Source organism: Paenibacillus sp. J22P165, from assembly GCF_059692015.1.
Map to the genome: position 1 here is coordinate 461371 of NZ_JCAUAP010000006.1, position 57671 is coordinate 519041.

Here is a 57671-nt window from a genome sequence, read left to right on the forward strand (position 1 = left end):
TGCAAAGTCTTCGTCGCACGATTCTGTTAACGCAAGTGGGCAACTTGCAAACACAAGTCGTGATTAACGGCGTTGATGAAGTGGCTGACTTGGGCAGGGTTTACAATAAGATGCTGAGTGACTTGAACATCTCGGTTGAACAGTTAGCTGAGTCCAAAGCGCTGCAAAAAGAAGCAGTTCAATCCGCACTGCAATCGCAAATCCATTCGCACTTTCTGTATAATGCGCTGGAATCCATTAATTCGATGGCAAATTTAATTAATCACGAGCCCATCGAACGGACAGCTATTTCTTTATCCAAAATGCTTAGATACACCTCAAGCTACTTGCAGTCGGTTGTCACACTAAAGGAAGAAATGGGACATGTGACAGATTATTTCTATATCATCGGCATTTTGCATAGGGAAGATATTACGTATTCGATGGAGATCGACGATAGCATCTTGAATGCTATCTGTCTTAAAGCGATCCTTCAGCCGCTTGTGGAAAATTGCGTAAAACATGGTTTTGAAGCAACAGGTGAGCCTTTGACGATTCGGATGATAGCTAAGCAAATAGATGACGTTATCTATATTCACATTTCAGATAATGGAAAGGGATTCACAAGAGAAAAACTTGCCGAACTCGAGCAGCTTCTAGCGATGGAGGATACGGAGGCGATGTATCGCAAGCTGTCATCTGTTGGTCTTCTTAACGTACATTACAGGCTCAAAATGTATTACCGTCCTCAGCCGGCAGGTCTTCGTATTTTTAATATGCCGGAAGGGGGAGCAGGTATTGAAATTTTCTTCCCTGCACACCCTCAACTTAAGAAGATGGAGGAAACGCAATGATTCGAGTATTGATTGTGGATGACGCACATGTGATTCGCAGCAGTTTAATTAAATCGGTAGAGGAATTAGATGAAACCATCGTTGTGGCTGGCGAAGAAGTGAACGGGCAGAAAGCGTTGGAATGGCTGGATAATCATTATACGGACCTAGTCATTACTGACGTCAGAATGCCTGTGATGAACGGTCTCGAATTGATTCGTGAGATGAAAAACCGTTATCCGTGGATGGTTAGCATCATTGTTTCTAGCTATAGCGATTTTGAGTATGCCAAGGAAAGTATACAACTGGATGCGGTGGACTACATTCTAAAACCCGTTGAGAAGGAAGCACTTAAACAAGCATTGGATAAGTGTACGCAGCGATTGGAAGATCAACGGCATCAAGCTGCCATGTCACTTTTTATTAAAAAACTCCCTCACCATCGCGAAATGCTGGATAAGTGGGTGGAGCATATCCGCTCGCAGCAGTTTGAAACAATGCCGATTCTAATTGTAGATACGTTGGAACTGTTGGAGCAGTGGATTGAGGGAAAGCCTTATTTACTTAACACGTTGACGATGATCTGGCTGCATACGGTCATTGAAGAATTGCATACTGAAAAGGTGCAGTTTCATCTCCATGAAGGAAGAGATCTTGGGCTCGGTGAGAAAACAATTCCTTATACCAAAATGAGAAGTTATTTCCGACTTTGTGCTGTGCGCCGCTTGGAAGAAGGGGCGAATCAGATGTTAGCTGCCATTAAGGGCGTACGGGATCAGAAGGGGAAGAAAGTAATTGACCATGTCATTGACTATATTCAAAAGCATAGTACGGATAAAATCAATCTTCAGGAATTAGCTGATCTTGTAGGCATAAGCCGAAGTTACTTGATTATGCAATTCAAGCAGGAGACCAATACGACGATTTGGAATTACATCGTTGCCGAGCGCATGAAGAAGGCTAGAGATCTGCTGTTGCATACGAATTTGAGGAACTATGAAATTTCCGATCAGGTTGGTTATGATGATCCAATCTACTTTGCTAAGCTTTTCAAAAAGCATTTTGGACGCACGCCGGCTGAGTACAAGAAGAGGATGGAATAAGATAAGAGGCCCCAGGCGCTAACCAGTGCTTCGGGGTCTATTTCTTTTATCAGCGAATAGAAAAAAACTTTGGTGAAGTAGACTATCCTCCTAGAACTTAATTACTTTCTCTCATGGTGTGATTCTTCAGGGGCGATTAGAATAAACACATAGACAAGATGCGACAGCATGGAAGGAGAGAGGATGAATATGGCGGAAAGTTTTTCTGCTGTAAGTAAAGAATCGATAACTGGAACACAACACCAAGCATTAAAGACGAGGCAGCGAAGTGAATCCTTGCGATATATCGCACGAAATAAAGCGCTATATATCCTGCTTATTCCAGGTATCCTATACCTGATCGTGTTTAAGTACATTCCCGTGATGGGTTCATTTATTGCCTTTAAGGATTACAATATTTTTACTGGTTTGCTTTCTAGCAAATGGGTGGGGTTGAAATGGTTCGAGCAGTTGTTTACGTACCCGCAGTTCACACGACTTTTAAAGAACACCTTAATTTTAAGCTTTTACAAACTAATTTTTTCATTTCCAGCTCCGATTGTTATCGCTTGTTTGTTAAATGAGCTGCGCTCGATGGTAGCGAAACGTATCATTCAAACGATTCTATACTTACCCCACTTTTTGTCGTGGACGATTATTTTCGGGCTTGTGTATGTGCTCTTTTCGACGCAAACGGGTATCGTAAACCAAGTGTTGGTTGAGTTAGGCCAGGATCCGATTCAGCTGTTGAGTACACCTGAATACTTCCGGACACTCGTCGTGAGTGCAGGGATGTGGAAAGAGATGGGATGGAGCGCCATTATTTTCTTGGCAGCGCTAGCTGGCATAGATCCCGCACTTTACGAGGCGGCAAAAATTGATGGAGCGGGTCGTTGGAAACAGTTCCAGTTCATTACCTTCCCAGGACTCTTGCCTGCGATTATGATCTTGTTGCTGCTAAAGGTCGGACACATTCTGGATATCGGTTTTGAACAAATCTATGTCTTTTTGACACCTATTACCTATTCCGTTGGGGATGTGCTGGATACATACGCTTATCGAGCTGGTATTATCAATGGACAATACAGTTTGACGACAGCTATAGGGCTCTTTAAATCAGTTATCGGATTGTTGATGCTCGTGATTGCGAACCAGATGAGTAAAGCGACAACAGGAGAAAGCTTGTATTAATGGAAAGGAGGTATTCGCGATATGAAAATAAAGGAGACACTGGGCTCTAGACTGTTTGATATAGGAAATCTTGCGTTTCTGCTAGCCATTTGCTTGATGGTCTTGCTGCCATTTATGCATGTTGCGTCCGGCTCACTTAGTTCGACTTATGCACTCATTCATTCCAAGGTTAAGCTGCTGCCCGTAGATGTGAACTGGGACAACTATAAAGTCGTTATTGAGAATAGCGCATTCTGGCGATCCTTTCGGGTTAGTTTGTTGATTACGGTAGTTGGAACTCTTTTGAATATGTTTATGACGGTCATTATGGCTTATCCGCTTTCACGTCAGGGACTTCACGGGAAAAAGTGGATCATGCTCTTCATCGTGTTCACGATGATCTTTCATGCGCCAATGATTCCTACGTTTCTTGTAGTCAAATCACTAGGAATGGTTAATACGCTATGGGCGTTAATTATACCCTCTGCCCTAAGTGCATTTAATATGATTCTATGCCTGACTTTCTTTCGGAACTTGCCCGAAGAACTTTTCGAGGCTGCAAAGGTAGATGGCATGAGTGAATATGGCGTGTTATTCCGAATTGCGCTGCCATTGTCGTTGCCAATCTTAGTGACGTTAATTCTCTATTACGCGGTTGGTCATTGGAACAATTATTCCAGCGCCATGATGTATATTACCAATGTCAAGCTGCAGACGCTCCAGTTGTATCTCTATTCTATGATTAATCAAGGAAACACGAATGAGATGTCGTCTTCCGTTGCAGATCTCAGCGTCGATACATCACCGGAGAGTATCAAGATGGCTACGATTATGGTCGCGACGGTCCCTATTATGCTAATTTATCCTTTTATTCAAAAACACTTTATTAAAGGATCCCTTATTGGTTCTGTTAAAGGATAAAAACAATTGTTATGAAAGCGTTGACGCGCTTGCATATATAGCAAGTTCATTATACTCATGGAGGTTGTTAAAAATGAGATTTAAAAAAGCGGGGTTAGCTAGTTTAACAGGCTTAATCGCGGTGACAGCTGCTTGTTCCAGTGGGAATGGGACAGCACCAGCTGCAACCAGTGGGGCGCCAGTCAAGCAAGAACCCGTCAAAATTAGAATGTTTAACTCCGATATGTCCCAGCCGCTGCCGGATCAGAACTTCAAAGATACAAAATTTGTTAAGTACATTGGTGAGAAAACGAATATTGATCTGGATCTTGAGCTGCTGTCTCATGGGCAGTATGCGGAAAAGCTGAGATTGAAGTTCGCTTCCGGTGATATGCCCGATGTCTACCAAACATTCGGTTTCTCCCGCAATGCAGAGCCTGTAACAAATGGTCAAGCGGTTGAACTGAATGAGTTAATTGACAAATATGGACCTAATTTGAAAAAGAAAATTCCGCAAGCCTCCTGGGATGCTGTCACATTAGGTGGCAAGATTATGGCCATTCCGGATGTTACACAGTCCAAATTATGTCATGTATGTTCGTAAGGACTGGATGGATAAAGTCGGAGTGGGCATTCCCAAAACATCTGATGAGCTGCTAGATATGCTGCGCGCGTTCCGGGATAAGGATCCGAACGGCAACGGCAAGAAGGATGATATTCCGTTCTCCATGCGTGAGAAAATTTCTTGGTGGAATAATATCCCCGGCATGTGGGGAATTGGGACGAATTCGTTCCACAAGGTTGGCAATGAAATCATTCCGGCTGTCATCCATCCAAGCATGAAGGAAGCCCTTGGGTTCTTGAAAAAAATGTACGATGAAAAGCTGTTGGATTCAGAGTTCCTAACGAATACAAGTCCTGTATGGCAGAAGAAGCTGACTTCCGATCAGGTGGGTCTGTTCGTTCACCAACCAGGCTCAGCGGGCAACTGGAATGATAAAGTAGCAGCTGGTTTACCAGATAAGAAACCGTTATTGATTACCATTCCTACACCGAAAGCAACCGGATATGACGGACCAGTTGGTGCTGTACATAATGCTGTAGACCGTGTGTTTATTGTTATGAAAAATTCGAAGCACCCGGAAGCCGTGGTGAAGTTATTTGATTGGCTTGTTTCGGATGAAGGGCAACTCTTTAATGCGTTCGGTTTTGAAGGAGAGACGTTTAAGCGTGAAGGCGATAAAATCATTTACGATACAGAGAAGGATAAAGCGGATAAGTCTGCCATCCGTCGCAACATATTCTTGTTGACACCTTCCGATGCTGTAGAAAAAGTCCTCAAGCGCAGCCCTGAGCAGCAGCTTTACTATGATCGTACAATGGAAGCTATCGCCCTGTCAGAGAAAGAAGGCGTTCCGAATTTGACAGCTTCGATGCCGACACCTCAAGCTTATCTGGATTTCCCAGACTTGAAGTATGAAGGAGCTTTATTCCAGGAGGCAGCTGCGAAAATTATTCTAGGTAAAGCACCGCTAGATTCTTTCGACGATTTTGTAAAAACATACCGCAAGCAGGGTGGCGATCAGTTAATTAAAGAAGTCACCGACTGGGTCAATAAAAACAGTAAGAAATAAGGAGGGGGAGGCAACTCCCTCTTTTCTTTGAACGGAGGTTGGGATGGGGAAGGAGTGGATGAAATGAAAAGGCTTACAAACGTGAGATATAGCAAATCGCATTTACCTGAAAGAACGATGGATCTCTTTCTTCCAGAAAAGAATGAAACAGGCACATGCTTGCTGTTTATTCACGGCGGGGGCTGGACAGGTGGAAACCGGACACAATGGCATAGCGTAGCGGAATATTACGCTGCACGAGGGTACGCCTGTGCGAACATCAGCTACCGACTTGCGCCAACACATCGTTTCCCTTCGCAGATCGAAGATGTTCGGCTAGCGATGTCTTATCTGAAGGAGAACGCTGAGCAGTATGCATTTCACGCAGACAGAATCGTTACTTTCGGGTCATCGGCGGGTGGTCACTTAGCTATTATGCTGGCGCTGCTGCAGCCGAATGATGAGCTTGGCGTTACGGCAGAGCTTACTTATCTGGATACAAGGCCAAGTGCGGTTGTCGCTTACTGTCCCGTAACGGATTTACGTATTGATAGGCAGTTTGTGCTGGATTTTATGGGCGGAAGCCGAGAAGAGCAGGCGGAGCAATACCGATTGGCCTCTCCGATCGAAAGAGATCTTCGGGTGTCGATACCTTTTCTTCTTGTACAAGGAGATGAAGATAAAACGACGACATTGGTGCATTCACGGGCTTTTTGTGATCGAGTGGTTCGGGAGGGCGGTCACGCGGAATTGATTGTGCTCTCGCAGGTTGGGCATGGCTTTGGGTACGGAACGGAGACAACAGCACAGCAGGCTGCTTTGAAGGCTGTGACAGCTTTTCTTTTAAATGAAGGGAGGACAGATTGATGCTCGTGCCAAGACGGTATAACAAGAAACTGTTGAAATGGGTTCTCATTCTTGCTTTTATCCTACAAATGGTTAGTCCCGGTGTGCTCTTGACTGGAAATAAGGTATCAGCTGCACCAGCCAATAATTTAGCAAGGGCAGGAACCATCACTAGTCCGCCTGGCTATAATTCGTCACCGACTTGGGGGACAAGCTATGCGATTGATGGGTTGTTGAATACAGCTTGGAGACACATCTCTACTGATAATGCTCCCTGGCTGCAACTTAATCTCGGCGGGTTGAAAAACTTTAACCGAATTAAGTTAATTGCACCGGTCATTGGAGGGGTAGATTATGGAAATCGAGCAACTTCATTTACGCTGCAGTACTCAGCCGATGGGACCAACTGGGTCGACCTTGGGGTCACTTCGGGCAAGCAAATAGGCAGTGCAGACTATACGGTCTTTGATTTTCCAGCTGTTCAAGGTCAGTATGTGAAGTTGTCGATCAATGCGAGAGTTGGGGGTGTTGTGGGAATTGCGGAATTTGAAGTGAGTAACGTTATCCCCGTTACTTCGATCTCAATTAATGCACCGTCATTTACCTTGAATAAGCGCTCCACCGAGCAATTAACAGCTGTCGTGAATCCAACAGGTGCTGACGGCGATGTAAGCTGGACCAGCAGTGATGCAGGCGTAGCTACCGTGAGCAACAGTGGTCTTGTTACAGCGGTGGGAATGGGAACAGCGCAAATCCGTGCAACCAGCGTTTCTAATCCAGCTTTCTTCGCAATCTCCAATGTGACAGTGATCGTGTCCAATAAGAAAGAGCTTGCTGAGTTTGCGATTCAAAATGTGACACCGAAAGTCTTTGGCTATATTGATCAGTCAACGCGTGATATAAGCATTCATCTCCCGCAAGGTAGTAACTTGAATGCGCTTACGGCTCAGTATCAGACAACAGGCGAGGCTGTATATGCCAACAATACGCTGCAGACAAGCGGTGTAACAGTGAACGATTTTACCCAGCCTGTGACTTACCGGGTCTATGCGGAAGATCGTTCATGGCAGGAATATCAAGTCAATGTCAGCTACCGAACACCTTCGCAGAAAGAGCTAACTTCTTTTTCATTTGGTGCATTGAGCCCCTCGATTCATGCTCTTGTAGAAGGAAACAGCGTGAATATGGTTGTCCCAGCCGATACCTCACTCACGGCTTTGGTTCCAACCTTCTCCTACGTCGGGAAGAGGATTCAAGTTGGTGGGGGGGCACCAGTTAGCGGTGTGACGGCGCAGGATTTTAGCAACACAGTGACTTATACGGTATACGCCGATGACGATTCGTATCGCAATTATGAAGTTCGCGTGTATAAGGAGCTTGGCAGCAACCCTGTCAATATGGCGCTTGGGGCGCCTGTTCAGGTGACGAGCATCGGTTTTTATAAGAATACGGCTGAAATGCTTGTAGATGGAGATGTCAGTACAGCCTGGAGAAGGCTTAGTACAGATGCGTTTCCTTATTATGCACAGATTGATCTGCAGGAAGTGAAGTCGGTTAATAAAATTGTGCTCAAAGAACAGCTGCGTGCTGGTGCCTATCGAACGGTTGGTTTCGCTTTATATGGCTCATCTGACGGGGAAGCTTGGCAGAAGCTTTATGAAGGTACATCAGTTGGGGCTGTTCTGGAAGCTAATTTCAATACAGTTAAAGCCAAGTACATTCGACTTGTTATTACGGAAGAAGACAATTTGGACATTGCGTTCTTCTCTGAAATCGAGGTGTACAACGTGTTGGCCGGAGCAACATCGATACTAACGCCACCCAATGAAAACTTACTCATAGGGGGGAAGCGAACGTTGCAAGCTGAGGTTCTCCCAGCAGCGGCTGACCAACGTATCATGTGGAGCACCTCCAATCCGGACGTTGCAATCGTTGACCTACATGGGAATGTTACGGGCATCGGTGCGGGCACTGCTGTGATTAAAGCGTTGAGCGTGTCCAATCGGGCGATTCAAAGCCTGACAACGGTCACCGTTCAACCGCAAGTCAGCACAGCGAAAGCAATCACTTCTTTTGCCTTGAAGAATGGCCCTCAGCTCCTCTCCGGCGACATAAACGGTAACCACATTACCGTTAAGGGTCCTATCGGTATGGATCTCACTAACGTTATCGCTTATTGGGCTGCGGATGGCAGCTTCGTTACTGTGAACGGTATCGATCAAAAGAGTGGCCTCACGACAAATAGCTTTGCGAATGAGGTTAAGTATCTCGTGCATGCCGCAGATGGATCGGTAGTTGAGTACACCGTCGTGGTTACTTTACAGGCGGATACGATGGACCTTACATCCTTTAGTTTCCAAGCATTAACCCCGGCAGCAAATGGTACGATTCGTTCCAATCTCATCTCTCGGACGATTGCCGCAGCAGGCGGTGGGATGTATACCATGAAAGACAATTATGATAACAGTATTGATGTCATTGTACCTAAAGGTACGGATTTGACTAACTTGGTTGCTTCATTCGCAACAACGGGAACGCAGGTGGAAATTGGCGGAAATGTTCAAACCAGCGGCACGACGCCAATGGATTACCGCAATCCAGTGTTGTTTACAGTGAAAGCGGAGAATGGATCGACCAAAAGTTACAAAGTGACGGTTTATGAAGATCCATCAGAAGCTACTGTGAAGGTGAGCAATCAAGTCATTGGCAAGTCGATGAAATACGTGGGCTTCAGCGGGATGAATATGCTGGATGGTGACAATACTCCCGCTTGGTACAAATATTCGCACATGAACGCGGTGCGGTATTGGGTAGCTCCGACGCGTTTCATCGGTGAGAATAATGTCAGTAAACCTCAGGTAAACAGTTTATCTGATTTTAACTCGCAAAAAGCACTTTTAAGACAATCGATGAATCGGGAACTGAGCAATGAGAGTTATCTGAAATGGACCTCCATTAAAAACAATATGCATGATTTGTGGGACGCGGATAAGGAATATCACATGGATTATTCCTATGAGCAGTTCAAGAAACTAGGCGTGGATGTTATTACAGAGATGCATATTTCGGATTATAGCTATGGGGATGAGTTGGATAAATGGCAGAGATCTTGGAAGAATTGGCAAATGACCTACGCCATCGTATTCTATTTAGCTAGCAAGTACGATGCAGCGCAATATGAGGGACCGAATGAGCCGGAATCGTTCATCAAAGGCGATACACCGTTGCAGCGTGCCGAGGAAGTTGAGAAGTTTTCTTTCTTATTGAAAATCTATTCGGATGCTGTGCGAAGCGCAATTGAGGATGTGAACAGAATCCAAGGGAAATCGCTCAAGCCTGTGCTGGCAGCGCCTACGTTGGCTTCCAGCGCGACTAGCGATATTGCCAAAAGTGTGGTAAGAAACAACCGCACGGATTATACGGGAGCAACGGTCAACTATGATATTGTGGATTGGTTTGTGCAGCACCGTTATAACAGTAAACCTGGTATTTTTACAAAGGATTTTGATGATATTAACGGGTTGATGGAACAATATGCGCCAACGCACAAGACGTTCCCAATCGTGTACACCGAGTTTAACTATGCGGGTGTCGCGAATTGGAAGACCAAAACAGAAACGAGTGATACGCCGTTTGTATTCCGCTCTCAAGCGAGCATTTGGCAGGCTGCGATGCAAAAAGGCGCATTGGGGATGTACCAGTTTAAATTTAGTGAATTATACAACGGGATGAACCGCAACAGCGTGCATTATATGTATGATCGCTTCTTGGATCCGACCCAAAATGTACTTTACGGAAAGTCTGTTCTGGCCAGCTCCAATTCAGGCAGCGCAGCCAAAGTGACGGACGGAGACCTGACGGATTCCTCCGCTTGGGTGAGCGGTGCGGGTGCTAGCCACTCTCTGGAAATTGATTTGCAGGAAACGAAGACGCTGCGGCACCTGATCGTGGATCTTGGGGATGCCCAGTACAGCTCCTCAGGAAATAAGTACACGGGGACATTCGGTAATTTTAAAATTCAGGCGGCAAATGAAACCGGAGACGGTTGGAAGGACTTAGCCAGCGTAGGTAGTCAGACGGACAACTTCAAGTCTGTCATCCTTATGGAACCCGTGTCTACGAATAAAATTAGATTGACTTCAACGGCTAATGGACCCATAAAAATTCGTGAGTTGTACGCCTCGGAATCGTATCCTATTTTTAATATTGGCGGACCAACGAAAAATGCCGAAGTCACGCGCTTGTTCGCGGAAGGCTTTAGTAACGAGCGTCCGTTGTACGCTACGACGGCTTCAGCACCGTATGACGAGCTTTATCAAGCATCAACCGCTTATGATGCACGAACGAAGAAGTATGCGATATGGATACCGGAAACGAGTGAAAAATCCGATTACAACACAACCATTGATGTAACGGATTTGGATGTGTCAGCCGGAGATCTGGTTACCATTCGCGAGGTCAGCGATACCCGATTTGGGGAAGTTGTTTACAGGGCGCCTCTGGGGGCAAGTAAAAAGATATCGAAATTACAGCCCAAGCAAAGTGTCTGGATGGTTACGGTACAGCAAGGTGCCGCTCAAGATGCACCTAAGCAAGTGACAGCTTCCGAGGATGCACAAGTGGCATGGGGGCAAGACAGCACATTGGCTAATGGCGGACAGCCCGAAATGACTGTACGGCAGAGTACAAGCAATTTGGATGACAATTCTGCTGCTTATGTAAAGTTCAAGCTTAATGAAGAAACAGCTTCTTCGAAGTCGATTTTCTTGAATCTGTTTGGTCAATTGGCAGCTTCTTCTGTAAGTGACCGTCAAACTTTACAGGTGTATGGACTACGCGACAACAGTTGGTCAGAAACGACGATTACTGGTGCGACGGCACCAAACTTGAACCGCCATGCTGCCTTTGCGACAGAACTTGGCGAGCAAGCGGAGCCTGTTGGTGTTATCACCTTTGACAAAACAGGCGGGTACAGCACACTCGATGTGACTGATTTCCTCCACCGACAAGAAGGAAACGCTGTAACGTTCTTGATCTTGAAGGAGAAACGCCAATATTTAGAAGTAAATGATGGAGATGTTGTACGTATTGGTGCAAGAGAAGGAGAAACCGGAAAGCTTCCAACACTGGAACTATGGGGAGCTGGGCAGCGAGAATCAGAAGAGTCACCTTCGATTGGTATACCACCGCAAATACATTCGGACCCAGATGACGTCATAACTCCTACTATGGTGGAAGGTACACGGACGGCTAGAGCTGAACTTTCGGATGACAAGGTAACGAAGGCCTTTGCCTCCACACAGCCCAATTCAAAAGGAATGAAGTCGATTTCTTTCAGCATCAACAAGGTGAAGGGTGCGCAAGCATACGAAACTGTCTTGTCCAGCCGTTGGGTAGCATCAGGCGAGGAAAAAGAGCAACTTGTTCTGAAGTCGGAGTTAGCCACTGTGATACTCCCTGCGAATATGCTCCCATCAGCAGAAGTCGCGCCAAGTGATGTTGTGTCCATCGTAATCGGGCAGGTTGACCGATCTACACTGAAGGGACCACTCGGATCTGGAACAGCTGAAAGACCGATAGTTGAGCTAAGCCTGAAGGTCAATGGTAAACCGCTTGAACGGCGTCATTTCTCCGAAGCGGTTACGGTGACAATTCCGTATCACCCAACTGCCCGAGAAGCTGCAAAATCCGAACAGATCATCATCTGGATAGTGGATGAACAAGGACAATTAAGTCCGGTTATTAGTGGTAAATATGATGCAACGAATGGTGAAATTAAGTTTACAACTACGCAACCGGGGAAATATGCTGTTGGCTTTGTGGAAAAGACATTCCAAGATCTGAGCAAGCACGCATGGGCATCACATGCAATTGAGGTCCTTGCTTCCAAGGGGATTATTGGAGGCACTTCCGAACTTACGTATACGCCTGCAGAGGAGGTAACGCGTGCGGATTTCCTCCAGCTTTTAGTAAGAACGCTGGGGCTGAGTGCTGAAGGTGGTAACGTCTTAGCGGATGTAAAGTCTGTGGATTATTATTATGACGCCGTGCGAATTGCCACAGTGTTGGGCATCACAGAGGGCGACGAAAGTGGCAGTTTCCATCCGGAAGCGGCGATCACTCGGCAGGATATGATGGTCCTGACGCAGCGGGCTCTGGAGGCAGCAGGCAAGCTTGTTCACACGGATATTGCCCTTGAACTTGGGGACTTCCCCGACCGCGAACTCGTTGCTGATTACGCAAAGGCTGAGATCGCTCTTTTGGTAAAAGAGAAGCTCATTCAAGGGGATGCAGACGGCATCCATCCGCTGGGTTACACGACTCGAGCTGAAGCAGCAGTGTTGCTTTACCGCATATATAACCAATACTAGTCAATCAGTCTTTGTTGTCCTGAGTCAAGCAGGATAACAAAGACTGTTATTTTCTCGAGCGAAGGAGTTTGATACGATGTCACTGTCCCAAAGAAAAATAAAAGTAAGCGCCCAGATGAAGCCCCATTTGGATTGGATCACATATGACACGCATATTTTGGCAGCGCCTGAACAGGAATCCGCTGATGCAACTGGGTCTCCGTTGAATAAGTATGGGGGCAGAGTAGATCGACAATGTGAGGCAACGGGATATTTCCGTACGGCCAAGCTGAACGGTCGCTGGTGGCTCATTGACCCGGAAGGATGCCTGTTTATTCATAAGGCAGTTACGAGTGTGAATACGACGACCTCACAACGGGCAGCAAAAGCCTTGGCGACGAAATTTGCTCATGAGCAGAATTGGATGAACCACACCATTGCGCTTCTCAAGGAAAATGGCTTTAATGGCACGGGATCGTGGTCTAGAACAGACCTTATTCGAAGCGCCGATGCTCCGGTTGTCTATACGGAGATTTGGAATTTCATGAGCAGCTACGGCAAAGAACGCGGTGGCACCTATCAAGCGCCAGGTCATACCGGCTATCCTAATGATTGCATCTTCGTCTTCGATCCTGAGTTTGAAGTGTTCTGCGAGAAGTATGCGCTACAGCTGACCAAGCATGCGGATGATCCGTTTCTCTTGGGGCATTTTTCGGATAATGAGCTTCCGTTTCACCCTGATTTGCTGGAAAAATATTTACAGTTAGACGCCGTGGATCCGGGCAATCAGGCAGCGAAGCAATGGATTAGAGATAAGAAAGGCTACGATGCCAATATTCGTGAGATTTCCCGCGATGATCGGGCGCAATTCGTAGGGTATGTGGCGGAGACCTATTATCGCATCGTCGCTGGGGCGATTAAGAAGGCAGATCCCAATCATTTATATCTTGGATCGAGATTGCATTCCCCGTATAATCAGGAGAGAAATCCCTATTTGTGGAAGGCTGCCGGGCAATATGCGGATGTGATCTCCTTTAATTATTATGGCTACTGGACCCCAAATCTGGAGACGATGCTGCAGTGGGAGGCGTGGTCAGGTAAGCCCGTCATGATAACAGAATGGTATACCAAAGGGGAGAGCCCAGCTTTCGCCAATCAAACAGGCGCGGGTTGGATTGTGAAAACGCAAGAAGACCGTGGCTTCTTCTATCACAATTTCACACTTACACTGATGAAAAGCAAATCTTGTGTCGGCTGGCACTGGTTCAAATATATCGATAACGATCCCTTGGATAATCGTTCAGATCCTTCTAATCAAGATGCGAATAAGGGCATTGTGACGATTGAATTTACGCCTTATGAGCCACTTTTGGAGGCAATGAAGGTATTGAATCAATCTGTGTATGAACATATAGATGAGTTAGATAGTGAATAACAATCGAGATAAATTGAGGGAGGATATAGGAAAATGATCGTTCATAACTTGGAATTTCATAATGTCGCGGAAATGGAGACGAGTGCAGGCATGGCGGGATGGCGGCTGCGCAGGCTGCCAGCCTCTGTTCGTCAATCGCTCGGTTGGCCAAGTAACGAGAATGGGCGACTTGCTGCACAAACTTCCACCGGATGTGAGATTCGCTTCGTAACTACGGCAAGTAACGTCAAGATTTACCTTACAGCACTGGACGCTGATGGCGATGTGGTGGTGTATCGAGGAGATTTTTTTCATTCCATTCATCGACTTCAAGAAGGTAGATTAACGGGAATTACGCTAAAGCAGCCAGAGAAATTTGCTGAAGTGCAGCCAGAGATGTTAGAAGGAAGGCGTTTCTCCCCCCATGTGTGGCGCGTTGCAATGAGCCGCGGTTTCTCTGCTGTCTTTCATGAGCTGGATGCGATGGGTCATTCCGTAAGACCGCCAGAAGTAGGGGAATCACCGAAGTTAAAATGGTTGGCGTACGGCTCATCTATTACGCATGGAGCAAGTGCGACCACAAATCATCTATCGTACATAGAGCAAGCAGCGAGAAGACTAGGTGTGGATGTGATGTGTAATGGCTTATCAGGCGCTTGCCAGTGTGAGCCCGAAATAGCGGATTATTTGGCAAGTCAAGATGATTGGGATATCGCTACCCTTGAGCTTGGGGTTAATATGAGGCAGCGATTTACGGCGGAGCAATTCGAAGAGCGAGTTCGATATCTGTTGAACACGGTGACCAAGCATCATCCAGATAAACCGATTGTGATCATCTCGATCTATCCAAACAGCTCTAATTTTTTGCGTGATAAAGATAACATTAGCGGGATTAGAAACCATCAATTTAACGAAATCTTGCTTCGTCTGCATGGGGAGTTAGCGCTTCCTAATCTGCACTTTATCCATGGTTATGATATTTTGACCGATATAGCAGCAGGGTTAACGACCGATCTCTTGCACCCTTCGGATTATGGTCATATGATCATGGGGGAGAATTTGGCGGCACGATTAATAGAAATTATAAAGGTTTAATGAGTCTAAAAGCCCGCTCACGGCTGTTCTAATGAACAGTGCCTTGAAGCGGGCTTTTTCTTTTCATAGACTTTCGCGATATTTACCAGGAAGCACACCAGTTATCTTCTTGAAAACGGTCGTAAAGTACGTCGCATTTTCAAACCCAACCATCTCTGCGATCACGAATATTTTTAGATCGGGCGATTTGAGCAGTTCGATTGCTTTTTCAATGCGCACTTTCGTTAAAAATTCAATAATAGTTTCTCCGGTTTCTTGCTTAAAGATCTGACACATATAGGTGGGGCTCAGGAACACTTCCTCGGCTAATAATTGAATCGTGACATTATTCATATAATGTTTCTCAATATATTGTTTGATTCGCCCAATAACCCGTTGGCTTTTGCTATTATGTTTGTTTTGCATATAACGGGCGATGTCCCCAATCAAGTTGATCATCAGACTTCGGAGACTTCCGATGTCTTTGGTGGTCTGAATCATTTGAACGATCTCCATGGTTGATTTGCCAAGAATGGCCTCGAAAGATTCATCCGCTTCATGCAGCGGTCTTGCCAATTGGAAAATCAGCTCAGCTCCACGGAAATACACTTGTTCAACTTGTGCACTTCCCGGAAGAATGACGTCATCGAACAGCTTGTTCAGCAAATCGGAGACGCCTTTGGCATCTCCCAGTTTTACTTGTTGGATAAGCAGTTTTTCGATCTCGTACAAGTGCATGTGCCGCTCAGACTCGGCTTTATTGTGCGCTATATCATGAATGGTGACAACGGATTCTTTCCCGGTAAAGAACGTATGCTGAAGCGCTTCTTTGGCTTCTTGGTAAGAATTGCTCAGCTGTAGAACAGAGCTTACCGCCGAGCCGATGCCGATAGAAGAGGATACTTTCACGTATTGACGTACACAACGGATAATTTCTTCGGCGAGATCCATATGTTTGTTTCCGAGTTGGGATCGTTCGTTAAAGATCACGATAAGCTCATTGTCCATCGTATTCGTAAAAGCAAAACCAGAGGAGGTATTTGTCAGAATTTCCTCTACTACATTGTGAATGGCAAAAAATAACAATTGTTTATTTTCTTCACTATAGTGCTGAATGGCGTGCTCAAAATCATCAATTTTAAGCAGCCCGATCGCAGAGAATTCCCCTTGCTGGATCGGGATTTGGTAATAGGCAATCTTGTCGTAGATGTCCTTCTCATTCGTATAGTAGCGGGACAACAGCTGAATGAGCAGCTTTTCGCGCAAGACAGGAATGCTATCTTGTAGCTGCTTATGCAGCTTGGAATGGATAGCCTCGCTGTCGCGTTCTCGGTTAATTTTACTTGCGACCTGTCCAAAGACTTCCGTAATTTCATGTAGCTTAACCGGCTTCAGCACGTAGGCTTCTGCATGCATGCTGAGGGCTGTCTTGGCATAGTTGAAGTCTTGAATGCCGCTAATAATGACAATTTTTGTTGAGCTTCCGGCATCTCGCAGCTTTTGCGATAGCTCAAGGCCATCCATAATCGGCATTCGAATGTCCGTACAGAGGATATCTGGCTTCAGTTCCATGCATAATTCATAAGCCTCGCGCCCTTCTTCTGCAAGACCTACGACTTCGATGCCAAATTCAGACCAATCTATAATGGAATTCAGTCCGTCCCGAATTAACTCCTCATCATCCGCAATCACCATCGTAATCATCTGAATTCCTCCTTAAGATAAATGTTCGCCCTGATCCAGCAGGGGATCGTTGGCTAAGCCATCCGCTGTTTTCTTAGCCGGCATACGAATAATCGCGGTTAATCCTTGATCCTCATTGGCCTCATACTGTAAGCCATACTGTTCACCAAACCATTGTTGAATGCGAGTATTCACATTTCGTATCCCAAATGAAACCGTTTCTTCTCCGGTAGAGGTCAGTAATTCATGAATTTTATTAACTTCGGCCTGCTGACCGCTGCCATTGTCAATTACACGCAATTCCAAGATATCTAAGTCGAGGGATACTTGAATTATCAGATGTCCACGCCCTTTACTTGCATTGAATCCATGAATGATAGCGTTCTCAATCAGTGGCTGAAGGATCAGCTTTACGGTAACCAGTTGCAGCAGGTGCGAAGGGGCTTCGATGGCGAACGTTAGTTTGTGACTTAATCGGATCTGTTGAATCGTCAGATAAGCCTGAACTTGGTTTACCTCGTCCTGAAGCTGAATAATAGAGCGCCCTTTATTGAGTGATAATCGAAAAAAATCAGAGAGTGATGTCACCATTAAGCTAATCTCAGGTACCTTCTTTTTAAGCGCCATCCAATTGATCGAATCCAATGTATTGTATAGAAAATGAGGATTTATTTGAGCCTGTAAGGCTTCGAGCTCGGCTTTTTTCTTTTTGACTTCGGTGACATAGAGTTGATCGACCAGTTCTTTCATTTGCCGGATCATCTTATTAAACCGCTGGAATAAAAATAAAAATTCATCATTTCGCTTATATTCAATGGAAACATTGAACAATTCCGAATCCGTCGTATTGATCGCGCGTACAAATTTTCGAATGGGGTTAGTAATATTGTTAGAGAAGAAAAGGGCAAGAATGAAGGCCATCACCATGCTAAAAAGAATGACAACAATCATGACATTTCTAAAAGAGAGCAGCTTTCCGTTTAAATCACGAAGTGGTGAAACGGTTACAAGTTTCCAGTCTAATTGTGGAATGAGCCTGCTTGCGACAAGTGTTTGCTCACCTTGAATGGACAGAAAATGGGATTGAAAATCAGGTTGATGCTCTGACTTACTAGGCGTAAACAGGTCAGGGACGATAAATGGCTGATTCACTTGATCCATGCGAGGACCAATCATCACTTCGCCTGCGGCATTCAGGATATAGACTTCACTATGCTCGGAAGGCTTCAAACTATCCATCATCTTGCCAAAATCGGCAATATTGACATCCGCTGTTATAAGTCCCGCGTAGGGGACTGCGAAATTATCTAATTCGTAAAGCTGCTTAGCCGTACGAATCAAGTACTGAGATGGACTGCCGGATTCACTAGGCGCCTGATATAAGCCAAGTACCTTAAATCTGCTTTTGTAAGACATGGATTGGTACCAATCTAGGTTCTGAACAGATTCTACACTGTACACATGCGGAATGGAAGGAAAGAGATTATAAACAGGTCGATTCATTAAGAATAGATTCAAGGTAAACTTTGTTTTACCTTGGTTCGAAAAGCTATAACTATCGAGCAATGTACTTAGCTGCGTCATCTCATTCACAATGCTGATTTCATCGCTGGAAAGATCACGAGACAGGATGCCTTGCAAGGTGTTGCTTGTGTAAATTTTGGTCGTGATATCATCAATTTGTTCCAAGGTCTCCTGGACATTCAACTCCATCATCTGCATACTACGGTTAATCGAGTCGACCATATTCTGAGAGATTGTTGAACTGGATTGGTGATATAAAGAAATGGCAATGATGGATGACGGAACGAACACGAGTGATAAAAAATACACAAGCAGTCTGCTTTTAATACTGATATGATGAAGAGAAAGCTGCTTAAAAGGGCGCGTCCACATTACGCAATCACCTGTCTTCCTAGCTTTTGATATCCCCATTGTAAGGGAAGGAGATTGGAAATGAAACAAAAAAAATGGCTGCTTGTGACAGGTGTTCTTCTTGTCATAGGTCTCATCTCAGTTGGGATTCAGCAGATTTGGCATATGAATGCGCCTATGAACCAAGATGTGAAGCCTGTAAATTCTCCCTCAAAGGAGCAGCTTACGTTTGCTTTTACGTCGTACGGTTCGGATCAGGAAATGCGGAAGATAATTGATCAGTACAACCATTCGAATCCCGATCAAACCTTTGTACAAATGTTGACCATTCCCCGTGAGAACTACACGCGAACCTTAAATATGTTAATGGCTTCAGGGGAAGGACCGGATGTTTTTGCTGTCCAATCGGACTGGATCACCACCTACATGTATAAAAACTGGTTCAAAGACTTGACGAGAGATATTCCCCCGTCCATGACGCAGAATTATTCGAAATGGGCACTCTCATACGGTAGTTTTAATGGCAAACAATACGCGATTCCTTACGGCTTAAGTACAGTTCGACTTGCGTACAATAAAGAGCTGTTTCGACTAGCAGGTCTTGATGAGAACCGACCGCCAAAGACACTGGAAGAGCTGAAGGAGATGGCTGCTCGGATTACTCAAAAGCAGATTGGTAATCAGAAATATGGATTTGTTTGGCCGCTTGGGGAAGACTGGTACGGGTTTATGCAGAGTATGGAGATTCCCATGACGTACAGCGGGATTACTTTATTTGATTTTCAAACGGGCAAGTTTGACACCACAGGGTATGCGCCATGGATGGAAACGATGTTAACTATGAAAAAGAATGGCAGTCTTTTCCCTGGAGATCTCACAATGAAGTACGATGCAGCCTTAACCCAGTTTGCCAAAGGAAATGTGGGTATGATGCTTGTTTCAAGCAGTGATGTCTACCAACTCGAAAATGAGCTTAAGATTACCGTGGATTGGGATATTGCTATGCCGCCGGCTTTAGATGCGCAGAGAGCAGGTGCGGGTGCGTTAATGTTGGTCCCGGAGCCAGTCATTGGTATTAATAGCGCAACGAAACATAGTCTCGCTGCCCTTCATTTCTGGGAATATATTCACTCAGATCGTGTAATCGGTGAACTTTATCAAAAGGATGTTGTCATTCCCGTTTCGTCCCGTATTCGGCAAGACTACTCGAATACGAAATCTTCTTCTAAATTCAGCAGCTTTCAACCTGCGGATGTGGAGTCGTTCTATCCAAAACAGCCCATTCTCTTGGATAGTTCGATCACCGCCAGCATCGTCAATCAGGATCATTTTGGTTGGAACAATCGGCTCAAGGCCTATCGGGACGTGGCCTCAGGAACAGCCTCCGTCAAAGATATGCTGCAAGCGGAAACACAACGATTAAATACGATGCTTCAAAGCGCTGTGCAGGTAGGATCGATTTCTTTACATGACTATATAAATCCCTCTTTTGACAAGCATCACCCACTCACCAAATAAAAAAAGAAGAATGTCATTAATCGACATTCTTCTTTTTTTTATGTTTCACCTGAATATTTTAACATAAATCCTAAGATGCTTTATTTTCAAAACTTTGTAAAAAGTTAAAATAAGACTATACAAAGAGAGATTGGAGTGAAGATTCAACATGACTAGACTTTCAGAACACATGAGAAATATCGTGCGCTTCCGAGTTTTATTCTTGATGATGCTGCCGGCGCTAGCCATTGTCATTTTCAACAACTATATCCCGATGTTTGGGGTAATTCTTGCTTTTAAAAATTATAATTTCTCAGATGGTATTTTACACAGTCCATGGGTAGGGTTGGAAAATTTTAAATACCTCGTACAAACCGATGTGGCGTGGACAGCTACGCGTAATACGATTGGCTTCAATGCTGTATTTATTGTGTTAAACACACTTGGGGCGGTTGCGGTATCCATTGGATTGAACGAAATTCGTGGAATGAAGTTGAAGAGGGCATTCCAGAGCACAATCCTTTTTCCTTATTTTATCTCGTATGTAGCCGTAAGTTACATCTTGTATGCCATTCTTGGTCAAGCTGGATTTTTTAACTCAACGGTTTTGAAATTCTTTGGGATGGACGCCATCTCGTGGTATGCGGAAGCAGATAAATGGTTCTATATTCTGCCAGTCGTCAACACTTGGAAGCACATCGGTTACTTTGCGGTAGTCTACTTGGCAGCGATCGTATCCATTGATACCGAGTATTATGAAGCTGCTTTAATTGATGGTGCTAGCAAGTTTAGACAAATGCTCCATATTACGCTGCCGATGCTTGCACCTGTTGTAATCGTCATGGTGCTGCTCCAAATTAGCCGAATATTCAATGCGGATTTCGGATTGTTCTATCAGGCGCCACTCAATTCAGGATCACTGCTTCCTGCTACGGAAGTTATTGATACGTTCGTCTACCGGAATTTTCTGTTAAACGGTAATGTCGGTATGTCAGCTGCAGCCGGTTTCTATCAAGCGTCAGTAGGCTTTGTACTGGTGTTGTTGACGAATCTCGTTGTCAGACGAGTCAGCAAAGAAAATGCATTATTCTAGGGGGATTTGCAATGGAAGAAGTCGTTAAATCGCGTGCGGTCATCAAAAGAAAATCCAAAACGTATCACGCCAATGCCATGTCACCCGTTAGTTATTACGTGTTGGTGACAGTGTTGGGACTTACAAGTTTACTATGTGTGTTGCCTTTACTGTTAGTCATTTCGGTTTCGTTTTCTGCGGAAAGCAACATTTTGAGAGAAGGCTATCGATTTATTCCTGAAGTTTTTTCCGTGGATGCTTATAAGTTCCTCATTGATGATTTGGATAAAATAACAACAGGCTATGGCATTTCTATTCTAGTGACAGTGGTGGGCACGTTCCTAAGTTTATTAGTCACATCTTTGTTTGCTTATCCGGTGTCACGGCCCGACTTTCCTTATCGAAATCAGTTTTCTTTCATTGTCTTTTTTACCATGCTATTCGGTGGTGGACTCGTACCTTGGTATTTGCTTTATTCACAAGCTGGTTTGAAAAATACGCTGCTCGCGCTGATCATTCCACATCTTGTTGTTCCTTTTAATGTGATTATTATGCGTATTTTCTTCACGAATACGATACCTCATGCGCTTATAGAATCGGCCAAAATCGATGGTGCTGGCGAACTAAGGATTTATAGCAAAATTATATTGCCGTTATCGTTGCCTGTACTTGCTACAATCGGGTTGTTTCAAATGTTATCGTATTGGAACGACTGGTATACCTCATTAATTTTTATTAACAATCCGAAATTGGTAAGTTTACAATATTTGTTGTATAAGGTCATTAGCGATCTTAACTATATCAACTCTGGTGCTGCTAGTATTCAGGCTGTGAATGCCATTCAAAAGACACTTCCTTCTGAAACAGCAAAAATGGCAATGGCCGTCATAGGTATTGGGCCTATTATTCTGGTGTATCCGTTCTTGCAAAAATATTTGGTTAAGGGACTTACGGTAGGCTCTGTTAAAGGGTAGTAATTTTTTGATTGGCTATATCCAGACTATCTGGCTAAGCATATACTTGTAGATAATTTAGGAGGGTTTGTACATGAGTAAAATGAAAAAATTGAATACGATTGCCCTAGCCGTTACGATACCGGCAGTACTGCTATCCGCTTGTTCAAAAGCGGGAACTGAAACTGCAACAAAAGCACCTGCTTCTTCATCTGCAGCCACAACTGCTGCACCAGCCAAAAAATTGGATCCACGAGAAATATCGATTTATTTCGCTGGACCTACAGCGCAGAAAGATGTGCAGTTGGTTGAAGAAGAAATTAACAAGATTACCAAAGAGAAAATTAATGCTACGGTTAAAATTAATCACTTAGGTTGGGGAGATTATGCCCAAAAGACAAACCTAATGATTGCTTCTGGTGAACCATTCGATCTCATGTTTACTTCGGGTAACGATCTAAGTATTAATGTGGCCAAAGGTGCCTACATTGCATTGAATGATCCCGCTAATAATCTGTTAGAGAAGTACGGACAAGATATTATCAAATCGATTAATCCAAAGTATTTAACAGGTACAACGATCAAAGGTTTAAATTATGCACTTCCTACGCAAAAAGAAATGGCATCCATGCAAGGTCTATTCTTGCGCAAAGATCTGGTAGAAAAATATAAATTGGATCTAAAAACGATTAAAAAACTGGAAGACTTGGAACCATTCCTACAGCAAGTAAAAGCAGGCGAGTCTGCGGATGTAATTCCAATCCAAGCAACTTCCAACTTCTTGAACTTGCTGCCATATGAAACTATTGGCGGATTTGCAACGCCGGGTGTTATTTCCAAAACGGGCACGTCCCCTAAAGTTGTCAACCTTTTTGAAACTGAAGAAATGAAGAACCTATTTAAATTAATGTACAATTGGAACCAAAAAGGTTACTTCCAGAAAGATCCAGGAACGAACACGAATCTGAAAGCACAAACGGACGAAGGATTGGTCGCATCCAGATGGTCGCAGCTTAAACCAGGTGGAGATCTAGAGGCTAGTAACGCGAGTAAAAAGCCGTTAGTTCAAGTTGAGTTTACGCAACCTTATGTTGCTTCTGCTGATCTTAATAACTCGATGCTTGCTGTTTCCAGAACGTCGAAGGATCCAGAAAGAGCGGTTATGTTCTTGAACCTGATGCATAGTGATGCTCGTATCGTCAATCTTATGGACTTTGGTATTGAAGGTAAACACTATGTGAAAGTGGCTGGTAAGGAAAATGTCATCAAAGTTCCAGATGGCTTCGCAACTTCGAAGGATACTGGGTACTTCCCAGGAAACACTTGGCAAGTAGGGAACCAGTTCTTGACTTACCTGTTCCAAAATGAAGATCCTCAGAAATGGGAGAAATTCAAAACATTTAACGCAGCGGGTGTATCATCCCCAATCCTTGGCTTCACCTATAATAGCGATAGCACGAAAAACGAAGAGGCAGCGCTAGCGAGTGTCTATAAATCCTATATTGATGGCCTTAGCGGCGGTGTGCTTGAACCGGAGAAATACTTGGCAGAGTTCAACGATAAGCTGAAAAAGGCTGGCATGGATAAAGTTATTGCTGAGAAACAAAAGCAAGTGGATGAGTTTATGAAAACTAAAAAGTAAGAAATAACGAAAGCAGCGTCATCAGATTGTTGAGAATTACCCGATTAGGGGAAACTCACGATTTGGTGGCGCTGTATTAACTTCACAAAACAGAAGGTGGAAAGTAGATGAGCACCCATTTATGGTTTAAGCAGCCAGCAAGCGATTGGAATGAGGCCCTGCCTGTAGGGAATGGGCGGTTGGGTGGGATGGTGTTTGGCAAAATTCGAAATGAAAGAATTCAGCTGAATGAAGACTCCATCTGGTATGGGGGACCTCGCGATCGGAATAATCGGGATGCCTTGTCGCAACTCGAGGAAATGAGGAAACTGCTCAAAGAAGGAAGAGCTGGTGAAGCACATCGGCTTGCCGAGTTGGCTTTTTCAGGAACACCGAACAGTCAGCGTCACTATATACCTGCGGGGGATTTGCTGCTGTTTATAGAGGAAGACGAGAATGGTATTTCCAATTATCGCAGAGAGCTTGACCTTGAACGTGCGGTTGCGACTACGACATATGAACGAGAAGGATACTCGTATCGTCGGGAAACCTTTGCGAGCTTCCCTGACGGTGTACTGGTTACACGTCTTGAGACATCTAATCCTGCGGGTATTTCACTTTATGCCAGATTAGATCGTAAAGAAGGTAAATATGCAGATGTAACAGGAAAAATAGGCCATGACACGATTGTCATGCGTAATCAGTGCTACGGCTTATCGGACAAGGACTATGTCATTATGGTAAGGGCAGTCGCGGATGGTGGTGTCGTCCAGACCATGGGTGAACATATTACGATTCAAGCTGCTCGTGCGGTGACATTTGTGCTGACGGCTGCTACAACTTTTAGATATGCGGATCCTGAGGAAGCGTGTACAGATCTGATTGCGCAAGCTGTTGTCAAGCCATACGAGATGTTGCTAGCAGACCACATTGCTGATTATAGAACCTTGTATAATCGGTTGACTATACAGCTTGAAGGGGGAGAGCCGGATGATCGGGAGACTCTATCCACCCCAGAGCGACTCAACTTGGTTAAGCAGGGGAAAGAGGATCTAGGGTTAGTTGCCCTATATGTGCAATTCGGCCGTTATCTGCTTATTGCCTGCAGCCGTCCCGGTTCATTGCCTGCGAATCTGCAAGGGATATGGAATGATGACATGCTGCCGGCATGGGACAGTAAATATACAATTAATATTAATACGCAAATGAATTACTGGTTGGCGGAGACCTGCAACTTGTCAGAGTGTCATGAGCCATTATTTGATCTGATCGAACGAATGAAGGAGCATGGCAGGCAAACAGCTGCGATTATGTATGGATGCCGTGGCTTTGTTGCGCATCACAATACCGATATATGGGCGGATACGGCTCCGCAAGACATGCATCTTCCCGCTACCTATTGGCCCTTTGGCGGAGCATGGTTAAGTTTGCATCTCTGGGAGCATTACCAATTTACGCGAGATGAGAAGTTTTTGAAGAGAGCCTATGACACAATGAAAGAAGCGGCCTTGTTCTTCCTTGATTTCTTGATTCAGGGTGAGAACGGCTGGCTGATTAGTTCGCCTTCAGTTTCACCTGAGAATAAGTATATGTTGCCTAACGGGGAAACAGGTATTCTATGTTCTTCACCAACGATGGATAATCAAATCTTGACCGAGTTATTCTCCGCTTGTATGAACGCCTCCGAGCACTTGGAGGTAGATGAAGAGTTGCGTAGTCAATTAGCACATGCACGAAGTAAGCTTCCCCCAACACAGATTGGTAAATATGGACAGATACAAGAGTGGTCCGAGGATTATGAGGAAGTCCATCCTGGACACCGGCATATTTCCCATTTGTTCGCGCTGCATCCTGGAACTGGCATTAGCATTAGCCGTACACCAGAATTAGCGGAGGCAGCAAGAATGACCTTACAGAGACGTCTGGCTCATGGCGGAGGTCAAACGGGATGGAGCCGTGCGTGGATCATTAACTTTTATGCCCGGTTAAAAGATGGTAATCAGGCGGCTTTTCATATAGGAGAGCTTTTGACGCATTCAACTTTGCCCAATCTGCTGGACAATCATCCGCCCTTTCAGATCGATGGCAATTTTGGCGGTGCAGCAGGGATTGGGGAAATGCTACTGCAAAGCCATCATGGCATCATAGAGCTGCTGCCAGCTCTTCCGTCCAGCTGGAAGAAAGGCTGCGTTACTGGTTTGAAAGCGCGAGGCGGTTATGAAATTGATATGCAATGGGAGCATGGACAGTTGCAATCAGCTACGATTCGTGCCAGTCATGGTGGACGTTGCCAAGTTCATGCTCACTTGCCTATCTGTGCAAAGGATGAACACAATCAGATCGTAAACATTATTGAGCATGATCAAGGGACAATTCAATTTAATATGGAGCCGGGACAGGTAATTCGGCTTGTAGTGGAGGAGTAGTTAGGTGATTATTGAGCAATTCCGTAATATGCTGCAAGAACAGAACATGATCAAACGGGAACAGTTCCAGCTCTTCCCATCGGCAAGTGACAGGGCATATTGGGAAGCGGTGCCCGAGGAAGTTAGAAAGCAATTGATCGAACAAGGTGAGACGTATTTACATTATGAGTGGCCCATTATCTCGGCATCGATGATGTTGACGTTTGCGCGAACGGGATCATTGGATCTCTGCGATGAGACGTATTTGAAGCGAAGAACAGCGCTAGGAACGCTGGTCGTAGCGGAGTGCATGGAGGGAGAAGGACGATTCCTAGATGACATTGTCAATGGGATATGGGCCATCTGCGAAGAGACCAGTTGGATCGGCATCATGCATAGTGAGGAAGCTGTACTGCCTCTCGGAAAGGGCCATTCGTTGGATCTACGAGCAGCAGAGACAGGTTCGTTGCTGGCATGGGTGTCCTATTTGCTTCGTGATGAATTGAACAAGATAACACCTCATATCGTTCAGCGTATTCAGGAGGAAGTAAAAAGGCGCATATTGGATGCGTATATGGAGCGCGATGATTACTTTTGGATGGGTTTTGCGAAAAAGCCAGTAAACAATTGGAATCCGTGGATTAATTCCTGCTTCTTAGCAGCGTTGCTTCTTGTAGAGGAAGATCCTACACGCAGATGGGCAGGGCTCACTAAATTTCTCACAAGTCTGGATACTTTTCTGGAAAGTTATCATTCGGATGGTGGCTGTGATGAAGGGACTACGTATTGGGACCGGGCTGGAGGAGCGCTGCTCGATTGTCTCGAGCTGCTTAAGCATGCCACAGGCGATACCGTGGATCTGTTCAAGGAGCCATTAATTCAAAATATTGGCCGATATATTTATCGTGCGCACATCCACGACGGGTATTTTATTAATTTCGCTGACGGTTCTGCCAAGATCACTAATTTTCAGTCGGTGCAAGCCTACAAGTACGGGGTATTCATAGAAGATTCTCTTCTATGTGATCAGGCGGTTAATCAGTACCGTTTGAGCTCAGATAAACTTGTTCAGCATCCCTGGTTTCCTATGCTCCGCAGTCTCTCGGAAATCAAGTATTATCCGGTATTGAATCAGAGTAAAGCCTGTGCACCTTACCTTCGAGATGTGTGGTTGGATGGCATTCAAGTGATGGCTGCAAGGGAAAAGAGCGGTTCCTCAGCAGGTTTATACATCGCTGCCAAGGGCGGTCATAATGACGAAAGCCACAATCATAACGATATTGGACAGTTTATTCTGTATGCGGATGGACAGCCCGTCATCGTCGATGCAGGCGTTAACTCGTATAATAAGCAAACGTTCAGCGATCAAAGGTATGAATTATGGACGATGCGTTCCACGTACCATAATGTCCCAACGGTGAACGGGTATGAGCAGCTTCCTGGTCGTGATTATAAAGCGGAACGGGTAGCTTACATGGCTGGCGATGAAGAGGCTCGGCTTACACTCGACATATCTGCTGCGTATCCGCCTGAGGCCGGTATACGGGAGTGGATCCGAGAGATTACTCTGCATCGATCCTCCTCTGCGAGCGTCATCCTGCGTGATACCTATAATCTGAGTAGGAGCAGTAATGCTTTGCAATGGCAATTCATGACCTGTTGCGACGTACAAGAAGTGTGTTCGGGTGAGCTTCTGTTCCAGATCGGTGAGGGAAGCGCAGTTCGAATGGTATATCCGGAACGATTCACGATAAAGAAAGAGCGAATCGAAACGAACGATAAATGGATGACAAAAGTGTGGGGCGAGTGTATATACAGGGTAACGCTTAGCTGTCAAACGGATGCTGATCAAGGCTCTTGCGAATTTACATTTGAACAAGTGGGAAGGTAGCAGTGATTTTACTCTAATCTCATTCTCCGAGGTGGTGTATAACTGCTCAAAATAATCACGAATGACAAAAATGGAAATTTGTCATTCGTGATTTGTCAGTTGCCACAGGGGGAGAGGTGGCTTTGAACGGAATCGACGTCTCAGCACCTCGCGAGCGAGCAAGCGCCTCTGAGCCGCCCAAAAATGCGGTCTCAGCAACGAGCCACGCCGAAATCAGCGCAGCCTAGAACCTGAGCCGTCGAAAATCGACGTCTCAGCACCTCGCGCGCGCGCAAGTCCCTCTGAGACGCCAAAAAATGCCGTCTCAGCAGCGAGCCACGCCGAAATCAGCGCAGCCTCGCACCTGAGCCGTCGGAAATCGACGTCTCAGCACCTCGCGTGCGCGCAAGCGCCTCTGAGCCGCATAAAAATGCAGTCTCATAAAAATAACCGTCAGACTGAAAGTTGATCTGAGGGTTATTTTCATAAGGCATCTTAATATATTGATAGGAATCGAAATATCCTTCATTTCCAAAAAAACACAATCAGGTAGAATATGAATGAAAGAATAACTACAATTGGAATTCTGAATTCCAAGGGAACAGCTTTTTACAATGGAGGTGCATAATTTAACAATATGTTATGCAGCATGAGGGTTGCAGAGTTTTCTAAGTTGGAATGACAGCGGTTTCAGTAGTTTACGAGGAGGAAGCAAGGAATGAAGAAAATGAAGAGAATTGCCTCATGCATCACGGCACTCACACTGCTATTTTCAATCGCAAGTGTAAGTTTTCCGCAATTTAGCGGCAAAGCTGGTGCAGCTGAAACAGTCAAAATGAATCATACCTTTGAAACGACAGACCCCAATTTCGGTTCGTTTGCCGTCGGAGCAGAGATAGCGCCAGTTCCTACCATGTTCCAAGTAGAAACTTCGTTCTCCAAAAAGATTGTCAGCGAGTCCAACGGAAATCGGGCGCTGGAAGTTACCGTGCCAGCAGATCAACAGGGGAAAACACGGTTTTACTATGCAGCGGGTTCAAGCGGACAAACAACTGGAAACCGTTTCAGTTTTGAAGGATCTTTAACGTTCAGTAATCAAGCTAAAGAGTTTGATTTGAAGGTTATCCCAGGGGACTGGGGGCAAAATCTTCCCATAGCTAAATTTTTACCTAGTGGAGATTTGCAAGTGAGATCAGGTACACTCGCCCAAGGGACTTATGTTAAACGTGGCACCTGGGAGGCGAATAAAACGTATGTCGTTAAGTTGGATCTCTACAACGATATTAATAAATATGATCTGTTTATTACAGATAAAACGACAGGTCAAACAACAATGCTGGCAAGTGGCGAGCCGTTAATGGGTGCTTATGGTACGCCAAGTCATGATTTTTTATCAACGGGTGTTGTCTATTACAATATCGAGGCTGTTGGTACAACTGCCGCAACGAGCACGACTATCCGATATGACAATATCAAACTGTCCTATTCGAATGATATTCGTGATGCCTACACGCCTGCAGCGGATGCTACTCTTTTAAGAACAACGACTTTTGAAACAAACGATACAGATACTTCTATTGCAGGAACGACTACAGGTTCCGTCATCAAAACCAATATTTTAGACGCTAAATCACCTTCTGTGATGAAGATTGTTGAAGAGAACAGCAGCAGATGGGTGGATGTAACAACGACGCAAGATGAACCAGGAGATATTGGCTTCCCAATCTTCCAATCTTGGTTAAACGATACGATTTACAAAAGTTATACACTGGAAGCGGATTTCATGCTGAAGGATGCGAATGCCGATTACTATCTGAGATTAGTAGATGGAGCTTGGAGTGGTGTAAAAAGCAATACGGTGCTTCTCTCCAAAACAGGGAAAATTTTCTCGCGTTCATCGGGGACTGGAAATGGCGCATTTGCTGCTAGGACGACATGGGAAGTGAATAAAGCCTTCACGCTCAAATTGGTCGTACATGCAGATACGTTAAGCTATGATCTATATCATGTGAAAGATGGCGTTACAACAAAGTTAGTTAACAATGAACCCATACAAAATGCCAGTGCCTTTACTACGAATGGTATCGCCGCATTTATGCTCCATGTTGATGCAGGCACGCATAGTAAATCTACGATTCTAGTAGACAATATCAAGATATTAACGTCCAATCTTCAGGGAACAGCTCCAATAACCAATGCATCCCCTGGAACATTACTTGACGCTGCGCCTGTTATTGGAACTCCAATCGAGTATTATGTGAGTCCGACTGGGAATGATGCCAATAATGGCAAATCGTCTAGCACTCCATTCCAGACGATTCAAAAGGCTGCCAATCTTACGGCTCCTGGAGATACGGTGTATATCATGGATGGTACGTACAACTACAGTGGTGGAAACCGAATGGTAACCATTACGAAATCAGGAGCACTGAATACAGCAACGAATCAGCCAGCGTATATTACATACAAAGCGGCTCCTGGCGCGCATCCTGTTCTTTTCAGCGATAATGCTTGGGATGTTATTCTCATACAGGCTAGTTATATTATCATTGAAGGGCTTGAGATTAAAGGGAACAACGCAAACCTTACACTTGCTGATGGTGAAGCAGCTTATAATTATTGGTTAGAGCAAACCACGGCTGGCTTGCCAGTTAATTATGGAGATCCTAGATTTACGAAAGCAAATACCAACGGGATTAATATTAACAGTGGAACGAATTTAACCAACGGTTTGCCAGCTTTTCATCATATTACAATCCGAAATAACGTCGTTCATGATTTACCTGGTGGTGGGATTAGCTCCGCTAATGTTGACTATATCACCATAGAGGACAATCTGGTTTACAATAACGCTTGGTATACGATATATGCATGTAGCGGTATCAGTGTCCTAGGCGGAGTGGATGTAGACACACAGACAGGTTACAAAAGTATTATTCGCAACAATATCGTCCATCACAATCAAACGAATGTGAAATGGAATCAAGTTAAAACGTATTCCGACGGGAACGGGATCATTATTGATTATAATAAAAACACGGGAGCAACCTTCCCGCCCTATAAAGGGAAAACGTTGGTGGAGAACAATATCTCCTATAACAACGGGGGATCAGGTATTCATTCCTTTAACTCAGCTAACGTTGATATTATGAACAATACGCTGTACAACAACAATCAAAATCCTTACCTTTCGTATGCTCAGTTGTTCGCAAGTTCTTCGGAAAAGGTCAATATTTTTAACAACATTGTGTATTCCAGAGATCTTCGTCAAGGGGAAATCAATTACGCGATTAATAATGCCAGCGGCAGTGAATTTGTCATCTATGCGAACAACATTTATTATGGTGGCGGCACGCCAAAAGAAGTGGGAACCAACGATGTGATCGCCGATCCCAAATTTGTGTCTTTGGATCCAGCGAATGCCAATTTCCTTCGTCTTCAGTCTACTTCACCAGCTATTGATAAAGGGACGAAAACATTGGCACCTTCCATTGACATTACTCATGCGGCACGTCCACAAGGTGCTAAATACGACATCGGCGCGTATGAAACCAGTTATACAAGCGCCAATCCTATCGGTAATGATGTCATCGATATTGATGCTATCAGACAAACCATGGTGTTTACACCTGAGAGCGGAACAGCACGCTTCGGTACGCCTACGATTGATGGTGCTATTGACCCCATCTGGAACGCAGCGACGATTCTCAATGTTAACAAATATATTGATAATTCCACAGCTCCTGTAACTTCCGGTGCTACGGGGAAGGTACGAGTTCTATGGGATGTGGATAATTTGTATGTGCTTTCTGAAGTTACGGATCCTGTATTACGTAAAACCAATGCAAATCCTTGGGAACAAGATTCTGTAGAGGTTTTCTTGGATGAGAATAACGCAAAAACAACCAATCATCAGGCGGATGACAGACAATATAGAATTAATTATGACAATGCAAAGACGGTAGGAAGCCAAGGAAATGGGTCGGAATTTACTAGCTCCACGTCGTTAACAGCTACGGGATATCTCGTAGAAGTCAAAATCCCATTTAAAACGATTAAAGGTTCTGTAGGAAAAGTCATAGGCTTTGACTCACAGGTCAATGATGACAAGGGTGTAGGTTCCAGAACAAGTACAGCGATTTGGAGTGATACCAAGGGAGTGGGTTATTCCAATACCTTCAGATGGGGAAATGTGACACTAGCGGCACAGTCTGTTGTCGCAGACACCACGCCACCGACGATACCAGGGAATGTTCAGGTTACGGGAAAAACACATCAATCTGCCAATCTGAGCTGGACGGCTTCAACGGATGAAACGAGCAGTGTAACTTACGAGGTCTATCGTGGGACGGAGCAAATCGCTTCCGGTTTGACAGCAACCTCGTACGTAGTAAGCAATCTGCAGCCAAGTACCGCTTATAGCTTTAGTGTTCGCGCGCGCGACGCAGCGGGCAATCTCTCTGGGGCTAGTGCTCTTGCTGCGGTTACGACAGATGCACCGCCTCTTCTTGTTACCTCCATTTCAGTCTATGGGGACGATATAAGTACAAATGGCGGAACTTCGCAGTTCCATGCGTTTGTTATTCCTTCAACCGCTACAAGTACTACGGTGCAGTGGAATGTATACGAAGCAGATGGCGTGACACCAACCAATAAAGCAGTCATTAGTTCCACCGGCTTGTTGACGGCAGTGAAGAACGGTTTCGTAAGCGTTGTTGCTTCATCCACGGATGGTTCTAACATCAAAGGAAGTACATTGGTTGCATTGAATGGCCAATTCGTGGGCAATCAACAAGTGTTATCTACAACAATAACAGGTGTTGGATCAGTAAATAGCGGAGCAGCTTTCTCAACCAATACCGGTTTAGCTTTCCCACCGAATACGGTTTCCACTGCTGTTTATGGTGTGGACGTCACAGTTAGTTATGATCCAGTGAATGTTGAGTTTGTCGATGCGGTTTCATTGAAAACTGGCTTATCTTTGGTTACAATCAACCAAAATATACCAGGGCAAGTACGTATTTTTGGGGTAAGTGCGCTACCAAGCGGTGCGATTACAGCGACGAGTGATGTGTTCAGACTGAACTGGAAAGCTAAGCAACCCGCACAGAGCACAACAACTGTAATTGCAGTGACCGCTGCAATCACATCAGACGTTCAAGGTGAACTTAGCCCAATGGGCTCAGCGCAGTTGTCCTCGCAAAATGTCCTTGTTGTCGTTGTTAACAAGTCGGATCTTCAAGACTTGATTACCAATGCTCAAACAATCTTGGCACAAGCGGTTGAGGGCACTCAGACGGGGCAATATCCAGTAGGAACAAAATCCACGCTGCAAGGAAAAATAACGGAAGCTCTTACTGTAAAAAACAATCAAGCAGCTACTCAGCTGGAAGTGAATCAAGCAGCTAATACATTAAATTTAGCTATTAATGTGTTTAAAGACCAGCGGAAAATCTTTAGCATAGGGTACTTAGTCCTCATGGCTCAACATTACGGTAAAACCCCGTCTAGTAGTGATTGGATCACGGTGAAAAAGTATGATGTAATTCTTGACAATATCATTGATATCTTTGACTTGATTGAAGTAGCTAAGCAAATTCAATAGATGCAAGGATAGGGGGAAGGGAAACCTTCCTCCTAAACTCTATCACAAGGTGGATAATGAGGATGAAAAATTACATGAAATGGACTACCTGTCTAATGTTCCTGGTTTCCCTCACGATGAGTTTACTGTTAACTAAAAGCTATGCTGCAACAGCACAACCTTCGTTTACGGTCTCATTTTCAAATGATCGAGTAGAGGTAGGGCAGACGGTTACCATGACAATAAGGGGCGAGCAGGTTACTAACCTTTATGGCATGGAAATTGTGTTCACCTATGATGCACATCGATTGCAATTCGTTCATAAATTAGGCATGCAAGGAGAACCTGATATTATACCTAATCGCTCCCTTTTCCCGGTTAATGCAAGTCTAGAAATTGCCCCAAAGGTGGAAGGGAATAAAATTCTATACGCGATTACCAAAACAGGTCAATCGCCACCTAATCAGGGTGATCTGAATCTCATCACATTAAATTTTACAGCGCTACAACAAGGAGATGCGAATATAAAGCTTCTTTCTGTAAAATCGGGAGCTTCTGGGGGATCACCTTCCATTTGGACAGAGGGCACATCTTCAACTCTCGGTATCATTAGTAAGTCGACAGGGGGAAGTCCAATCCAAGTGCTGCCCCCTAGTACGGGGACAAGTGATACCAGTAAGAATAATAATGTTGTTCAACTGACACCGATTCTTAACCAGGAGATAGCGAAAGCAACACTTACAGCAGAACAGCTAAAAGGGCTTGAAGACCAAACAGGATCCTCTTCCACATCCCTTAGAACAGTGGCCATCGATGCTGCTAATGGTGCCACAGGATATGCCTTGTCCATTCCTTTAACCTTCTTTCAGAATGAAAGCAGAACGAAGCAGCTAGAGATTCAGACGCCATTGGGGACAGTAACGATACCGAAGGACATGCTGGAAAATAGTGATCTTTCACAATCGAACGATGTCATGCTATCCGTTCGTCTCGTAGATACATCAACTTTTAGCAGCGAACTAAAGAATAGCATTGGCAATCATCCTGTCATTGATGTCAATATCGTAGTTGATGGTCAGAAGCTAACTTGGCATAACGAAAAGGCTCCGGTTACCGTAAGTGTGGCTTACCAGCCATCTGCAGAAGAGTTGCTGAACCCCGAACATGTGAATGTCTGGTACATCGACGACAAGGGCAACGTGCAAAGAGTGCCATCTGGTAGATACAATGCCGCAACAGGGCGTGTAACATTTCAAACGACTCATTTTAGCAAGTACGCGATCGTGTATGAGATTAAAAGTTTTGCTGATCTTACAGACATCGCATGGGCGCGTAAAGCGATTGAAGTACTCGCCTCCAAAGGTATTATTAATGGCGTGACGGATACTTCGTTTGTGCCAGGTAACCCTATCACACGCGCTGATTTTATTTCACTTCTGATTCGCACCCTTGACCTGAAGGCAGATTACGCAGAAGCGGCTTCTTTTGATGATGTTAAAACCAGTGATTATTTCTTTCATACGGTAGCTTTAGCCCGGCATTTGGGAATAACGAATGGCACAGACGGCAATCAGTTTATGCCCAATGATCCAATTTCCAGACAGGACCTGATGGTGATGACGGTTAGAGCCTTACAACTGAGCTATAAGCTCGTACTTACAAATTCGGTATCGGCTCTTAGCGCATTTACAGATAATGGGGATGTTGCGAATTATGCCAAAGAAAGTGTAGCTGCATTGGTTAAGCAAGGAATGATATCCGGGGATGGAACGCATTTGCGGCCGACTGACAGCATGACACGTGCAGAGACTGCTAAATTGCTTTATGAGTTGTACGTCAAATATAGCAATCCATTTTGAGAAAGCAGCGCCATCAGATGATGAGAATTGCCGTGTAAGGGCATACTCAACATTTGGCGGCGTTGTTTTTTGATGAATCTTAATATATCAATAGGAATCTAAATATTCTTTATTTCCCCCAAAAATCATTCAGGTAGAATATACATGTAAGCATGTAGGAATGTATTGCTTGAATGCCATGTGTACAACTCATTTCATGGGAGGTGCATAGACGAAACAATTTCATGACAGTACCAGGTAGCCGCTTGTCCTTATACGTAATTTGAGGAGGATGTAATGGTGATGATGATCTTGAGAAAGTATGACCTCACTTTGTTAAAATGGCTTCTTGTTGCAATCGGTATGTGTGCTATATGGATGTGTATCCCAACTGGGGCGCATGCGGCAACACCTGTTACTTATTATGTAAGTACAGCTGGCAACGATGGGAATACAGGGCTAGGCCCTGAACCTGCCAATGCGCTTCGGTACATTCAGACAGCTGCTAACAAGACGAATCCGGGCGACACGGTTTATGTCATGAATGGTACGTATTGGGATAACGGCAATCCGATCTTAACAATTACTCGCTCAGGGACAGCTAATGCTTATATCACATATAAGGCCTACCCGGGTCATACACCGATTTTGCGTGTTAGCCAAGGTGCTTGGCACCATATTTTAGTCAAGGGAGCTTCGTACATTACTATTGAAGGTTTCGAGATTTACGGATGGAGCCAAAATTTATCCAATACGGAAGCACAATCCTATGAAAATACCAATACGCTTGGCAACATTGGTAAATTCAATACGAATGGTATTAGTGTCGTCAAGAATACCGATGTAAGTCCGACTGTATATGCGACGCATATCCATGTTCGTAACAACAACGTGCATCATGCACCAGGTCAAGGCATTGGGGCTGAAGAAGCCGACTATATTAACTTTTCGAACAATACCGTTTATAACAATTGTTGGTTTACAGCTTGGGCGCAGAGCGGTATTAACATCTTTCATTCGCGAAATACGGACAGCGGTACGGGGTACAAAAATTTTGTGTCTGGCAATCTAGTCTACGGCAATCAGACCAATTATAAATGGCAAAATCATAATGTGTATTCCGATGGGAATGGCATTATTATCGATGATAATAAAAATTCGCAAATTGGGGGCACGCCGTATACAGGCAAGACGATTGTTGACAACAACATCTCCTATTCAAATGGGGGAGCGGGCATTAATATTTTCAGCTCGCAAAATGTGTATGTGAATAATAATACGACGTATGCCAATTCGCAGAGCACCAATCTAAATTATGGAGAGATCATCGGCAATTATTCAAGTAGTGTCTATGTTATCAACAATATATTGTACGCAAATGGCGAGACGGTGAGTAAAGCGAATGATGCTAGCGGTGTACCAATTCCTACTGTCTACTTTAACAGTAATATTTTTTACAATGGCGCGATTCTCAAAACGGGTACAGGAAATTTAACGACTGACCCACTATTCAGTAATTTGTCGCTTCGTAACTTTCATTTAAAGAGCACGTCGCCGGCTATTAATAGTGGCGATAATACGTATACGGCCACGTTAGACTTCGATGGCATTAGTCGTCCTGTAGCTGGAACCGTAGATCGTGGTGCTTATGAATATCATTAAGAAGCGGACTTATCAATAGATAGATGAATGGATAAGAAAGAGGGAGAAACACATGCTGAATACCTGGATACTGGAAGATCATCAGCTCAAATTAATGTTGGATACGCTTGAGAAGCGAATCATAGTTACCGATAAACGTGTAGATAAAAGCTGGGAACAGCTGCCGTTTGAACGGGACTGGCAGATTCGCCAGGTATCGCAGAGCGGTAATTCGCTAAAAGTAGACTTGCAGGGCGCATTCGCCATGTCGGTTACGATTGTTTTAACTGCTCAATCGGAGATTACGTTCACCCTATCTGCTGATGCGCAGGCGGCGTTTGAGAAAATCAGCTTTCCGCCTGCTTTTAAGGCACCGGACCCCAATCACTACGTGCTCCAGACTGACAGTCAGGGCTTGCTGCTTCCTGTTACAGATAACGTGTATCCACTGGAGGAGCAGCCACTCTTCTTTTGCGGGGGCGGAGCGGCAATGGCGTGGATTGGGGTTACGGATACTTCATTTGAAACCGGCTATATGGCCATCGTAGAAACGCCTTTTGATGCAGCTATCGCGCTTAAGCGTGAGCAAGGGCTCATTACTTTTGCGCCGACTTGGCTCAGTTCCATGGGAGCGTTCGGATATGAACGTAAAATCTCCTATATTTTCTTCGATAAAGGTGGGTATGTCGCCCAATGTAAACGATACCGAGCCTATGCTTGGCCGAAAAATAAGGTGATTTCGTTAAAGGAAAATCAGGAAAGGTTTCCAGCCATTGCGAAAATCCTTGGAGCTGTACATATTTATGCTTGGGATAAAGCACGTGAGGTCATCTTCGCTCAAAAGCTAAAAGAAGCTGGTATTGAAAAAGCGATGTTTCTGTGGGACGCCAATCACTTGCCCTATCCGGAACAGGATTATGACAGCCGATTGAAAGAGCTAGGTTATGCGACAGGTGCTTATGAGCTTTTCACCGATATTCACCCTGAAGGTCATGCGGGCAATGCGGAAATCGAGTGGATTCCTCTGAAACGGAATGTATATCCGGGGTTATTTGAGCAGATCACGTCTAGGAAACCAGATGGATCTACGTATTCAAATCAATACGGCACCTATGTGTGTCCGGTAGCTGTACGCCCAGAAATGGTGAAACGGGTGGAGAAAGAGCTGCAGATCTATCCGCATGAAACGTATTTTGTGGACGTTTACCAAGCAAACGGATTCTATGAATGTCATCATGAGGATCATCCGTTAACCCGTCAGCAGTATGCGGAAGCTATCGTGCGGAATTATGAATATTTGGAAAATAATTACAATACATTTCTAGGTGCAGAATTTGGAGCAGACTTCGCAGGTTCTCAAGCTGTCTATGCGCATGGCATGATGACACTGCAGCGTACGTGGTTCAACTCAGACATTCATAAGAAAGGATCCATTTATTATACTGGGGATTGGAAAAACAATGAGCGGCCTTCCGCAATGCTGGGGACAAGAACCGCGACAGAAACTTATTTGACTTATTCCATCAACGAATACACAAGAGTCCCATTATATGAGCTGGTGTATCACGATGCAATTGTGACTTCCTGGCGTTGGGAAGACGCGAATCATCATAGTCCTGAGATCTGGTGGAAAAAGGATTTATTCAATGTCCTTTATGGCTCTGCACCGTTATGGTCGATCGATCAAGACCGGTGGGAAAGTTTTGAAGCTACCTTTGTGGAGAGCTATCAACGGGTCTGCCCATGGCTGCAGCAGATTTGCTATGACGAGTTAGTCTCACATCGCTTTGTGAGTGAGAATCGACAAGTGCAGGAAACGCACTTTTCTTCCGGTAAGCGGGCAATCGTCAACTTTGGTGACAAGCCGTATCCGTTTGAAGACGAAATCATTGAACCTCGTGGATTCGTAGTGAAAGATGTATCCAATACTTAGTTACGATCTAACAGCTCGTTCAATGGGCATTGATACGTTGGCGGGCTGTTTTTATTTTTTATAGACATTGGAGGAATATCAAATGGTAAGTTGCCAAACGGTTATATTTCCAGAGGCTTATCAAGTAGACTGGAAGCAATCGCCTCTCCCTGAGCTAAATGAGAATCAGCTGCTGGTTAAAACCGAGTATAGTCTCATAAGTCCTGGGACTGAGCTAGCTCTTTACACGGGCACACATACGGGTTTATTGAATCCTGGTAACACTTGGGCAAAATATCCATTTACGCCTGGTTATGCCGTCGTAGGATTCGTGGAAGCTGTTGGTGCGAACATAACAGACTTTCAGATCGGGCAACGTGTCTTTGCTATGGGCGCGCATGCAAGTCATAACGTTATTACTTATACTCCGGAATCTCGCTCCGTTTTTGTTCTTCCTGATGATCTGTCAGGAAAAAGAGCTGTGTTTGCCAGGCTGGCAGGTATCTCAGCTACAGCTCTGCAGCAAGCCAAAGTGAGCATTGGCGATAGAGCAGTGGTTATCGGTATGGGACTAATTGGTGCGTTCGCTGCGCAATTGTTCGCCCTGCATGGGGCCGATGTACTGGCTGTCGATACCGTTCCTGGCCGCTTGCAGGCAGCACGCGCATGCAAAATCGCCAACGTCTATCAGTCCGATCCGCATACTGCTCTGCACAGTCAGTTAACAGGTTTGCTTGGCTGCGGAAAAGGCAACGAGGATCGAGCCGATATTGTCATTGAAGCAACCGGCATTCCCGAGATGGCTAACGAGGCTATGGAAATGGTACGCCGGTTAGGCCAGGTGGTTCTGCTCGGTTCTCCCCGCGGTCCGGTTCAAGTGAAGACTTATGAACACATACATGCCAAAGGCATTACTTTAACAGGCGCCCACGAAGGTTTGCAAACCGTTGACGGTGAAGAGGGGCGCAGCCGCATGCTGCGATATGCCCTTCATTTGATTCATACCGGTCAACTGACAGTAGATCCTTTGCTCACGCATGTGCTCCCTGCCAAGGATGCGCAGCAAGCTTATGAGCTTTTAATTACGGCCAAAGACACGACGATGGGCGTGCTATTAGACTGGAGGGAGGAGGCAACGTCTAGTGAGTAGCCCAACTTACGGCTTCGCCTTGCTTGGCACCGGCATGATCAGCCGTATACACGCTAATGCCATTAAACAGCTGAATCAGGGGCAATTAATCGCTGTCTGTGACCGCAATCCTCAAAAGGTACAGCAATTTGCTGCGGAGTTCGGCTGCGAAGGTTATACCGATTTATCCGCTATGTTAGCTCGGAAAGACATTCATATCGTAGCGGTCTGCACCCCTAGCGGTCTGCATAGCGCTCAAGTCATCGCCTGTGCGCAAGCATGCAAGCATGTCATTACGGAAAAACCGATGGCCATTGCTTGGCATGATGCACAGGCGATGATTGCCGCTTGTCGGCGTGCGGGCGTTAAGCTTGCCGTCATTTCACAGAACCGGCTGAGTCCAGATGTCATTGTGTTGAAGCAGATGATATCAGAAGGCCGCCTCGGTAAATTGTTGGCAGGCAACGCCTCCATTAATTGGTATCGTACCCAAGATTACTACGATAGCGGGTCTTGGCGTGGAACAAAGGCGTTGGACGGCGGTGGAGCCCTGCTCAATCAGGGCATTCATACTGTTGATTTGCTTCAATATTTGATGGGCAGCGTGACATCCGTGCACGCCCATACGAGGACTATTGGACACGAGCACATCGATGTGGAGGATATTGCCACAGCTGTGCTGACGTATGCCGACGGCGGCCTCGGTACTTTATTTGCTACAACTTGCGCCTATCCCGGACTTCAGACACGCATTGAAATTTTTGGACAAAAGGGAAGCGCGATTCTGGAAAATAATGAACTTGCTTATGTGGCGACACGCGATGGAGAGGGCGACTGGTCGCACCTTGCTGAACAAAGAGTAGTCAATTTGAGCCGAACAACTCCCAATCCGGAGGATGCTGTAGGCACCGCACATCGTTTGCAACTGCAGGATCTAATCGACGCGATTGAACAAGATCGGGAGCCGATTGTCAACGGAGAAGAGGGAGCAAAACCGCTTCAGATCATTTTATCCGCCTATGTGTCAGCAGCGACAGGGCTACCCGTTTACTTGTAAAAGATTTAATGCATTTGCATGGCAACTCTGCCCTCTTAGACTAGCACCTAGCAGGGCATTAGGCGCCTTTATTTGCTATTTTTCCTGAATTGATTAGGTGACATGCCATATTCTTTTTTGAAAGTCCTCATAAAATGAGTGTTATTTTCGAAGCCAATAGATTCACTAATGTTTTGAACTTTAATATCAGAAGAGGTAAGTAGTTCAATGGCTTTATTTAATTTTATGGTTTTGATGATAGCTAGAAAAGTTTGGCCAGAGGTAGCTTTAATGAGTTTGCTTAAGTAGGATTCGGTGAAATGAAATGTACTTGATAATTCGCCTAAGGTTACTGTTTTATAATGTTCCTGCATATAGGCTAAGATCGATAGCAGCTTATCATTCTTGGGTAAACTTTTGGGTAATTCGACTTGACTCTCATAATCTCTAAGCAAATAACTGAAAAATAACATGAGCAGGTTATATAGAATAGTAGCGGTATACTTTTTGTTGTCATGTTGTTCCATATATAACTTGGAGAGAATTTCTTTTAAGTTAGGATCTCGATTTGTTCGGAAAATGATGTAATTATTGTAGGCCTCCGTATACAGGATTTTCATAAAGAATGTGGAGAGAACGGTTTCATGTTTGAGCATTTCTAGGAATGTTTCTTTAAAAGTACTTCTCTTTATTAATACATTTAAGACAATGCTGTCATCAAATACCTCAATGGTATGTTCCACCTTGGGTGGGATGATACATAAATCACATTCATTTAGCTGAATAACTTCACCATTAATCTCCTGAACGCAATGACCTGCATATACGTAAATTAATTCGAAAAACGCATGCCGATGTTTGAAAATGGGTGTAAATCGTTTGTGTTTCATAATGATAATGTCAGTACGATTGTTCGGAGAAAAATAGTCATCTTCGGTTAGTTCCTTTATGGGATCCTGAAGCATATTACGATCCTTACTGGCATCATAATTCTTACGATAGACTAACTCGTCTTCCGAATACGCCTTAAGCATTGTATCCAATTCAACTAGGTTCATAATACGCAGCCTCCAGGCAGGTCATGTACCTATACCATATAAAAAAGTGCATAAAATGTAAACTTTATAAGGTGAAGGATGTTAATGATTTCATGCATGGATTTCATTATCATGTAAATTAACTACAATGCATAGGGAGCAAATGGCATATGACGAGTTACCAAATATCTGAAATTACCGTGATGAATGAAGTTGAACCTATGGGTTTGGATGAGAAGAAACCGGTATTTGCCTGGACATTTATTTCAGATGTGAAGAACATGAAGCAAACTGCTGTAAGGATTACCGTGGGAGAAGAACCTGCAGGACTTGATATGTGGGACAGTGGTTGGATTCATACGGATTGTTCAATAGGAACTGCTTATGCAGGAAGAGCTTTGCAGCCATGTACGAAATATGATGTGACTGTCATAACGATGAACCAAGCATCAGAAATAGCCGTAGCTTCGACCAAATTTGAAACTGGTTTGATGAATCCCCAATTAGAAGCCTGGAACGGGGCGAAGTGGATCGGTGCGCCGGAATATTACGTCTGTAGCGATTCTATGGGTATTTTCTCTTTGAAAAGTACGATAACTGTTGCGCCAGGTGGAACTAGGGCAGGGCTTGTCTTTGGTGCTAATGATGCGAGACTGTTAAACAGGGAAAGAAATGAATCCTTCTTAGAAGGTGAAAACTATATTTCTTATGAAATCAACATCAGCAATCTGCCAGCAACGCTGGATATTTATCGGGTAGGCTATCACCCAGAAGATAACAAAAATGTTCCTTTTGCTTCAGTACCCATTGTTAACTTTGAGGGTGAAGAGAAAGTTCAGTTGATTACGAAAGCCAATCAATACGATCCTCATGAAATCAAGATCGATGTTGTGGGTAATGAGGCTTACGCTTATGTAGATGGCGTACTCGTTGATGCCATGTTCAATCCTAGATCTATAGGAACGAGGGTCAGGGGGAGACAGTTAAATCCACTGGGGAATAACGACATCACAACCTTTCCGCGACTACATGAAATTGGTTATATGGTTGCGGCGGGAACAAGCGCGCACTTTGATGGTATTCGCTTGAACTTTTTGCGACATCCGTCTAATCAGTTCTATGAGATGGATACCGAATGCGGCATTGATTTAGAGAGTGATGGAACGGATTTGCGAGTTACCAAAAGTCCGGATTGCCATGCACTCCCCATGCTGCGCAGGGATTTCTCAGTCAAAAGACCGCTTAAGAAAGCGAGACTTTATGCGACAGCTAGAGGGATTTATGATTGCAGAATCAATGGTAGGGAGATTAGCGATCAATATTTTCCCCCAGGTGCCAGCCAATTTGACAAACATCTGATGTATCAGACTTATGATATTACAGACTTTTTGACTGAAGGGGTGAATGGCATTGGCTTTACGTTATCTTCGGGTTGGTGGAACGGTTCTCAGACCTTCGTCCTGCAGAACTATAACTACTGGGGGGATAAAGAAAGCTTACTGGCACAATTGGTCCTGACTTACAAAGATGGAACATCGGATATTTACGTAACCAATGAAGCCGAATGGCAGTATTATGGGGAGGGTCCTTACCGCTTCGCGGGCTTTTTTCAAGGGGAACATTTCGATGCCAATTTGGCCTATATGTATGAGGATTTTTCAAAAGCAGAATTTGTCATAGATGGCATGAAAACACCAGCGATCATAGAAGCGGTTCCTATCGGCGAATTCGATTCCAGACCTGAATTATTCTTGCCTTGGCCAGCAGTTAATACAAGCGAGCCAGAACTCATTGGTCATTATCAAGCACCGATCAGAAAAGTAGAAACATTTAGAGCGAAAAGCATGACTGAGCCTGCTCCTGGTTTATATATCTATGATTTGGAGCAAGAGATAGCAGGAGTTCCCGCACTTACATTCAGAGGCAAAAAAGGTACTGAAGTTCGAATTCGTTATGGGGAAAAGCTCTATCCAAATCTGGATGCGTATGGGGAACTTTATGGGCGAATGCTCCAAGTAAACCTAAGGGATGCTTCAAGCACCGATATTTATATACTTCGGGGCGATGCAGATGGAGAAACGTATATACCCAGATTTACCTTTCATGGCTACCGATATATCGAAATCACTGGCCTAGATTATGCACCTGAATTAGAAGATGTGCAGAGCTACCTGCTTTCCAGTCTTTCCACGATGCGTGGTAAGGTGGAAGTAGATCATGAATTGGTAAACAGGCTAGTATCCAATGTGAGATACAGCCAGTTGGGGAACTTCATCAGTGTGCCTACAGACTGCCCACAGCGAAATGAACGAATGGGCTGGATTGGTGACGCACATGTATTCTTCCGTACTTCATCTTACCAAGGGGATGTTCGAACTTTTTATCTGCGCTTTCTCCAAGCCATCCGAGATGTGCAATTACCAGACGGAAATATTCCGAATATTGCTCCTGTAGGAGGCGGATTCGGTGGAATCACTTATGGCAGTGGCGTTCACTTCATCGTTTGGGACATGTACCAACAATACGGGGATAAGCGAGTTATCGCAGATAACTATGAGACCATGAAACGCTTTACCACTTATTTAGAAAATCAAGGGATGCCGGGCGACGCCTTTATGGGACCTATCGATGACTGGCTGGCTCCACAGAAAACGGATAGTCACCTGGTATGGAATGCTTTCTACGGTAGAGATATGTATCTGATGTCTGTTTATGCTGAGCTATTAGGAAAACAAGAAGACGTAGCCTACTATCGATTGAAGGCAGAAGAGGCGAAGAGATACTGGAATCAGACTTTTGTAGATGCGACAACAGGACAAACCTTGCATTTGAATGGCACGGTGAATGACACGCAAGGCGGATATGCCATTGGGTTGAATTACGATATGTTTGACGAGAGCGTTAAGCAGAAGGCTTTCGATAATCTGGCAAGAAAAACGAAGGAAATGGGATGCACCGTATCCACTGGTTTTTTTGGAACGGGTCCGTTAAATCCGATGTTGAGTGAGGGGGGTTATTCGGAACTAGCCTATGCCATGATTACCCAAACCGCATATCCAAGCTGGCTGTATCCAGTAACGCAAGGAGCAACGACAGTTTGGGAGCGTTGGGATAGCTATACCGCCCAAAAGGGTTTTGGTAATCGAAATGCGATGAATAGCTTTAACCATTACTCCTTAGGAGCTGTGGTGGGCTGGCTCTATGAGTATGTGCTTGGCATTCAGCGGGATGAGAGGCATCCAGGCTATAGTCATTTCACGCTGAGACCTGATTTGACGGGCTTTAAGCAAGCAATTGGAGGATTTGACACCCCGTATGGCCGAATTGAAAGTAGTTATCTCGTGGAAGAAGACAAAGCCACATATCGTTGTACGGTACCTGCTAATACGACAGCAACAGTGATTCTCCCTGGGATCACAGAGGAAATAGGAAGCGGGAGCTATACATTTTACCTGTAATATCCATGTTATCAATTAAGCCAAGCTGATTACTCAGTTTGGCCTTTTCAGATTGAGCCGAAAAACGGTCATAAACATTTATCATTGAAATTATGAACTAAATCGTATACAACTAGGGAAAGAAGTTATTATGGGTCTGGAGCTGTGAGTTCATGATTAAAAGGAAAGCGTTAACAATTAATGCGAAGCTCGTTTGCATTATTTTATTTTTCCTATGCGTTCCCTTACTCGCCTTTGGAACCGTATGGTATTCCAGCTCAACCGAGAGTATTGAGAAGAATGCTATCGGCTATAGTGATCAACTGGTACGGCAAATTAATGGACAGCTTGATTCTTATTTTGGGGATTTGCAGCGTGTGACCTATCCGTTATTGCTGCATCCCCAAATCCAAACGTTCATGAAGTCGGATCCAAACGATCAATACGAACGATTTGCAATTAATAAAAAAATATCGGATGAGTTGTATCCCTCGATCCTATTTGGGCGCCCGGATATATATGGATTATCAATCGTAACCAAGAGTGGTGCAGTGGCCTCGAGCTATAATCCCATTGCTGCCCAGGCTAGCTATGATCAGTATAAGGATGCGCTGACGGGAGAGCAGAATTACAAGATTGCTGGGTTGTCCGTGATAGACTCTACGACTGTGCTGACTATTACCCGAAGATTTGTGGATACATTGTCGTATCAGTCAGCGGGACTGATGGTTGTACATTTAAGATTGAACGAAATTATTAAAATATGCGATAAAATTAAACTCGGAAAAAGTGGTTTTGTATGGATTATGGACCAAGACGGTAAGGTCGTTTATCATCCCGATAAGGAAAAGTGGGGAAAGGCCGTCAATCTGAACAACATTCCGTTAACGCAGGATGAACCAAATGGGTACTCTGTCGTCATGATTAACGGCACCAAAAAGCTGATTCTTGCCGACCGTTCTTCATTGACAGGGTGGACACTTGTTTCTGAGGTGCCGCTGAATGAACTGAATGGCGATCTTGTTCGCTGGCGTAATGTAACGGTTTGGGTAGGGTTGTTGCTTGTTAGCTTGGCCTTATTTTTGGTGGGAGGTTTCTCTGTGACTCTTACGCAATCGCTGTCGCATTTGCGGCGGTTGATGCGCCGAGCGGAAGAAGGAGACTTACATGTCCGTGCGCCAGAGAAACGCAACGATGAAATAGGGGGCTTAAACCGAAGCTTTAACCGAATGGTTGAGGAAATCCAAAGATTGATTGCTGAGATTCAGTATTCTAGGCAAAAAGAGATTGAGATGGAACTCCGGCAAAGAGAATCGGCACTTCTCGTCATGCAATCGCAGATCAATCCCCATTTTCTATACAACACGTTGGAAATTATAAATTCGTATGCCATTATTGAGGGCGTTAAACCGATTAGTCGAATGGCCACTTCCTTAGCCGATATTTTCCGCTATAGTATCGGTCATCCGCAGCAATCGGTGACGTTGAAGGAGGAGCTTCGTTATATTAGCACCTACCTTGAAATTCAGCAGGAGAGATTTAAATCACTTCGCGTAGAGCTAAAGCTGGATGATGAGGATATCCACAGCGTATTAGCGCTTCGCCTCATGATTCAACCCCTTGTGGAGAATGCCTTTAAGCATGGTTATGAACGTCATCGAATCAAGCCTACGTACATTGGCATTACAGGAGAACATACAGAGGATGGCTACTTGCTTCGGATTGTAGATGAGGGAAGAGGGATGGACAATAATCTGAAAAATGAGTATAATCAAGCGTTTACTAGCAATGAGATTAATTCTCATAAAGATTCTTACGTACTTACAGATGGCACCTCTGAGTCGATCGGACTTTGGAATGTGCATCAAAGAATTCGCCTCTCTTTTGGATCTCCTTGCGGTCTGTACATTGCCAAATCGGATGAGACGGGAACCATCATAGAACTGATGCTTAAATACACGACTGATGACAAATAAGGAGGTTCGAACATGTATAAGGTGCTCATTGTAGACGATGAGATTATGATTAAACGCAGTTTAACGAAGCTAATCGCCGAAAGCCCCTATGGCTTTGAAGTCATTGGTGAAGCGGAAGATGGCATGGAAGCGTTAGCACTATGTGAGAAGCTGCGTCCTGATCTGCTGATTACCGATATCTCGATGCCCGTTATGGATGGGCTGGAGCTGATTCGAGAGGTACGCAGCAGGAAATGGGATATGGATACCATTATCATTTCCGGATATGATGACTTTGCTTATGCGCAGCAGGCGCTACGGCAAGATGTTACCGATTACTTGCTCAAGCCACTTAAAGAGGAGCAGCTATACGAACTGCTTGCACGCATTGACGGCAAATTCAAGGAAAAATATAAATTAGCCACAGGCAGAAGCCAATGGGTAAAGCAATCCAAAGCGCGAAGTGAAGCCGTATCAGAGCAACTATGGGGGTTAAACGAAGAAGAGGCACTGCGGCTTATGGGCGATATGGTTCACAAGCTTAGGGAAGAAGGTGCTTCCAATGAGGTCGCTCGAAGTTGTACGGAGGATCTGCTGACCATGGTCGAGGCGGAGCTCCAGCATCGCTCAGGGGGTGGAATGTCCGAGTTGAGCAAGCCCTTTCTGACAGGGGGCAGTGAAATGCCGCTAGAAGGATGGCTCACTCAAGCAAGAGGCTGCCTGCAAGCTTTGGCGGATCAGATTAGAGCCTCCAGAAATTGGGGGCAGCGTCAATCGATTGCGAAGGCGATCGAATTTATAGTTCAGAATTATGCCAATGAGGATATCTCCTTGCAGAAAGCTGCGGAGAAGTCAGGGATGTCACTGTCTTATTTCAGCCGTTGTTTTAAAGATGAACTAGGGCTAAGCTTCACCGATTACGTTATAAAGCTGCGTATGGAGAAAGTGAAGGAGTTGCTGAAGGCGCCAGGCATAAAAACCTCAGAGGCAGCTCAGGCAGTTGGTTACGAGGATTATCCGCATTTTGCGAAAACATTCAAGAAATATGTTGGCTTGTCACCCAATGAATATAAAAAAAGAGAGATTAGCTCCTAGCTACTTGGTTAACTAACCGAACCCTAAGGGACCGTTCTTAACTGAATGGTCCTTTTCATTTGAAAACGCAATCATTTAGAAGATAAAAACACAACTTTCGCAAGAGATCACATGGTCTAATCACCTTGTAACCGTATACAATAAAGTTGCAACTAAGGCAAAATAAAAAGCCTACAGATAGGCTAACAGAGGATCACGGAGAGGAGAAATGCAGTAATGAATGTCAGTAAAGAGGGAATTGCGGCAGACGCAGCTGGGCTAACGGCACGGCCGTCAGTAAAACCCAAGCTGTATGTCGTTAAATATTGGCAGATCTATACGATGGTACTTCCTGGATTGATTTTCTTTATTTTATTCAAATACGTACCTTTGGCAGGCATCATCATTGCCTTTCAGGATTATAGCGTGTTCACTGGGATTTTGGACAGCAAGTTCGTCGGAATGAAACATTTTATTAACTTGTTTACGTATCCGGAGTTTCTGAGGGTGATGAAGAATACCTTCTTAATCAGTATCTATCAGCTTGTCATCGGATTTCCGGCTCCAATCATTCTGGCACTTCTCATGAATGAAGTAAGAAAGATGTTTTTCAAAAAAATTATACAAACCGTGCTGTACCTGCCTCACTTCTTATCATGGGTCATTGTCGGCGGGCTTGTCATTAACTTCCTATCACCGAGCTCAGGCATGCTGAACGATGTGCTTCACATGATGGGCAAGGAACCGATCTTCTTCATGCAAGAGCCTAACTATTTTCGCACAATTGTCGTGACCTCAGGGATATGGAAAGAAGTAGGCTGGGGCACAATTATTTATCTGGCTGCACTAGCAGGCATTAACCCAGAGTTATATGAATCTGCCGAGGTGGATGGCGCGAGTAAGTGGGTGCAAGTGTTCAGTATTACCCTACCGTCACTACTGCCTACGATCATGGTGCTGCTCTTGCTTAGAATTGGTAACATTCTCGATCTCGGCTTTGAGCAGGTGTACATGCTAATGAATCCACTCGTCACTTCCACAGGCGAGATCATTGATACCTATATTTATCGTATCGGCTTACTTGGTGGCCAATATAGCTATACAACGGCAATAGGGCTGTTCAAATCCGTCATAGGTCTCATTTTAGTCGTAGGAGCGAATCAGTTTAGTAAAAAAACAACCGGCAATTCGATTTATTAAAGCAAGGAGGCTCTTCAATGACAAAAAAACCAACTTTCTCGCGAGAAGTATTCGCGTTCCTAAACTATACGATACTCATCCTAACAAGCTGCGCCATGCTTCTTCCATTTCTACATATCGTGGCTGGATCCTTAAGCTCAGGAACTGCGCTTTCTCAAGGAAAGGTTTCTATATTGCCTGTAGATTTTACATGGATTAACTATATTGGGGTTCTTAAAAATATGGCGATTTGGAAATCCTTCGGCGTTACAACCCTGCTGACGGTAGGGGGCACGGCCTTCAATTTGTTCTTAACTTCGTTAATGGCGTACGCCTTAGCCAAAAACGAGCTAAAAGGTCGCTCCTTCATCTTACTTCTTGTTGTTTTTACAATGATTTTTCAAGTCCCTATTATTCCGGGATATCTGCTTGTAAAATCATTAGGGATGCTCAATACGCTATGGGCACTTATTATCCCGGGGGCGATCAGTGCATTTAATTTGATCATCATGGTTTCGTTTTTTCGCCAAATTCCCGAGAGTTTGGTGGATGCGGCCAAAATTGATGGAGCCGGCGAATATCGGACTTGGTGGAGTGTTGTGTTACCTTTATCCATGTCTTCCCTAAGCACGGTTGGGTTATTTTACGCAGTCGGGCACTGGAATGGTTACTTTAATGCAATCATGTACATCCGAACCCCCTCGCTTTACCCTTTGCAAGTGAAATTAAGGCAGTTATTAGTTGAGGGCGATACGCAAGGCGTCACCCAAAGCGTTAGCTTAACCTTGCAATCAGCGGAGGGCATCAAAATGGCTACCATTATTGTAGCCACACTACCTATCTTGTTTGTCTACCCTTTCGTCCAGAAGCATTTTATAAAAGGTGCAATGCTTGGTTCGGTGAAAGGTTAATCATAGAAATAAAGACAAAAATACAACTAAAAAGGAGAAGGTCAAATGAACAAAAAATGGACAACAGCAGCACTAGCCGTAACGGTTGCAGGTACTCTTGTAGGCTGCTCTTCTAACGACAGTGCAACATCGACACAAAGTACGACGAAGAGTACAAGTGCACCAACAAAGAGTGCGAGTGTACCAGCGAAGTTTAAAGTAGGTATTGGTACCGAAGGCTTGCAGTACATCCAGGGATCTCCGAACATCAACGAGGATGAATATACGAAGAAGCTTCGTGAAATTTCCAAAACAGATGTCACATTCGATCTTATTCCACACGCTGAATTTGATCAGAAGTTAACGTTGCTTTTTGCGAGCGGAGATTTGCCAGATCTCTTGCAAACCCACGGGATTAATAGACCGGAAGTAGCACCAGCTGTAGATACGGGAGTCATTATTCCGCTTAACGATCTGATCGACAAATATGGTCCAAACCTGAAAAAGAATATTTCCAAAGAAGCTTGGGATTTCGCAAGTGTTAGTAAAGATGGGAAAATCTACGGGATCCCTTCTGTAAACGCAACGCCAAACGGCCTTGTCATGATGGTTCGCAAGGATTGGTTGGATAAAGTGGGATTAAAGGCACCAAAAACGATCGACGAATACTTGGATATGTTGCGGGCATTCCGTGATAAGGATCCTAACGGTAATGGTAAAAAGGACGAAATTCCTTTCACTGGGCGTGAAAAGCTAGCGTTTACGGAAGCGTTCTTTGGAGCCTATGACGCGATTCCTGCCGATTGGAAGCTAGAGAATGGTCAATTAATTCCTAACCTCATTCGTCCACAGATGAAGCAGGCACTTGCATCTTATCGGAAGCTGTATGAAGAAAAGCTTTTAGATAATGAGGTGTTTGTACAAAAAGGGGCCGTTTGGGATGCTAAAATCAAAGCACAAGGTATTGGAGGTTTATGGATACATGCTCCGCGTCTTGCTGACAAGTGGTCAAGTGAGATCAAGGCAGGATCGACTAGCGCTCAACTTGAGATCATTCCAGCCCCTGTCGGTCCGGACGGCAAAGGTGGTCATAGTATTGGGTCGACAGTAGGAAACAACGTATGGGTTATTCCTAAAACGACGAAAAATCCAGAAAATATCATCAAGTTTTTGGATTGGTTCTATAGTGACGAAGCACAGAAATTCCTTACTTATGGACTTGAAGGCAAAGACTATACGATGGATGGCAGCAAAATTAAGTACAACTATCCGGCGAAGCAGGAAGATATTTACCGTGAAGAAATGCATCTGACTTGGTTACGTATGGTAGGTCCTCTTCACTTGTCAGATACAGAGTTTATGAAAAATCGTCCTGCTGGGGATTTAGTGCTTAAAGCAATAGATGTTGCTTCCAAAGAAGGTCGTAAAAATGATTCTCTAGGCATGCCTTCATTACCAACTCTGCAAACACGTCCTGAACTTGGAAGAGATGGCTTGTGGTTAGAAACGGCTGCGAAAATCATTACTGGTAAGGATCCAGTAGACTCCTTCGATAAATTCGTTGAGGATTGGAAGAAACGCGGGGGAGACCAAGCGATCAAAGAAGCAACAGATTGGTACAATAAAACTCATAAATAATGAGGAAATAAGTGTTCCGTATAAGCCGTTGTTTATTCAACGGCTTATATGAAATAAAGTAATTAAAAGAACTAGAAAAGAGATGGATCTGATTGGAGGACATACTGTTCATACAAAATAAACGTGGGAAAGGAAGGTCATAGGATGACTGGACATAGGTTGCATGTAAAAATGGGGGGCAGAAATTATATTGCAGTAATCTTAATGGTTTCAATCATGCTTAGTGTAATTGGTGTCGGGGTAACAGGCGTAAGCCAGCCTGCGTACGCGGCCACAACGACAGCAAGTGTTGCCGTGAATGCTAATGTTACGGGTAACAAAGTCTCGCAGCAGTTGATAGGTGGATTCACGGAAGATCTTCATAATGCAGTTGACGGGGGGCTTTACGCAGAAAAGGTTTTCAACCGTTCATTTGAATTTAATTCCGGTGACGGTGGCACCTATAATCATCCTTTAGCAGGCTGGACACAGCTTTACCGTGATGGCGGAGCAGGAACCATTACCGTGGAAAACGCCAGCCCTCTGAACTTTGTGAATACGCATTATGCGCATTTTAATATTACTGCCGCAGGTAATGGCGTCGGTTTATCTAATGCCGGGTGGTATGGAACTAGTGTAACTGCTGGAGCTACCTATAATTATTCGCTTTATGCAAAAAGAGGATCCAATTTTAACTCATCCATAACGATAGGATACGCTAATCAATCAGGTGCAGATTATGGTACAGCTACCATAAATGCCATAACGACGGATTGGGTTAAATATACAGGCAGCATTACAGTTAATGCCACGGATCCAAATGCCAAATTGGTCGTATTGGCGAAAGGAACGGGCGATGTCTATCTGGATTTTATTTCGGTATTTCCTAGTGTAACCTATAAAAATCGTCCAAATGGCGTTAGATTAGACATGGGAACTGCGCTTGAGGAAATGCATCTTGGTTTTATGCGCTTTCCAGGTGGGTGCATCATCCATAGTGCTGATTACCAATATAATTGGAAGGATCAAGTAGGTCCTATTGAAGGGCGTAAGGAGTATAACAACTCACAATGGAATATGTATGAGACGACAGACCATATATCCAATGGTATGGGCATGTATGAGTGGCTGCAGTTAAGCGAAGATATGGGAATAGTTGCGGTACCCGTCCTTCCTGTTGGCGTCACACACCTTGCCGGTGCTCTAGACCCTAATAGTCCGGAAATGGCGCAACTTACACAAGATACACTGGACTTCGTAGAGTTTGCCAATGGAAGTGCTACTTCCACATGGGGGGCCAAACGTGCCGCTATGGGACATCCGGCACCATTTAACATTCAGTACTTGGGCCTTGGAAATGAGGAGCATGACAGCACGAATGCAAGAGCAGATATTACCAAAATATATAATGCTGTTCACGCTGCATATCCTGCACTCAAATTGATTGTAACCGCAAGTGACTCCCACTCCCTCTATAACTTTAGCACGAATTTAGGTGCGTGGGGCGTGGATGACCACTATTATTTTAATCAAGGTAGTCTTGGTTGGATCGAGTTTATTAATAGTTATGATCGTTCCAAACCACAGGTCATGATAGGGGAATATGGCTCCAATATCAGGGATGGCAAAATTATCGATGCGCTTGATGCAGCTAAAAATAAAGCCGTATTCGAGAAAAATGGGGATATTCTAAACATGTCCGCCTTTACACTTTTAAGAAAAGTTTTAGATTTTGATAATGCGAATGTGTTTAAAACGAATTATTACCATGCTGAGAAGATGTGGAACACTAATTTGGCCGACTATAATGTGAATTTCAGACAATCAGGAGATGCCAATCTTGTGGTGGTAGCAGGCAAAGATACAGAAACCGGAGATTTAATTCTAAAGCTTATTAATAATAGCGCCAATGTGATCAACAGTACGGTTTCAATAAATGGCATGACGAATATTTCCCCTACTGCAAATGTAACGTACTTAAAACCAAAAATTGCAGGGAATAAGGATGCTAGAGATAGTAGGTACCTGAATGGGCTTGATTATGGACTGAGTACAGATTTGAATGAAGTTGATACAGGAACAACTACGACGAGCGTAAGCGGGAATCAAATTAACTATTCAGCTGAGGCTTATTCTTTCTCCACGATTAGAGTTCATGGTACGATTTCCTCTGACGGTGATCTGATTTATGAAACAGAAAACTTTAACGGTGGAGCTAACATAACTGCGGGTCGTACATTAACATCTGTAGCCGAGCTCGCAGGTCCAAGTAATGACCACTGGAGTAGTGCTGAGTTACAAGCGGTGAATGAATATGTGCAATATAATAACGTGAACATTACCACGGCTGGTACCTATAATATTAAGATTGGCGTTAAAAAAGGTCCTTCCCGAGGCATTACCAAATTAACTATTGATGGTATCCCCAAAGGTTCACTTATTGACGCGTATAGCTCTACATTGTCCTATCAAGAGGTTGATTTGGGAACAATGACATTAAGTGCTGGCATGCATAGCTTTAGGTTTACAGTAACGGGTAAGAATTCAGCATCTACAAATTATGCGACAGCTGTGGACTATTTCAAACTTGATAAAGTAAGTACACAATATATCGATGATGAGTTTAACAGCACGACCACAGGCAGTCCACCTTCGGGTTGGGTCCTCGACACAACGGTAGGTACAGTCTCTGTACAGAATGTGCCAGATGCTTCGGATAAGAGTGTAGGGATAAGTAAATCTAACACGACCCTAGGAAATAGAACGTCCATGTATAAGACGTTTGGTCCAGCAAGTGGTGTTGTTTCAGTGGAAGCGAGAGTCAGAAGAGATACGACCGCCAATTGGTGGTGTATGCCCTATATCACTAGCAGTACTGGAATTGGGGCAGAAACGCTTGCATTTGATAATGGCAATATTAAGGTGAATGTTAATGGAACATGGCAAACGGTACAAACCTTTACAGCAGATACGTGGTATGCGCTGAAATTAGTCATCAATACGGATACAGATAAATTAGATTTGTTTATTGATGGTGTTCAGAAGCTTAGTCAGGTTGCACTTAGAAGCGCGGTTTCAGATATAAGTAAAATAGAATTCTATGCAGCAGATGCGAACACCGGTAGTACAAATGTGGACAATGTAAAAATTTATAAGTAGTCGTTAACCTTGAAACCTAGGCATAAGCCTAGGTTTTTTTGCGTACGGAAACAAGGTCCCACGGCCTTTTTTTAAAAGCAAATGTCGGATTACATAAGATTCTATAGGTTCACCTTATTATTTAAGTACATACATGTCAGTTTACATAACAAAAAGATTACATTCACAGAGATTGTTCGAAGGGGGGGTTCCATTGATCTCATTTCGTCAAGTCGAGAAGCATTACGGCGATTTTCATGTTCTCAAAGGAATTAATCTTCAGATTCAGCAGGGCGAAGTCGTTGTCATTGTAGGTCCATCCGGTTCAGGCAAGAGTACACTGCTAAGATGCATTAATCGTCTAGAGACCATCACAAGTGGAGAACTTGTCGTGAATGAATACAAGGTCAGCGACAAGAAGATGGATATGAACAAGCTGCGTCGGGATATCGGCATGGTATTCCAGCATTTCAATTTATATCCGCATAAGAAAGTGATCGATAACATTACGCTGGCGCCGCTGAAGGTACGCGGTATGGATAAGAAAGAAGCCGAAGAGGTGGCGATGTACTATCTGGACAAGGTAGGTATTCAGGATAAAGCGCACAGCTTTCCTTCGCAGTTGTCTGGTGGGCAGCAGCAGCGTGTCGCCATTGCTAGGGGGCTTGCGATGAAACCGAAGATCATGTTGTTCGATGAGCCGACTTCAGCTTTGGATCCAGAAATGGTTGGTGAAGTTTTGGATGTGATGAAAACGCTAGCCGATGAAGGAATGACAATGGTTGTGGTCACACACGAGATGGGCTTTGCCCGAGAAGTAGCCGATCGCGTCGTATTTATGGATAAAGGTCAGATTGTCGAAGAATCACCTCCAGATGAATTTTTCGTTAACCCGCGTGAAGAAAGAGCAAAACTATTTTTGAATCGCGTACTTAACCATTAAATAAGGAGATGAACGAAACCATGATGTCAAAAAAGTGGAATTTCATGTTGATGTTGGTAACCATATTCGCATTGACAGGGTGTGCCTCTACAACAAATATATCAGGGGGCGAATCGAGCACTCCGGCAGCAAGCACAGTTCCAAGCACTACGAAGCCAGCAGGTGGGACAACGGTTCTGGATGAAATCAAAAGTAGAGGGAAAGTTGTCGTTGGTGTGAAATATGATACGAAGCTGTTCGGATTGAAAAACCCTACCGGAGGCGAGGTTGAGGGCTTTGACATTGACATCGCCAAGGCACTAGCCAAAGAAATTCTCGGCGATGAGAAGAAAATTGAGTTAAAAGAAGTAACGTCCAAAACCCGCATTCCAATGCTCGATAATAAAGAAATTGACATGATTGTTGCCACGATGACGATTACCGAAGAGCGTATGAAGCAAGTTGAATTTTCTCAGGTGTATTTCAAAGCGGGACAGTCCCTGCTCGTCAAAAAGGGCAGCCCTATTAAGAGCGTTGCAGATGTTAAAAAAGGAACGAAGGTACTGGCTGTAAAAGGAGCCACATCCGTTGCCAATATTAAAGCGAAATCTCCTGATGCCACCATACTGGAGTTTGATAATTATCAAGATGCATTTAGCGCTCTGAAAGCAGGTCAAGGCGATACGTTGACCACGGATAACGCCATCCTCTATGGCATGATGGAGCAGGATAAGAACTTCGAAGTAGTCGGCGAACCTTTTACTGATGAACCTTATGGTATCGCGATGAAAAAAGGTGAAACAACGCTTCAAGCCGCAGTGAATGAAGGACTGAAGAAGCTGGAGTCAAGCGGTCAATACGCGAAAATATACGAAAAATGGATCGGCAAAGCGCCATCCAAATAACAAGAATAAGAGGATAGATGGGTGGCTGCCGCTGCCCATTTTCTGTCTATGAGGGGGGAGCGCACGTTGGATTTCTCAATTTTTACGAACTATTTTGATATCTATATGAAGGGCTTCTTGAACACGATCATTGCCAGCGT

35 protein-coding genes (2 of these 35 only partly in view) are annotated in these 57671 nt (G+C 44.4%); 32 read left to right on the forward strand and 3 right to left on the reverse strand.

Going from position 1 to position 57671, the window contains the following annotated elements:
* The 10 genes from AC58QM_RS17030 to AC58QM_RS17075 form a co-directional block, all read left to right on the forward strand.
* Nucleotides 1-833: the final stretch of a sensor histidine kinase gene (locus AC58QM_RS17030; RefSeq protein ID WP_497285908.1), read on the forward strand. Its footprint begins 973 nt before the window's first position; only the last 833 of its 1806 coding nucleotides appear in the window; the start codon falls outside the window, past its left edge; its stop codon occupies nt 831-833.
* Nucleotides 830-1915: a response regulator transcription factor gene (locus tag AC58QM_RS17035; protein WP_497285910.1), complete on the forward strand. Its 1086-nt coding sequence runs from the start codon at nt 830-832 to the stop codon at nt 1913-1915. Before AC58QM_RS17030 ends, AC58QM_RS17035 begins: the two co-directional genes overlap by 4 nt.
* A 189-nt stretch (nt 1916-2104) precedes the next feature.
* The gene (locus AC58QM_RS17040; RefSeq protein WP_497285912.1) at nt 2105-3085 is read left to right on the forward strand and encodes an ABC transporter permease; all 981 of its coding nucleotides are present in this window, start codon (nt 2105-2107) and stop codon (nt 3083-3085) included.
* A 21-nt stretch (nt 3086-3106) separates the two neighbouring features.
* On the forward strand, nt 3107-3985 hold the full coding sequence (locus AC58QM_RS17045) for a carbohydrate ABC transporter permease (protein WP_497285914.1): 879 nt from the start codon (nt 3107-3109) through the stop codon (nt 3983-3985).
* 73 nt (nt 3986-4058) lie between these two features.
* Entirely contained in the window at nt 4059-4568 is a 510-nt protein-coding gene (locus AC58QM_RS17050) for an extracellular solute-binding protein (protein ID WP_497285916.1), read from the forward strand.
* Nucleotides 4507-5598 (forward strand): extracellular solute-binding protein, encoded by a 1092-nt coding sequence (locus AC58QM_RS17055; RefSeq protein WP_497285917.1) that lies wholly within the window; start codon nt 4507-4509, stop codon nt 5596-5598. The genes AC58QM_RS17050 and AC58QM_RS17055 overlap by 62 nt, the downstream gene beginning before the upstream one ends.
* A 63-nt stretch (nt 5599-5661) precedes the next feature.
* Complete coding sequence (locus AC58QM_RS17060) at nt 5662-6444, forward strand: alpha/beta hydrolase (protein ID WP_497285919.1); 783 nt, start codon at nt 5662-5664, stop codon at nt 6442-6444.
* Complete coding sequence (locus AC58QM_RS17065) at nt 6444-12794, forward strand: discoidin domain-containing protein (RefSeq protein ID WP_497285921.1); 6351 nt, start codon at nt 6444-6446, stop codon at nt 12792-12794. The genes AC58QM_RS17060 and AC58QM_RS17065 overlap by 1 nt, the downstream gene beginning before the upstream one ends.
* 76 nt (nt 12795-12870) lie before the next feature.
* Complete coding sequence (locus tag AC58QM_RS17070; RefSeq protein WP_497285923.1) at nt 12871-14208, forward strand: hypothetical protein; 1338 nt, start codon at nt 12871-12873, stop codon at nt 14206-14208.
* Nucleotides 14209-14241: 33 nt separating this feature from the next.
* Nucleotides 14242-15282 (forward strand): SGNH/GDSL hydrolase family protein, encoded by a 1041-nt coding sequence (locus AC58QM_RS17075; protein WP_497285924.1) that lies wholly within the window; start codon nt 14242-14244, stop codon nt 15280-15282.
* A gap of 63 nt (nt 15283-15345) precedes the next feature.
* Here AC58QM_RS17075 and AC58QM_RS17080 read toward each other — a convergent pair whose 3' ends face one another.
* Both AC58QM_RS17080 and AC58QM_RS17085 read right to left on the reverse strand, forming a co-directional pair.
* The gene (locus AC58QM_RS17080; protein WP_497285926.1) at nt 15346-16965 is read right to left on the reverse strand and encodes a response regulator; all 1620 of its coding nucleotides are present in this window, start codon (nt 16963-16965) and stop codon (nt 15346-15348) included.
* A 12-nt stretch (nt 16966-16977) separates the two neighbouring features.
* On the reverse strand, nt 16978-18840 hold the full coding sequence (locus AC58QM_RS17085) for a sensor histidine kinase (RefSeq protein ID WP_497285928.1): 1863 nt from the start codon (nt 18838-18840) through the stop codon (nt 16978-16980).
* A 60-nt stretch (nt 18841-18900) separates the two neighbouring features.
* Between AC58QM_RS17085 and AC58QM_RS17090 the strand changes: the two genes are divergently transcribed.
* The 12 genes from AC58QM_RS17090 (at nt 18901) to AC58QM_RS17145 (ending at nt 41398) form a co-directional block, all read left to right on the forward strand.
* A complete protein-coding gene (locus tag AC58QM_RS17090) occupies nt 18901-20337 on the forward strand; it encodes an ABC transporter substrate-binding protein (RefSeq protein WP_497285930.1) in 1437 nt (478 codons plus the stop codon).
* 148 nt (nt 20338-20485) lie between these two features.
* Nucleotides 20486-21409 carry an ABC transporter permease gene (locus tag AC58QM_RS17095; RefSeq protein ID WP_497285932.1) on the forward strand — a complete coding sequence of 308 codons (924 nt, stop codon included), beginning with the start codon at nt 20486-20488 and terminating at the stop codon, nt 21407-21409.
* Nucleotides 21410-21420: 11 nt separating this feature from the next.
* Nucleotides 21421-22362, forward strand: a complete 942-nt coding sequence (locus tag AC58QM_RS17100; RefSeq protein WP_497285934.1) for a carbohydrate ABC transporter permease — start codon at nt 21421-21423, stop codon at nt 22360-22362.
* Between the two features lie 73 nt (nt 22363-22435).
* The gene (locus AC58QM_RS17105) at nt 22436-23983 is read left to right on the forward strand and encodes an ABC transporter substrate-binding protein (RefSeq protein WP_497285936.1); all 1548 of its coding nucleotides are present in this window, start codon (nt 22436-22438) and stop codon (nt 23981-23983) included.
* A gap of 107 nt (nt 23984-24090) precedes the next feature.
* Nucleotides 24091-26388 (forward strand): glycoside hydrolase family 95 protein, encoded by a 2298-nt coding sequence (locus AC58QM_RS17110; protein WP_497285938.1) that lies wholly within the window; start codon nt 24091-24093, stop codon nt 26386-26388.
* Between the two features lie 4 nt (nt 26389-26392).
* Nucleotides 26393-28258 (forward strand): heparinase II/III domain-containing protein, encoded by a 1866-nt coding sequence (locus AC58QM_RS17115; RefSeq protein ID WP_497285940.1) that lies wholly within the window; start codon nt 26393-26395, stop codon nt 28256-28258.
* Between the two features lie 697 nt (nt 28259-28955).
* Nucleotides 28956-33842 (forward strand): sugar-binding protein, encoded by a 4887-nt coding sequence (locus AC58QM_RS17120; protein WP_497285942.1) that lies wholly within the window; start codon nt 28956-28958, stop codon nt 33840-33842.
* A gap of 62 nt (nt 33843-33904) precedes the next feature.
* Nucleotides 33905-35680 carry an S-layer homology domain-containing protein gene (locus tag AC58QM_RS17125; protein WP_497285944.1) on the forward strand — a complete coding sequence of 592 codons (1776 nt, stop codon included), beginning with the start codon at nt 33905-33907 and terminating at the stop codon, nt 35678-35680.
* Nucleotides 35681-35962: 282 nt separating this feature from the next.
* Entirely contained in the window at nt 35963-37321 is a 1359-nt protein-coding gene (locus AC58QM_RS17130) for a right-handed parallel beta-helix repeat-containing protein (RefSeq protein ID WP_497285946.1), read from the forward strand.
* Nucleotides 37322-37373: 52 nt separating this feature from the next.
* A complete protein-coding gene (locus tag AC58QM_RS17135) occupies nt 37374-39233 on the forward strand; it encodes a glycoside hydrolase (protein ID WP_497285949.1) in 1860 nt (619 codons plus the stop codon).
* 82 nt (nt 39234-39315) lie between these two features.
* Nucleotides 39316-40362 (forward strand): zinc-dependent alcohol dehydrogenase, encoded by a 1047-nt coding sequence (locus AC58QM_RS17140; protein WP_497285953.1) that lies wholly within the window; start codon nt 39316-39318, stop codon nt 40360-40362.
* Nucleotides 40355-41398, forward strand: a complete 1044-nt coding sequence (locus tag AC58QM_RS17145) for a Gfo/Idh/MocA family protein (RefSeq protein WP_497285955.1) — start codon at nt 40355-40357, stop codon at nt 41396-41398. The genes AC58QM_RS17140 and AC58QM_RS17145 overlap by 8 nt, the downstream gene beginning before the upstream one ends.
* A gap of 68 nt (nt 41399-41466) precedes the next feature.
* Here AC58QM_RS17145 and AC58QM_RS17150 read toward each other — a convergent pair whose 3' ends face one another.
* Nucleotides 41467-42435, reverse strand: coding sequence for an AraC family transcriptional regulator (locus AC58QM_RS17150; RefSeq protein ID WP_497285957.1), 969 nt, complete (start codon nt 42433-42435; stop codon nt 41467-41469).
* A gap of 149 nt (nt 42436-42584) precedes the next feature.
* On the opposite strand from AC58QM_RS17150, the gene AC58QM_RS17155 reads away from it, so the two are divergent.
* The 10 genes from AC58QM_RS17155 to AC58QM_RS17200 all read left to right on the forward strand — a co-directional run.
* Nucleotides 42585-45872, forward strand: coding sequence for an alpha-L-rhamnosidase (locus AC58QM_RS17155; protein WP_497285959.1), 3288 nt, complete (start codon nt 42585-42587; stop codon nt 45870-45872).
* 152 nt (nt 45873-46024) lie between these two features.
* Entirely contained in the window at nt 46025-47827 is a 1803-nt protein-coding gene (locus AC58QM_RS17160; protein WP_497285961.1) for a sensor histidine kinase, read from the forward strand.
* Between the two features lie 12 nt (nt 47828-47839).
* On the forward strand, nt 47840-48901 hold the full coding sequence (locus AC58QM_RS17165) for a response regulator transcription factor (protein ID WP_497285963.1): 1062 nt from the start codon (nt 47840-47842) through the stop codon (nt 48899-48901).
* Between the two features lie 216 nt (nt 48902-49117).
* Nucleotides 49118-50080, forward strand: coding sequence for an ABC transporter permease (locus AC58QM_RS17170; RefSeq protein WP_497285964.1), 963 nt, complete (start codon nt 49118-49120; stop codon nt 50078-50080).
* Between the two features lie 17 nt (nt 50081-50097).
* On the forward strand, nt 50098-50970 hold the full coding sequence (locus AC58QM_RS17175; protein WP_497285966.1) for a carbohydrate ABC transporter permease: 873 nt from the start codon (nt 50098-50100) through the stop codon (nt 50968-50970).
* A 45-nt stretch (nt 50971-51015) separates the two neighbouring features.
* Entirely contained in the window at nt 51016-52587 is a 1572-nt protein-coding gene (locus AC58QM_RS17180; protein ID WP_497285967.1) for an extracellular solute-binding protein, read from the forward strand.
* Nucleotides 52588-52731: 144 nt separating this feature from the next.
* Nucleotides 52732-55725, forward strand: coding sequence for an alpha-L-arabinofuranosidase family protein (locus AC58QM_RS17185; protein WP_497285969.1), 2994 nt, complete (start codon nt 52732-52734; stop codon nt 55723-55725).
* A 193-nt stretch (nt 55726-55918) separates the two neighbouring features.
* Nucleotides 55919-56647, forward strand: coding sequence for an amino acid ABC transporter ATP-binding protein (locus tag AC58QM_RS17190; RefSeq protein WP_497285970.1), 729 nt, complete (start codon nt 55919-55921; stop codon nt 56645-56647).
* A 23-nt stretch (nt 56648-56670) separates the two neighbouring features.
* Nucleotides 56671-57531 (forward strand): glutamate ABC transporter substrate-binding protein, encoded by an 861-nt coding sequence (locus AC58QM_RS17195; RefSeq protein WP_497286049.1) that lies wholly within the window; start codon nt 56671-56673, stop codon nt 57529-57531.
* 48 nt (nt 57532-57579) lie between these two features.
* Nucleotides 57580-57671: the 5' end (the start) of an amino acid ABC transporter permease gene (locus tag AC58QM_RS17200; protein ID WP_497286051.1), read on the forward strand. 577 nt of this gene lie beyond the right edge of the window; 92 of the gene's 669 nt are visible here — the first part of the coding sequence; it begins with the start codon at nt 57580-57582; the stop codon falls past the right edge of the window.

Coding starts and splice junctions, on each gene's coding strand:
- AC58QM_RS17035 (WP_497285910.1), top strand. CDS start 830: ATGATTCGAGTATTGATTGTGGATGACGCACATGTGATTCGCAGCAGT.
- AC58QM_RS17060 (WP_497285919.1), top strand. CDS start 5,662: ATGAAAAGGCTTACAAACGTGAGATATAGCAAATCGCATTTACCTGAA.
- AC58QM_RS17075 (WP_497285924.1), top strand. CDS start 14,242: ATGATCGTTCATAACTTGGAATTTCATAATGTCGCGGAAATGGAGACG.
- AC58QM_RS17150 (WP_497285957.1), bottom strand. CDS start 42,435: ATGAACCTAGTTGAATTGGATACAATGCTTAAGGCGTATTCGGAAGAC.
- AC58QM_RS17140 (WP_497285953.1), top strand. CDS start 39,316: ATGGTAAGTTGCCAAACGGTTATATTTCCAGAGGCTTATCAAGTAGAC.
- AC58QM_RS17070 (WP_497285923.1), top strand. CDS start 12,871: ATGTCACTGTCCCAAAGAAAAATAAAAGTAAGCGCCCAGATGAAGCCC.
- AC58QM_RS17065 (WP_497285921.1), top strand. CDS start 6,444: ATGCTCGTGCCAAGACGGTATAACAAGAAACTGTTGAAATGGGTTCTC.
- AC58QM_RS17085 (WP_497285928.1), bottom strand. CDS start 18,840: ATGTGGACGCGCCCTTTTAAGCAGCTTTCTCTTCATCATATCAGTATT.
- AC58QM_RS17120 (WP_497285942.1), top strand. CDS start 28,956: ATGAAGAAAATGAAGAGAATTGCCTCATGCATCACGGCACTCACACTG.
- AC58QM_RS17180 (WP_497285967.1), top strand. CDS start 51,016: ATGAACAAAAAATGGACAACAGCAGCACTAGCCGTAACGGTTGCAGGT.
- AC58QM_RS17125 (WP_497285944.1), top strand. CDS start 33,905: ATGAAAAATTACATGAAATGGACTACCTGTCTAATGTTCCTGGTTTCC.
- AC58QM_RS17175 (WP_497285966.1), top strand. CDS start 50,098: ATGACAAAAAAACCAACTTTCTCGCGAGAAGTATTCGCGTTCCTAAAC.
- AC58QM_RS17050 (WP_497285916.1), top strand. CDS start 4,059: ATGAGATTTAAAAAAGCGGGGTTAGCTAGTTTAACAGGCTTAATCGCG.
- AC58QM_RS17155 (WP_497285959.1), top strand. CDS start 42,585: ATGACGAGTTACCAAATATCTGAAATTACCGTGATGAATGAAGTTGAA.
- AC58QM_RS17135 (WP_497285949.1), top strand. CDS start 37,374: ATGCTGAATACCTGGATACTGGAAGATCATCAGCTCAAATTAATGTTG.
- AC58QM_RS17185 (WP_497285969.1), top strand. CDS start 52,732: ATGACTGGACATAGGTTGCATGTAAAAATGGGGGGCAGAAATTATATT.
- AC58QM_RS17110 (WP_497285938.1), top strand. CDS start 24,091: ATGAGCACCCATTTATGGTTTAAGCAGCCAGCAAGCGATTGGAATGAG.
- AC58QM_RS17195 (WP_497286049.1), top strand. CDS start 56,671: ATGTCAAAAAAGTGGAATTTCATGTTGATGTTGGTAACCATATTCGCA.
- AC58QM_RS17100 (WP_497285934.1), top strand. CDS start 21,421: ATGGAAGAAGTCGTTAAATCGCGTGCGGTCATCAAAAGAAAATCCAAA.
- AC58QM_RS17045 (WP_497285914.1), top strand. CDS start 3,107: ATGAAAATAAAGGAGACACTGGGCTCTAGACTGTTTGATATAGGAAAT.
- AC58QM_RS17170 (WP_497285964.1), top strand. CDS start 49,118: ATGAATGTCAGTAAAGAGGGAATTGCGGCAGACGCAGCTGGGCTAACG.
- AC58QM_RS17040 (WP_497285912.1), top strand. CDS start 2,105: ATGGCGGAAAGTTTTTCTGCTGTAAGTAAAGAATCGATAACTGGAACA.
- AC58QM_RS17160 (WP_497285961.1), top strand. CDS start 46,025: ATGATTAAAAGGAAAGCGTTAACAATTAATGCGAAGCTCGTTTGCATT.
- AC58QM_RS17090 (WP_497285930.1), top strand. CDS start 18,901: ATGAAACAAAAAAAATGGCTGCTTGTGACAGGTGTTCTTCTTGTCATA.
- AC58QM_RS17105 (WP_497285936.1), top strand. CDS start 22,436: ATGAGTAAAATGAAAAAATTGAATACGATTGCCCTAGCCGTTACGATA.
- AC58QM_RS17130 (WP_497285946.1), top strand. CDS start 35,963: ATGATGATCTTGAGAAAGTATGACCTCACTTTGTTAAAATGGCTTCTT.
- AC58QM_RS17165 (WP_497285963.1), top strand. CDS start 47,840: ATGTATAAGGTGCTCATTGTAGACGATGAGATTATGATTAAACGCAGT.
- AC58QM_RS17080 (WP_497285926.1), bottom strand. CDS start 16,965: ATGATTACGATGGTGATTGCGGATGATGAGGAGTTAATTCGGGACGGA.
- AC58QM_RS17095 (WP_497285932.1), top strand. CDS start 20,486: ATGACTAGACTTTCAGAACACATGAGAAATATCGTGCGCTTCCGAGTT.